The sequence below is a fragment of the Streptomyces sp. JN8 genome (assembly GCF_055808075.1).
Genome location: NZ_CM147852.1, coordinates 6,581,528 through 6,638,409, shown reverse-complemented (window position 1 = coordinate 6,638,409; position 56,882 = coordinate 6,581,528). Strand labels below are relative to the sequence as shown.

Below are 56,882 nucleotides of genomic sequence, written 5' to 3'. Positions count from 1 at the left end.
ACGCCGGAGGAACCGGAGGCGAGGAGGAGGACGGTGTCGTTGGTGGACATGCAGCCGTCGGAGTCGACCCGGTCGAAGGTGACGCGGGTGGCGCCCCGCAGGGCGCTGTCCAGGCCCGCGCTGTCGACGTCGGCGTCCGTGGTGAGCACGACGAGCATGGTGGCGAGTCCGGGGGCGAGCATGCCCGCGCCCTTGGCCATCCCGCCGACGGTCCAGCCGCCGCCGGGGCCCTCCTCGGTCACCACGGCGGTCTTGTGGACGGTGTCGGTGGTCTTGATGGCGATGGCGGCCTTCTCGCCGCCGTGCTCGGACAGTTCGGCGGCGGCCTTCTCGACACCGGGGAGGAGCTTGTCCATGGGGAGCAGGAGGCCGATGAGCCCGGTGGAGGCCACGGCCACCTCGCCCGCGCCGACCTCGGCGCCGCCGGCGCTGAGGACCTCGGCGACCTTCTCGGCGGTGGCGTGGGTGTCCTGGAAGCCCTGGGGGCCGGTGCAGGCGTTGGCTCCGCCGGAGTTGAGGACGACGGCGGTGAGCTCGCCGTCGGCGAGGACCTGCTGGGACCAGACGACCGGGGCGGCCTTGACGCGGTTGGAGGTGAAGACTCCCGCGGCGGCGCGGCGGGGCCCGGTGTTGACCACGAGGGCCAGGTCCGGGTTGCCGTTCGCCTTGATTCCGGCGGCGATGCCCGCTGCCGTGAACCCCTTCGCTGCGGTGACACTCACTGTGCTTCTCCGTTCGCTTCTCCGCCGGCGCCGGGGGTACCGCCCGCCGGAGGCGGGAGGAGCGGCGGTGCGGGCTTCTTCGTCGTCTGCGGACCGGTGGCTGCGCGCGCGTCGCTCACGGCGCCACGCCGATCGTGGAAAGTCCGGTGCTCTCGGGGAGTCCGAGGGCGATGTTCATGCTCTGCACCGCGCCGCCGGCGGTGCCCTTGGTGAGGTTGTCGATGGCGCTGATCGCGATGATCCGGTTCGCCGCGGCGTCGTACGCGACCTGCACCTGGACGGCGTTGGAGCCGTAGACGGAGGCGGTCGCCGGCCACTGCCCCTCGGGGAGCAGGTGGACGAACGGCTCGTCGGCGTAGGCCTTCTCGTACGCGGCCCGCACGGTCTCGGCGGTGACGCCGGGCTTCGCGGCGGCGGTGCAGGTGGCGAGGATGCCGCGGGGCATCGGCGCGAGGGTCGGCGTGAAGGAGACGGTGACCCGCTCCCCGGCCGGTCCGCTGAGGTTCTGGATCATCTCGGGGGTGTGCCGGTGGCCGCCGCCGACGCCGTAGGGCGACATGCTGCCCATGACCTCGCTGCCGAGCAGGTGCGGCTTGGCCGCCTTGCCGGCGCCCGAGGTGCCGGAGGCGGCGACGATCACGGCCTCGGGCTCGGCGAGGCCGTGCTCGTACGCGGGGAAGAGGGCGAGGGAGACGGCCGTCGGGTAGCACCCCGGCACCGCGACCCGCTTGGAGCCCTGGAGCGCGGCGCGGGCGCCGGGCAGTTCGGGGAGGCCGTAGGGCCAGGTGCCGGCGTGCGGGGAGCCGTAGTAGGCCTCCCAGTCGCCGGGCTCCCTGAGCCGGAAGTCGGCGCCCATGTCGACGACGAGGACGTCCGGGCCGAGCTGTTCGGCGACGGCGGCGGACTGGCCGTGCGGGAGGGCGAGGAAGACCACGTCGTGGGGACGGTCCCGGCCGGCGAGCTCCTCGGCGGTGGTGGGCACGAGGACGCGGTCGGCGAGCGGCAGCAGGTGGGGCTGGAGGGCCCCGAGCCGCTGGCCGGCGTTGGAGTGGCCGGTCAGGGCGCCGATCTCCACGTGGGGGTGGGCGAGGAGGAGACGCAGGAGCTCTCCGCCCGCGTATCCGCTCGCACCCGCCACTGCTACTCGTACCGTCATCGAAACCCTCCTCATGGATGGCATGACTATACGTGGTGCCGCAGTTTTATGCAACGACGTACGGGCAGGCGGGAGGGTCGCCCGGTTCCAGCCTGCGGGCGGTCGCCCCCGGGGGCCACCCGGACGCACCCCACCCCCCCCTCACCCCACCCCCGGACCCACCCCTCGCGGAGGCCCCGACCGGGCGGCTTTCCGTGACCCGACGAAGCCCCCCTTTGCATGACCATGCGAGATGATGCATACTCTTCCTATGTCCAAGGTCCTCACCTCCCTGCCCGCCGGCGAGCGCGTCGGCATCGCCTTCTCCGGCGGCCTCGACACCTCCGTCGCGGTCGCATGGATGCGCGACAAGGGCGCCATCCCCTGCACCTACACCGCCGACATCGGTCAGTACGACGAGCCCGACATCGCCTCGGTGCCCGGCCGTGCCAAGGCCTACGGTGCCGAGATCGCGCGCCTGGTCGACTGCCGCGCCGCGCTGGTCGAGGAGGGGCTCGCCGCACTCACCTGCGGGGCGTTCCACATCCGCTCCGGCGGCCGCGCGTACTTCAACACCACGCCGCTCGGCCGCGCCGTCACCGGCACCCTCCTCGTGCGGGCGATGCTCGAGGACGACGTCCAGATCTGGGGCGACGGCTCGACCTTCAAGGGCAACGACATCGAGCGGTTCTACCGCTACGGTCTGCTCGCCAACCCGCACCTGCGGATCTACAAGCCCTGGCTGGACGCGGACTTCGTGACGGAGCTCGGCGGCCGCAAGGAGATGTCGGAGTGGCTCGTCGCCCACGACCTCCCCTACCGCGACAGCACGGAGAAGGCGTACTCCACCGACGCCAACATCTGGGGCGCCACCCACGAGGCCAAGACGCTGGAGCACCTCGACACCGGCGTGGAGACCGTCGAGCCCATCATGGGCGTCCGCTTCTGGGACCCGTCGGTCGAGATCGACACCGAGGACGTCACGATCGGCTTCGCCCAGGGCCGGCCGGTGTCCGTCAACGGCAAGGAGTTCGCCTCCGCCGTCGACCTGGTCATGGAGGCCAACGCCATCGGCGGCCGCCACGGCATGGGCATGTCCGACCAGATCGAGAACCGGATCATCGAGGCCAAGAGCCGGGGCATCTACGAGGCGCCCGGCATGGCCCTGCTGCACGCGGCCTACGAGCGGCTGGTCAACGCCATCCACAACGAGGACACCCTCGCGCAGTACCACAACGAGGGCCGTCGCCTCGGCCGGCTCATGTACGAGGGCCGGTGGCTGGACCCGCAGGCCCTGATGGTGCGCGAGTCGCTCCAGCGCTGGGTCGGCGCGGCCGTCACGGGCGAGGTGACCCTGCGGCTGCGGCGCGGCGAGGACTACTCGATCCTCGACACCACGGGCCCGGCGTTCAGCTACCACCCGGACAAGCTGTCCATGGAGCGGACCGAGGACTCGGCCTTCGGGCCGGTGGACCGGATCGGCCAGCTCACCATGCGGAACCTCGACATCGCCGACTCGCGCGCCAAGCTGGAGCAGTACGCGGGCCTCGGCCTGCTCGGCGCCGACAGCCCCGCCGTCGGCGCGGCCCAGGCCGCCGCGACCGGACTCATCGGCACCCTCACCGAGCTCCCCGAGGGCGGCGCCGAGGCCATCGCGTCCCGCGGCGAGGCCACCGACGAGGACGAGATGCTGGACCGTGCCGCGATGGAGTTCGGCACCGACTGACCCCCTCCGGTCGGGCACCGCGCGCTCGACTCCCCCGTCGCGCACCCGTGCCCGACACCCCCGGCAGGCCGGCTCGACGACCCCCGCGTCGAGCCGGCCTTCGCCGTCCCCCCGCCCGGAGGGCGGCTCAGGACGGAAACCCCGGTGCGCCCGAGCACCCGCTCCGCTAGCCTCGGCGGCATGTCGACGCCCCGAATCTCCTAGCTGAGGACCCACACCCACGCCACCCGTGTGTCCTCAAGCCCTTTCGGAGCGTTACCCCATGATCACCGTTCGTGGTGCCGACGTGCGCGTCGGCGCCCGGCTCCTGCTGTCCGGCGTCTCCTGCCACGTCGCCCCCGGCGACCGGATCGGCCTCGTCGGCCGCAACGGCGCCGGCAAGACCACCTTCCTCGACACCCTGGCCGGGCTGCGTCCGCCCGCCGCCGGCACCGTCACCCGTACCGGCTCCGTCGGGCACCTCGCCCAGGACTCGCGGGCCGCCGACCCCACCGTGACCGTCACCGACCGGATCCTCTCCGCGCGCGGCCTCGACGGGGCGGTGCGGCGGCTGGAGGAGGCCGCCCGCCGGCTCGGCGAGAACGCCGACGCGCGGGCGCTCGCCGCGTACGACCGGGCCGAGGCCGCCTTCGAGGCGGGCGGCGGCTACGCGGCCGAGGCGGAGGCCGCCCGGGTCGCCGCCGGCCTCGGCCTGCCCGCCGAGGCCATGGACCTGCCGGTCGGCCGGCTGTCCGGCGGCCAGAAGCGCCGGGTCGAACTGGCCAGGATCCTCTTCGCGGGGCACGGCCGGGACGGCACCCTGCTGCTCGACGAGCCGACCAACCACCTGGACGCCGACTCGGTCGGCTGGCTGCGCGGCCACCTGGCCGCCCACCGCGGCGGCCTGGTCCTGATCAGCCACGACGTGCGGCTCCTCGCCGACACCGTCAACCGGGTCTTCCACCTCGACCCGGGGCGCGCCGCCCTCGACGTCCACCACACCGGCTGGGAGGCGTACCTCGCCCAGCGGGAGACCGACGAGCGGCGCCGGGTGCGGGAGCGCGTCAACGCCGAGCGCAAGGCGGCGGCGCTGCACGCGCAGGCGGACCGCATGAAGTCCCGGGTGGCGACGGCGACGACGGCCCGCAGCATGGCGCGCCGGGCCGACCGGATGCTCGCCGGACTCGACCCGGCGCGGCAGGCGGAACGGGTCGCCCGGATCCGGCTGCCGGAGCCCGCCCCCTGCGGCCGGATGCCGCTCGGCGCGGTCGCGCTCTCCAAGGCGTACGGGACGCGCCCGGTGCTCGACGGGGTGGACCTCGCGGTGGACCGGGGCAGCAGGCTCGTCGTCCTCGGGCTCAACGGGGCGGGCAAGACGACCCTGCTGCGGATGCTCGCCGGCCGGGAGGCGCCCGACAGCGGGCGGGTGGTGCGCGGGCCGGGGCTGCGGATCGGCTACTTCGCGCAGGAGCACGACACGCTGGATCCGGCCCGTACGGTCCGCGAGAACCTCGCCGACGCCGCTCCGCGGCTGACGGACGGTGAGGTACGGGCGGTCCTGGGCGCGTTCCTGTTCCGGGGCGACGACGCGGAGAAGCCCGCGGGGGTGCTCTCCGGCGGCGAGAAGACCCGGCTGGCGCTCGCCGCGCTCGTCCACTCGGGCGCCAACGTCCTGCTCCTCGACGAGCCCACGAACAACCTGGACCCCGCCTCCCGCGACGAGGTCCTGGCCGCCGTGGGCACCTATCCGGGGGCGATCGTGATGGTCACCCACGACGAGCAGGCGCTCGACGCCCTGCGCCCCGAGCGGGTCCTGCTGCTGCCGGACGCGGACGAGGACCTGTGGAGCGAGGGGTACCGGGGGCTGGTGGGCCTGGCGTGACGGACGGCCCGGGGAGGCCCGCCCGGCCCGGCCTCGCCCGGGGGGTGTCCTGCCGATCAGGCCGGGCTCGCGGGGTCCGGCCCTCATGACGAAGGGGCGCGGCCGGAAGGCCGCGCCCCTGTCGACGGCCTAGGCCTGCCGTACGGCGCGCAGGACCACGAACTTGGCGTCGCTCGCGACCAGTTCGCTGTTGCCGAAGATCCGGCGGAGGGTGACGTGGTAGCCGAGGTGGCGGTTGCCGATGACCCAGAGTTCGCCGCCCGGTCGCAGCGCGCGCCGCGCGTCGGAGAACATCCGGCGGGCTGTGCGGTCGGTGGTGGCCTGGTGGCTGTGGAACGGGGGGTTGTTGAGGACGAGGTCCACCGAGCCGTCGGGGACGTCGGCGAGGCCGTCGCCGACGAGGAACTCCGCCTTGCGCCCCTCGCCCACGTGCGTGCGGAAGTTCTCCTCGGCCGAGGCGACCGCCTGGTACGACTCGTCGGTGAAGACCAGTTCGGCCTGCGGCTCGTGCAGCGCGATGGCGAGGCCGACGACGCCGTTGCCGCAGCCCAGGTCGGCGACCCGGACGCGGCCGATGCCGCCGGGCAGGTTCGCCAGGAGGAAGCGGGTGCCGATGTCGAGGCGGTCGGCGCAGAAGACACCGGCCTGGTTGGTGACGGTCAGACCGGGCAGACCGGGGGCCGGGGTGTCGGCCGGCAGGTCGTAGCGGTGCGGCCACGGGTTCGGGCGCGGGGTGAGCGACGGGTCGGGCGTGGTGTGGATCAGCCGCGCCTTCTTCACCGCGAGCGAGGTGCGGGTGGGCCCGAGGATCCGCTCGAAGAGCCGGAGGGTGGAGGTGTGGATCTCCTTGACCATGCCGGTGCCGAGGATCACGGTGCCCTCGTGCACGGCCGGCGCGAGCCGGTGCAGCTGGTCCTCCAGGAGCGCGAGGCTCTTGGGGACGCGGACGAGGAGGACGTCGATCCGCTCGGGCGGCGGGTCCTGGGTGGTGAGGAGCCGGACGGAGTCCCGGGCGGCCCCGGCGCGCGCGAGGTTGGTCCGGGTGGCCCGCCGTCCGAGGTACGAGTCGGAGATCTGGACGAGCTCTCCGGGGCCGGCGGCCTGGAGGGCGGTGACGAGGGCTCCCCAGCGGTCGCCGAGGACGGCGACGGTGCCGGACAGGTCGGTGCCCTCCTCGGCCAGTCTGGCCAGGAGGTACTCGTCGGACGCGTCCCAGGCGCGCAACTGGTCGCGCGGGTCCTCGGGATGGCGGGTCAGCGTGAAGGCGCCCCATGACGTGGTCAAACGGTTCATCGTGCTCTCAGGCTAGCCGGTCGCGGCCGGTCCCTCCCGCCGCCACGTGCCGACCGGCCGTCTCAGCGGAGGGCGGCGTCGAGCTGGAGGTGCCACAGACCGGGGCGGCCGGTGAGGGTGACGGTGGAGAGCGGGCGGACGTCGACGTTCCAGTACGTGGCCGGCGGCGCCTTCAGGGCGTACACGAGGGCGGCCCGGACCACGGAGGGTTCGGCGACGGCGACGATCTCGACGTCGTCGGCGGGGCGGGTGTCGAGCCAGTTCCCTATCCGGGTGATGAAGGCGAGGAGGGGTTCGCCGCCGTGCGGGGCGGTGCGGGCGTCGGCGAGCCAGGCGTCGACGGCCTCCGGTTCGAGGGCGGCGACCTCGGCGAGGGTCAGGCCGCGCCAGCGGCCCATGTCGCAGTCGCGGAGCGCGGGCTGGGCCAGGGGGGCGTACCCGAGGGCGGTTCCGGTGGCGCGGCTGCGCGGGGTCGGGGAGCAGTAGCGCAGTTCGGCCGCGCCGAGGGGGATGAGGGCGGGCGCGGCCTGCTGCACGTCGTACCAGCCGGCCTCGTCGAGCGGCCGGTCGTCCTCGAAGCGCTCGGCGAGCAGGGAGGAGCTGCGTGCCGCCGTGACGAGCGTCACCCTGAGACCCATGGCCGCGATCGTGGGGCCGGAGGCTCCGCAGGTCAAGGGGTCATTCGCCGGGGCCGGAGGGGCTCCGGCTCACTGCTGCCCGAGAGCCATCCACTTGTCCGGATTCTGGAGTGGCGCGAAACCGACCTTCTCGTACACGCCGTGCGCGTCGGCCGTGGCGAGCATGATGCGGCGCAGTCCGCAGGGCGCGAGGTGGTCGCGGACGGCGGCGACGAGGGCCGTGCCGAGGCCGGTGCCGCGGGCCGGGCGGTCGACGTAGACGTCGCAGAGCCAGGCGAAGGTGGCGTAGTCGGTGACGACGCGCGCGTAGGCGGCCATCTCGCCGGTCTCCCGGTGGTAGGCGCCGAGGTTGAGCGAGCCCGCGATGGCCCGGTCCTGCTTCTCCCGAGGTCGGCCGTGGGCCCAGTACGAGTCGGTGGACAGCCAGTGGTGGACCCGGGCGGCGTCGATCCGTGCGGAGTCGGCTGAGATCTCGTACGCCCCGTGCATTACGGGGGTGTCCGTGGCGGCGCTGTCGCTCATGCGCGAAGCGTTCCAGTGACTCCTGGGTTTGTCAGGTGAATTTGCCGGGGTCCGCGGTGCGGCGGGGCCCGGCGGGCGGCGGCGGATGCGCCGCCCGGCGGACCGCCGGCGCTCAAGCGGTGAGCTCGTCGAGGGCCGTACGCAGGCGGCGCACGCCCTCCGCGATCTCCGTGGGGCCGGCGACACCCGCGAAACTCAGCCGGATGTGGCCGGCGGGGGGTTCGGCGCAGAAGTACGGGCGGCCGGGGGCCACGGCGGCCCCGGCCCGCAGGGCCGCGGCGTGCAGCCCCGCCTCCGGGACGCCGTCGGGGAGGCGGAGCCAGAGGTGGAAGCCGCCGTACGGAACGTGCGGCAGGCCGAACGCGGGCAGCCGGTGGGCGAGGGCGGCGGTCAGCACGTCCCGCCGGCTCCTCAGTTCCTGCGCGACGCTCCGCAGGTGCCGGTGCCAGGCGGGCGAGCCGACGAGCTCGAGCGCGGCCTCCTGGAGGGGGCGGGGTACGAAGAAGCTGTCGACGACCTGGATCGCGCGGAGCCGCTCCAGAACGGGGCCGCGGGCGGCGAGGGCGCCGACACGCAGGCTCGGCGAGGTGGCCTTGGTGAGGGAGCAGACGTGCACGACGACGCCGTCGGGGTCGTCGGCGGCGAGCGGTGCGGGGAGGGGCGGCGCGCCCTCGTGGACGAGCCGGCGGGCGAAGTCGTCCTCGACGACGAAGGCGCCGGCGGCGCGGGCGATGCGGAGCACCTCGCGGCGCCGCTCGGGCCCCAGGACCGCCCCGGTGGGGTTCTGGAAGAGCGGCTGGCAGACGAAGACGCGGGCGCCGGTGGCCCGGAAGGCGGCGTCGAGCAGTTCGGGGCGGACGCCGTCGGCGTCGACCGGGACGGGGACGGGGCGCAGCCCGGCGGCGCGGGCCACGGCGAGCATGCCCGGGTAGGTCGGCGACTCGACGAGGACGGGCGTGCCGGGCGGGGCGAGGGCGCGCAGGGCCGTGGTGATGGCGGACTGGCCGCCGGCGGTGACGAGCAGTTCGGCGGCGGTGACGCCGCCGCCGATCTCCCGGGCGAACCAGTCCCGCAGCTCGGGCAGGCCGTCGGTGGGCGGTCTGCCCCAGGCTCCGGGGCGGCGTCCGGCGCGGGCGAGCGCGCCGGCGAGGGCCTGTTCCGGCTGGAGGGAGGGGTGGAGGTAGCCGCCGTTGAACTCGATCACGCCGGGCGGCGGGGCGGCCAGGGTGACGAGGACGCCGGAGGCGTCGACGGCCCGGGGGACGAGCTCGGTGGCGGTATCGGCACTGAGGGCGACCTCCTGCCAGGAGGTGTCGCCGGTGACGGGCGCGGCGGTGCGGGGCTCGGCACGGAAGGCGCCGGCGCCGGGGCGGGTGACGACCAGCCCCTCGGCGGCGAGCTGGGCGAGCGCCCGGGTCACGGTCACGGGGGAGACCCGGTAGCGCTCGACGAGGGCACGACTCGACGGCAGCTTTCCACCGGGAGAGTAGCGGTCAAGCTCCGCTTTCAGGGACTGCGCCATTTCCGCGACACTGCTACGCTCACTCATGAGAGCACAGAATAGCGCTACTGCCTACAGGACGATAGCGGTCACCACGACGGACGGACCCGCCGACGGTCACTCCGCGGGCCACGGGGACTCCGCGGGAGACGCGGCCGCCCGTCCGGCGGGCTCCGCCGCCGTCGCGAACGGCACCTCGGCGGCCGGCGGCACGGGGGGCACCGTGGTGGCGGGCAGCGCCGGCCGCGGCGCGGCGCCCCGGACAGCCGGCGGCGCGGGCGCCGGCACCGCCGACCCGCTCCCCCGCGGCACCCTGCTCGCCGCCCTCGGCGTGGTCGCCTTCTCGCTCACCTTCCCGTCGACCGCCTGGGGCCTGGAGAGCTTCGGGCCCTGGTCGCTCGTGGCCGTGCGCTCCACCCTCGCCGCCCTCGTCGCGGGCGGGTTCCTCCTCGCCGGCCGGGTACCGCTGCCGGACCGGCGCCACTGGGCGGGCCTCGCCGTGGTCGCCGCCGGTGTCGTCGTCGGCTTCCCGCTCCTGACGACCCTGGCCCTGCAGACCTCGACCACCTCGCACGCCGCCGTGGTCGTCGGCCTGCTGCCGCTCACCACGGCCGCGTTCGCCGCGCTGCGCACCGGCCGTCGGCCGTCCCGCACCTTCTGGGGCGCGGCCGTGGCGGGCGCGGTCGTCGTGCTCGCCTTCACGGTCCAGCAGAGCGGCGGCGCGGTGTCCCGGGGCGACCTGTGCCTGTTCGGCGCGCTGCTCGTCTGCGCGGCCGGCTACACCGAGGGCGGGCGCCTCGCGCGGCTCATGCCGGGCTGGCACGTCATCGGCTGGGCCCTGATCCTCTGCCTCCCGCCGATGGCCGCCGGCTCGGTCGTGGCCCTCTCCGTGGAACCCGTCCACCTGAACGCCCACGGCGTCCTCGGCCTGGCCTGGGTGGCGATCGGCTCCACCTTCTTCGGCCTGTACGTCTGGTACCGGGGCATGGCCTCGATCGGCATCCCCAGGGCGAGCCAGCTCCAGCTCGCGCAGCCGCTGCTCACCCTGGTCTGGTCGGTCGCGCTGCTCGGCGAGACCCTGCCCATCGCCGCGCCGCTCGCGGCGGTGGCGGTGCTGGTCTGCATCGCGGTGACCCAGCGGTCGAGGAGCTGACCCGCCGGCCCGGCGGATCGGGGCGATCCGCGACACAATGGCAGACATACGCACGGAACAGCACAGGCCCGGTCGCGAGGAGGTCATCCCCGATGCAGGCGAACGTGGGCGACACACTGCTGGTGCACGGCCGGACCGTCGGTCACCACGACCGTACGGCCGAGGTCCTTCAGGTACTGGGGGAGAACGGCACGCCCCCGTACCGCGTCAAGTTCGACGACGACGGCCACGAGGCCCTGATGTCCCCGGGTCCCGACACCGTCGTACGCCACCACCCCGAGGAGGGCGCGGGCTGAGTCCGGACCGGCCCCCGCCCCTGCTCCGGGACCCGGTCGGGCGGACGTCCGCCACGACGGCGGACCTCTCCCCGACCGGGTCCCGCCCCTTCGCTCCTCGTGAGAATCTCCTCACGTCGCCTCTTCGCGCGTCGTGAGGAGATCCTCACGCCGAGCCCTCGGTCGACACGGCTCGGGCCGCCCCGCCGCCCGCCCCCGCCGCGAGGCCTCTTCTGCCGATAGGCCGCACTTGTACCCCCCGCATGTCGGATACGTCACACCCCCCGCGACAGCCTGCCCGCCCCGGGCGATCGATCATCGGTTAATGAGCGGTAACGTCGTGGGGTCGAGGCGGACGCACCGGAATCGCACGGGCCCCCGCCGCCAGAGAAGAGCGAAAGGCACGAGGTGACGGACTCCATGGCCGACATTGAGCGCGTCGGAGTGGTGGGCTGCGGCCAGATGGGCGCGGGCATCGCAGAGGTGTGTGCCCGGAGCGGCCTTGAGGTGAAGGTCGCCGAGACCACCGGCGAGGCGCTGGAGATCGGCCGCACACGGCTCTACAACTCGCTGGCCAAGGCCGCCGAACGCGGCAAGATCAGCGAGGAGGAGCGGGACGCGACGCTCGCCCGCCTCAGCTTCACCACCGACCTGGGCGAGTTCGCCGACCGCGACCTCGTCATCGAGGCGGTCGTGGAGAACGAGCAGGTCAAGACCGAGATCTTCCAGGTCCTCGACCAGGTGATGACCCGGCCCGACGCCATCCTGGCCTCGAACACCTCCTCCATCCCGCTGGTCAAGCTGGCCGTGGCGACCTCCCGCCCCGACCAGGTCATCGGCATCCACTTCTTCAACCCGGCCCCGGTGCAGAAGCTCGTCGAGCTGATCCCGGCCCTCACCACCTCCGAGGGCACCATCAGCCGGGCCCAGGCCTTCGCGGAGAAGACCCTCGGCAAGCACGCGATCCGCGCCCAGGACCGCTCCGGCTTCGTGGTCAACGCACTCCTCGTGCCGTACCTGCTCTCCGCGATCCGGATGTTCGAGTCGGGCATCGCCAGCCGCGACGACATCGACAACGGCATGGAGTTCGGCTGCGCCCACCCGATGGGTCCGCTGAAGCTCTCGGACCTGATCGGCCTCGACACGATCGCGTCGATCGCCGACTCGATGTACTCCGAGTTCAAGGAGCCGCTGTACGCCGCTCCCCCGCTGCTCCAGCGCATGGTGGACGCGGGCCGGCTCGGCCGGAAGACGGGCTCGGGCTTCTACCCGTACTCCTGATCCCCCCGACCCCGGACGGCCCGTACACACGCACAGGTACGGGCCGTCCGGCATGTCACGGGCCGCCCCGGCCCGGGCGCCTCAGCCCAGGCGCAGGTGGTGGAGCATCAGCAGCCCCGCCGCCATGTTCGCGGCCGGGACCTCGCCCCGGGCGATCATGTCGGGGACCTGTTTGAGCGGTACCCAGGCCCGCCGTGAGGACTCGAAGGCGTCCTCGGGCGGCCCCGTGTAGGTGGCCGTCTCCGCCCAGTAGAGGTGGTGGCGGGCGTCGGTGAGGCCGTTGGACGGTTCGACGGTGAGGAGATGGCGCAGCGGCCCCGGCCGCCAGCCGGTCTCCTCCTCCATCTCGCGGGCGGCGGCGGCCTCGACCGCCTCGCCGTCCTCGACGACTCCTGCGGCCAGTTCCCAGCCCCAGCTGTCGGTGATGAAGCGATGGCGCCAGAGCATCAGGACTTCGTCGGCCTCGTTGACCGCCGTCGCGACGGCGACCGGGCGGAGCCGGATCAGATAGTGGTCGAGGTGGCGGCCGTCCGGGAGTTCGACGTCCGCGAGGTTCACCTGGAACCAGCGATTCTCATAGACAGAGTGTTCACTCAGTTTCGTCCACTGCACGTTCTTGCCACCTTCCGACTGGTCGGTGCTTGTTTGGTGGCAATATCGCAGCAGTCAGCGGGTCACAGGGGAACGCGCAGCGCCCCGTCGATGAGAGCGGCCGCCTCCCGGGCGTCGCCGCCGCCGCTGGCCAGCAGAGACTCCCGCACCTGACGCAGCCGGTCGCGCAGCCGCCGCGACTCCATCCCCCGCGCCCGCTCGGTCATCTCGACCGCGGTCCGCGCCGCCGCGTCCGCCTCCCCCTGGCGCAGCTCGATCTGGCACAGCATGGCCAGCCGGTGCACCCGGCCCCGGTCGTGCGAGGGCGCCCGCACCGCCGTCGACGCGTGCTCGTGGGCCGCGGAGAGATCACCCAGATCGAGCAGCGCCTCGGCCACCTGCACGTTGACCAGCCCCGGCTGCACATAGCCCGTCTCGGCCGGCTCGTCCCCCGGAGTGATCCGCCCGGCCGCCGTCTCCGCCCGCCGGATACAGGCCAGGGCGGCCGCCCCGTCGCCGAGGTGCGCGTACGCCTTCGCCTGCATCGCCGTGAGATCCGCGGCGAGCGCCGGGGTGATCTGCCGCCCGGCCGTCCGCAGCGCCGCCTCCGCGAACGCCACCGCCTGCCGGTACTCCCCCATGAACAGCGACTGGTTGACGAGGAGCGCGATCACGTACGCGCCGAGCCCCCGGTCCCCGCTCGCCTTCGCGAGCCGCAGCGCCTGGTGGAAGTAGCGCTGGGCGAGACCGTGCGCGTCGGCGTCGTACGCGCAGATGCCGGCCACCGCCACGAGTCCCCCGGTCGCGCGGTGCAGCCGCCGGCCGAGGGCGTCGCTGTACGAGCCGCGCAGCAGCGGCGCCGTCTCGGCGGTGAGGAAGCCGACGATCCGGGCGCGGGTCGCGATGCCCCCGGCCTTGCGGTACATCTGCTCGTAGTGGGACCGGGCGGCGCTGAGCACGGTGATGTCGGCGGCGGACACCGTCGTCCGGCCGACCCGGGAGACGTCCACGTCCTCCGGCGGGTTCTCCCACTCCCACACCGGCATCACGGCAGGAGTGCCGGTCACCGCGGGGGCGGCGACTATGTGCGGCCGCTGCTGCTCGTCGGACCGCCAGAGGGCGGCCGCCCGCTCCACGAACCCGGAGAGCGGCGAACCGACCGCCGGCGCCGGCCCGCCGGGCACCCCGAAGCCGATGTCGTCCAGGGTCACCTGCCGGTGCAGCCGGGCGGCCAGGACCTCGCAGATCAGGTCCGGCACCTGGCCGCGCGGCCGCTGACCCTTCAACCAGCGCGCCACGGCGGTGTGTTCGTAGCGCAGGGTGAGACCCCTGGCCCGGCCGGCCCGGTTCACACGGGCGGCGAGGCCGGCGTTCGAGACGCCTGCTTCGTCGAGCAGGGCGTCGAGCAAGGTGTTGGGCTGCATGACCGCTCCGGTCGCTCCGGTCGCTCGGCTCCGAGCGCGGTGAACTCAGCGTAGCGGTGGCCGAATTCGTACGGAGCGAACCAGCGGGAGATCCCCCCTCCGCATCGCCTCGGCCCACCGCTACAGGCGGGTTTCGCACGGGGTGTGAACGAAGTACCCGTTCTTCCGGTCCGCGTACTCTGCCGCGCTCCTCCCCGTACCGGTTGACTGTGCATCTCGCCGCAAGGCGAAGACCGGGCCGCCGGCTCCCCCCTCAAACAGTGCGGCCGCCCGGTCCGTGTCGCCCGCCCCGCTGATCTGCCCGACACTCCGTGGCGGGGCGGGCGGCACCGGCACCGGCCCCTCCGCTCAACAGTGGGTGGAGGGGGCGGGCCGGGGGCGGCGCAGCCCGGGTTCGGCGGGCTGCGCCGGCACCCGGACACGGTCGTTCCGCACGACGAGGAGGGCCACGTCATCGGTGAGCCGCCCGCCCGTGTGGTGCAGGAGAGCGGTGCGGACCGCGCGGACCACCCCTTCGGGAGCCGCCCCGCAGGCCTCCGCGAGCACCGCCTCCAGGTCGAGGAACCGGCCCCGGTGGTCCCTCGCCTCCTCGGCGCCGTCGGTGTGCAGGACGAGCGTCTCGCCGGGCGCCAGCCGGGCCCCGGTGTACGGCGCGAGCGCGGCGGGCAGCGGGAGCACCCCCAGCGGCGGCAGCGGGTCGCCCACCGGCAGCCGCTCCACCGTGCGCCCGAGGCGGTACGGCCCGGGATGACCGCAGTTGAGCACGGAGAGCCGCCCGTCGGCCCGGACCTCCAGCAGCAGCAGCGTCACGAACTCCTCCGCCGCCGGGTGCTCCGGGGCCGCCGCCGCCCTCGCGGGGTGCTCGTCCCGCGCCCGCTCCCGCAGATGCCGCTCCAGGGCCCGCTCGAGACGCCGCAGCACCCCGACCAGATCGGCCTCGTCGTGCGCGGCCTCGCGGAAGCTCCCCAGCACCGCGACCACGGCGCCGAGCGCCGCGAGACCGTGGCCCCGCACGTCCCCGATCACGATGCGCACGCCGTACGGGGTGGCCACCGCCTCGTACAGGTCCCCGCCGACGGACGCGCCACGGGAGGCGGACGACTGCCCGGCGGCGAGGGAGAGCCCGTCGAGCCGGGCGGGCGGCGGGCGCAGCAGCACCTGCTGGGCGGCGTCGGCGACGGCCCGCACCAGCGCCAGCTCCCGGGCCGGGCCGCGCCGCAGGCCGATCACCAGACCGATGCCGACGCTGAGGAAGACGACGCTGGTGGCGATCCTCATCGGCAGCCCCGGCTGACTGGCCGGCGGACAGCCGAACCTCCACGCCACGGCCACCGCGCCCCAGGCGGTGGGAAGAGCGAGCGGGGCCAGCCGGCGGAGCCGGGAGCCTTCGGCGAGTGACGACCTCGTACGGATCATGCACGGCCCTTCCCGAGCCCCCGACAGCGCCCGAAGGCCCTGCGGCCCACAGGTCCGCCCCTGCGGCCGCGTCGATTCTCCCGACCGCGCGGACAGCCGGGGAACACCGCCCGGCGATCTCACCCGAAGGAGTGAGCGCCCTCGGCGCGCCGTCCCGCGCCGGACCTGCGCCACCGGCACGGGTGCCCGAGGATCGCTCGCCCGAACGACTCCCCGGGCCCGGGGAACGGCGGAGGGCCGCCCCGGGGATTCCCCCGGGGCGGCCCTCCTGCGTGCGGTTCCGCTACGGCGCTCAGGCGCCGCGCAGTACGGCGCCGGTGCGCTCGGACGCCAGGGCGACCGCGGCGTCGCGGGCCGCGCTGGCCTCCTCGACCGTGAGCGTGCGGTCCGCGGCGCGGAACTTCAGCGCGTACGCCAGGGACTTGGTGCCCTCGCCGAGCTGGTCACCGGTGTAGACGTCGAACAGCCGGATGGACTCCAGGAGTTCACCCGCTCCCTCGGTGAGGGCGGCCTCGACCTCGGAGGCCGGGACGCCGCTCGCGACGACCAGGGCGACGTCCTGGGTGGCGACCGGGAAGGAGGAGATCCGGGGAGCCTTCACGGGCCCCTCGTTCGCCTTCTCCAGGAGGTCCAGGTCGATCTCCATCGCACAGGTGCGGGCCGGCAGGCCGAAGGCCTTGACCACGCGCGGGTGGAGCTCGCCGGCGTGGCCGACGAGGACCTTCTCGCCGTCCACCTCGACGTGGAACGCGGCGCAGCGGCCCGGGTGCCACGGGGCGTGCTGGTCGGCGCTGATGATCAGCTCGACCCCGGCCTCGGCGGCCACGGTACGGCCGGCCTCGACCGCGTCCGCCCAGTCGGACGGACGGCCCTTGCCCCACCAGCCGGCCTGCTCGCGGGCTCCGGCGAGGACGACGGCGGCGCGGCGCGGCTGCGCGGGCAGCACGGCGTTGACCGAGGCGATCTCCTCGTCGGTGGGACGGCGGTCGACGGGCAGCCGGACGGCGACGCCCGGCTGTCCCTCCGGCCGGAAGACCAGACCGGTCTCGAAGAGCGCCAGGTCGTGGCTGCCCCGGCTGTCGTTCCGGCGCAGCGCGCCGAGCAGGCCCGGCAGCAGCGTCGTACGGAGCCCGGGCTCCTCGTCCGAGAGGGGGTTCACCAGCTTGACGACCCGGCGGCGGGCGTCGTCCGCGTCGAGGCCGAGGTCGTCCAGGGCCTGCCCGCCGATGAACGGGTAGTTCAGCGCCTCGACGTAGCCGGCGCCGGCCAGGGCGCGGCCCACGCGGCGGTGGACGCGCTGGCGCTCGGTGAGCCCACGGCCGGCCGGCGGCTTCGGCAGCGTGGAGGGCAGGTTCTCGTAGCCCTCCAGCCGGATGACCTCTTCGGCCAGGTCGTTCGGCTCGTTGAGGTCGGGGCGCCACGACGGCACGGTGACGATCAGCTCGTCCTGGCCGTAGACGTCGCAGCCGACCTGCTGGAGGCGGCGGACGACGGTCTCGCGGCCGTAGCCGACGCCCGCGACCCGGTCCGGGTGGTCGGCCGGCATGGTGATGGTGCGCGGCGCGGGCGGGGCGCTGATCTCGGTGACGCCGGCCTCGGCCGTGCCGCCCGCGAGCAGCACGAGCAGGTCGACGCAGCGCTGCGCGGCGGCCGCCCCGGCCTGCGGGTCGACCCCGCGCTCGAAGCGCTTGGACGCCTCGGAGGCCAGCCGGTGGCGGCGCGCGGTGCGGGCGATCGAGATCGCGTCGAAGTGCGCGGCCTCGATGACGATCTCGGAGGTGCCGGTGACGACGCCGGTCTCCGGGTCCGTCTCCGGGTCGGCGATCTCCGTGTTGGCGCCGCCCATGACACCGGCGATGCCGATCGGACCGCGGTCGTCGGTGATGACCAGGTCCGCCGCGTCCAGGACGCGGACGGTGCCGTCCAGCGTGGTGATCTTCTCGCCGGCCTCGGCGCGGCGCACCCCGATGGGGCCGTCGAGACGGCTCCGGTCGTAGGCGTGCAGCGGCTGGCCGAGTTCGAGCATCACGTAGTTCGTGACGTCGACGGCGAGCGAGATCGGCCGCATGCCGGCCTTCTGGAGGCGGCGGCGCAGCCAGATCGGCGACCGGGCCTCGGGCTGGAGACCGACGACGGTGCGCGCGGTGAAGCGGTCGCAGCCGACGGGGTCGGTGACCCGGACCGGGTGTCCGTACGCGTTGGGCGCGGGCACGTCGAGCAGCGCCGGGTCGCGCAGCGGCAGGCCGTACGCGATGGCGGTCTCGCGGGCGACGCCGCGCATCGAGAGGCAGTAGCCGCGGTCCGGGGTGACGGCGATGTCGAGGACCTCGTCGTACAGCTCCAGGAGCTTCGTGGCGTCGATGCCGATCTCCAGCTCCGGCGGCAGCACGATGATGCCGTGCGTGCCGTCGTCGCCCATCCCGAGCTCGTCGCCGGAGCAGATCATGCCCCGGGAGACCCGGCCGTACGTCTTGCGCTCGGCGATCCGGAAGTCTCCGGGGAGCACGGCGCCGGGCAGCGCCACGACGACCTTGTCGCCGGCGGCGAAGTTCCGGGCGCCGCAGATGATCTCCTGGGGCTCGCCGGTGCCGTTGGCCTGGCCGACGTCGACGGTGCAGAAGCGGATGGGCTTCTTGAACTCCGTCAGCTCCTCGATGGTGAGGACCTTGCCGACCACCAGCGGGCCGGTCAGGCCGGCGCCGAGCTGCTCGACGGTCTCGACCTCGAGGCCCGCCGAAACGAGTTTGGCCTGGACGTCGCGGCCGGTCTCCGTCGCCGGCAGGTCGACGTACTCCCGCAGCCAAGAAAGCGGGACCCGCATCAGATCTCCATCCCGAACGGCCGGGTGAACCGGACGTCACCCTCGACCATGTCTCGCATGTCGTCGACGTTGTGGCGGAACATCAGCATCCGCTCGATGCCGAACCCGAAGGCGAATCCGCTGTACTTCTCGGGGTCCACTCCGCAGGCGACGAGCACCTTCGGGTTGACCATGCCGCAGCCGCCCAGCTCGATCCAGCCCTCGCTGCCGCAGGTGCGGCAGGGGCGGTCGGGGTTGCCGACGGACTCGCCGCGGCAGACGTAGCAGAGCATGTCCATCTCTGCCGACGGCTCGGTGAACGGGAAGAAGTTCGGGCGCAGCCGGGTCTTCATGTCCGGGCCGAAGAGCGCCTGGACCATGTGGTCCAGGGTGCCCTTGAGGTCGGCCATGGTCAGGCCCTCGTCGACGGCGAGCAGTTCGATCTGGTGGAAGACCGGGGTGTGCGTGGCGTCGAGCTCGTCGGTGCGGTAGACGCGGCCGGGGCACACCACGTAGACCGGGGGCTCCCGGTCGATGAGCGTGCGGGCCTGGACCGGCGAGGTGTGCGTCCGCAGCACGACGCCGGACTCGTCGCCGCTGGTACCGGCCGGTCCCTCGACGAAGAAGGTGTCCTGCATCTGGCGCGCCGGGTGGTCCGGCACGAAGTTCAGTGCGTCGAAGTTGAACCACTCGGCCTCGACCTCGGGGCCCTCGGCGACCTCGTACCCCATGGAGACGAACACGTCGGAGACGCGCTCCATGAGCGTGGTCAGCGGGTGGCGGGCACCGGCCGGGACGCGGTCGTACGGCAGGGTGACGTCGACGGCCTCCTCGACGAGGACGCGGGCGTCGCGCTCGGCCTCCAGCTCCGCCTGGCGGGCGGCGAGCGCCTTGGAGACGGTGCCGCGGGCCTGGCCCACGATCTTTCCGGCGGCGGCCTTGGCCTGCGGGGGCAGGGCGCCGATCTCCCGGTTGGCGAGCGCCAGCGGCGAGGTGCCGCCGGTGTGCGCCGTCTTCGCGTGCGCGAGCGCGTCGAGGTCGCCCGCGGCGGCGAAGGCGGCGAGCGCCTCGTCCCGCATGCGCTCGATCTCTTCCGGTTTCAGTGCCTCGACCTCAACCGGGTCGTACGACTTATTGGGTGCGGACATCTCTTCCCGTGCTTCCGTTGGCTTGGCTGGGCGGCCCCGCTCGACGTCAAGGGCGCAAACGTGCCAAAGGACGAGTCTAACGGGGTGGGGGGATGCGAATGAGCCCGTGGGCGCCCCGGGCGGCTTTCGATCTCGTCCGATCCTGTCCGATCCGGTCGGACTTCGTGCTGGATCTCGTCAGGCGAGATGGGCCGGGGTGCCGACGGGCAGCATAAATCGGAACTCGGCCCCGCCTCGGGGGCCCCTGCCGACGGTGATGGTTCCGCCGTGGGCCTCGACGACGCCCTTGACGATGTAGAGGCCGAGGCCGGTGCCGCCGCGCTTGCTGCCCCGCCAGAAGCGGGTGAAGACGCGGCTCATCGACTCCTCGGGGATGCCGGGGCCCTCGTCGCTCACGGTGACCTCCGTCCCCTCTTCTCCGTCGGCGCACGTCCTGGCGGGTGCCACCTCGATGGTGACGGTTCCCTCGCCGTGGCGCACCGCATTTTCGAGGAGGTTCCCGAGGATCTGGTCGATCTTGTCGGGGTCGGCCCAGAGCGCGGGCAGCCCGGGCACGATCCGCACGAAGAACCGGTCCGGCGACTGGCCGCCGGTGGTGTGCACCTGGACGTGCCGGCCGACGGCGGCGGCGATGTCGACGGGCTGGCGGCGCACTTCGAGGCGTCCGGAGTCGATCCGGGAGATGTCGAGGAGCTCGGCGATGAGCCGCTTGATGCGGCCTGCGTCGGCGTCGACGGTCTCCAGCATGAGCCGCTTCTGCTCGTCGTTGAACCGGTCCCACTTGCCGAGCAGGGTGGCGGTGAAGCCCTTGACCGAGGTGAGCGGGGAGCGCAGCTCGTGGGCGACGGTGGCGATGAGCTCGGCGTGGCTGCGCTCGGTGCGGCGGCGCGCCTCGGTGCCGCGGAGGCAGACCACGACCCGGCGGACCGGTCCGGTGGGGTGCTCGCGGACGTAGCGGGCGGAGACGAGGACCTCGCGGCCGCCGGGCAGCAGCAGGTTGCGCTCGGGCTGGCCGCGGCGGGTGGCGAGGCCGCCGTACGGGTCGGTCAGGGCCCACCAGCGGCGTCCCTTGAGGTCTTCGAGCGGCAGGGCCAGGTCGAGGGGGAGGCCGAGGGCCCGCTCGCCGGGGACGGCCGTGATGCGGCTGGCGGCGGCGTTGAAGGTGACGACCCGGCCGGTCTCGTCGGCGACGACGAGGCCGTCGGGCAGGTCGTCGGGGAGGACGCCGGCGAACGCGTCGCCGTCCCCATGGTCCCCGGCGGTGTCACCGGGGACCGTGCCCTCCCGGGGCCCGCCGTCGGCGCCGGGCCGCCCGGCGGCGCTCCCGGACTCCTCCGGGGCGTCCGCGGCGGCCTCCGGTGGTTCCTGGGCGTGCGGCGCGGAGCTCCGTGCGTCCGCGGGACTGTCCGTGCCGACCGTCATCGCCGTACCCCCACCCCTCCGTGTAGCGCAGTGGGCCCCCGAGTGCGTCACTCTACTGGGCGGAGAGAGCGGAATGGACCCCTCAGGCGGAGGTTCGGGGCCGCTGGGCGCGGGCGGAGGCGTACAGGCAGACCGCGGCGGCCGTCGCGAGGTTGAGGCTCTCGGCCTTGCCGTGGATGGGGACGCGGACGACGGCGTCGGCGAGGGCCCGGGTCTCCTCGGGCAGCCCCCAGGCCTCGTTGCCGAAGATCCAGGCGGTGGGTCCGCCCATGGTGCCGGCGTCGAGCTCGGCGTCGAGGTCGTCCTGACCGGCTCCGTCGGCGGCGAGGATCCGGACGCCCGCGCCCTTCAGCCCGGCGACGGCCTGCTCGACGGGGACGCCGACGGCGACCGGCAGGTGGAAGAGCGAACCGACCGAGGCGCGGACGGACTTGGGGTTGTACAGGTCGACGGAGGCGTCGGTGAGGACGACCGCGTCGGCGCCGGCCGCGTCGGCGCAGCGCAGCACGGTGCCGGCGTTGCCGGGGTCGCGTACGTGGGCGAGGACGGCGACCAGCCTGGGGCGGGCGGCGACGATCTCCTCGAACGGCGAGTCGAGGAACCGGCAGACGCCGACGAGGCCCTGCGGGGTGACGGTCTGGGACACCTCGGCGAGGACGGCGTCGGAGGCGTGGTGCACGCGGGCCCCGGCGGCGCGGGCGGCCTCGATGATGGCGCCGTGGCGCTCGGCGGCCTCGACGGTGGTGAAGAGCTCCACGAGCGTGGACTCCCCGGTGGAGCCGCGGTGCTCGGCGGCCTCGCGGACGGCCTGCGGGCCCTCGGCGATGAAGAGGCGGTCCTTGCCCCGGAAGTTGCGCTTGGCGAGCCGCCGGGCGGCGACGACGCGCGGGGAACGCGGGGAGATCAGCTCGGGGGTGACCATGAGGTGCGGCGGTTCTCTCTTCGGTGCCGGTGGGCTGCGGTGTCCGGGACGGTCCGGGCCCGGGCGGCCGGTTCCACGGCGCTGCGGGGCCGGTCCGCGGGACCGGGGGCGGTGGCGCGTCGGGCCGGGGGCCCGCCTCCACCGAACACCCTTCAGGGGGCGGACGCACCCGGACCCGCAGGCGCGTGCGCGTCTGCGGGTCCGGGCGGAAGTACTGCGGCCTGGAAGATCAGGCGGCGGCCTTCGGGGCGTTGACGTCGGCCGGGAGGGCCTTCTGCGCGACCTCGACCAGCGCGGCGAACGCGTTGATGTCGTTGACGGCCAGCTCGGCGAGGATCTTGCGGTCCACCTCGATGTTGGCGGCCTTCAGACCCTGGATGAGGCGGTTGTACGTCATGCCGTTCTGGCGGGCAGCGGCGTTGATGCGCTGGATCCACAGCTGACGGAAGTCGCCCTTGCGCTTCTTGCGGTCGTTGTAGTTGTAGACCAGCGAGTGGGTGACCTGCTCCTTGGCCTTGCGGTACAGGCGCGAACGCTGACCGCGGTAGCCGGAGGCCTGCTCGAGGATCGCCCGGCGCTTCTTGTGGGCGTTGACTGCCCGCTTGACGCGTGCCACTTGTTAACTCCTTGTAGCGGGGTCGTGGTTGGACTCACACGACCCGAAAAACGAATGGGTCCCGGACCTGGCCGGTGGCCCTCGTCGCCGAGGGCGGGTGATCAGATCAGATGCCCAGCATCTTCTTGATCTTGGCCGCGTCGCCCGGGGCCATCTCCGCGTTGCCGGTGAGGCGACGCGTCAGCTTGGACGACTTGTGCTCGAGCAGGTGGCGCTTGCCGGCGCGCTCGCGCAGGATCTTGCCGGTGCCGGTGACCTTGAAGCGCTTCTTGGCACCGGAGTGCGTCTTGTTCTTCGGCATCGCGCCGTATCTCCTCGTCAGTGGCGCTCCCCTCCGGTGCGGGCACCGGAGATCCGGGAGCGTCAGTTCTTCGTTCGGTGGTTCCGGGCGGGGCCCGGGGCTGCCTGGTTGGCAGCCCCGCGGATCACGCCTCGGGGGTCTCGGCCGGGGCTTCCGCCTCGGCCTCGGCGACCGGGGCCGGAGCCTCGGTACCGGCGGCCGCGGGCGTCTCCTCGGAGGCGACACCCTGGCGCTCGGCCTTGCGTGCGGCCTGGGCCTCACGCGCCTCGGCCATGGCCTCGGTCTTCTTCTTGTGCGGGCCGAGAACCATGATCATGTTCCGGCCGTCCTGCTTCGGGTTGGACTCGATGAAGCCAAGCTCCTCGACGTCCGACGCCAGCCGCTGAAGCAGCCGGAAGCCAAGCTCGGGACGGGACTGCTCACGACCACGGAACATGATCGTGATCTTGACCTTGTCACCCTGCTTGAGGAACCGGACGACGTGACCCTTCTTGGTGTCGTAGTCGTGCGGGTCGATCTTCGGCCGGAGCTTCATCTCCTTGATGACCGTGTGCGCCTGGTTCTTGCGCGCCTCACGGGCCTTCATGGCCGACTCGTACTTGAACTTCCCGTAGTCCATGAGCTTGCACACGGGCGGACGGGCGTTCGCCGCGACCTCGACCAGGTCGAGGTCGTACTCCTGTGCGAGCTCCAGGGCCTTGGCAAGCGGAACAATCCCGACCTGCTCGCCGCTGGGTCCGACAAGTCGCACCTCGGGAACGCGAATCCTGTCGTTGATGCGGGGCTCGGCGCTGATGGATCCTCCTCGGTAGCACCACGCGACCGCCTGGCGGACGGACGCGCATGTCTGTATCTGGTGAGACCAACCGAGCCGGTACATGAAAAATGCCCCGGACGGGACACAGGCGGGGCTCCAGGGGAATACCGGAGCACCGCCGCGGTCAACCGCGGGGCGCACATCGGGCGGCTCCATCGTCCGTACGGAACGATGGGCGCCACCTGACCGGTGACCCGCCACCCGCGAGGGTGGTCAGGTGGGAGAGCGGAGCCTCCACTTGTGGGCCGGGCACACAGGTGTCCGGCCGGTCGTTACACAAGGTTAGCAGGACCCGGCGGTCTCCGCTAACCGAGGACCGGCATATCGTATGAGCCATGAGCGAGACGCCCCAGAACGAGTCCCCCGACACCGCCGATTCCCCCGACTTCGACGCCATGACCCGCGACATCGCGGAGGTCCCCGCGGTCGAGGTGATCGTGACCGTCGCCGTCAACCTGATGAGCGCCGCCGCGGTGAAGCTCGGGCTCACCGAGGAGGGCGACAAGTACAAGGACCTCGACGAGGCCCGGAAGCTGGTGCACGCGCTCGCGGGCCTGCTCGACGCCGGGGCGACGGAGGTCTCGTCCTTCCACGCCGCTCCCCTGCGGGACGGCCTGAAGTCCCTCCAGCTCGCCTTCCGCGAGGCCTCCCTGGTCCCGGACGAGCCGGGCCAGGGGCCGGGCGAGAAGTACACCGGGCCGGTGTTCGGCTAGGACCGACCGGTCCGCGGTACGCGGGCGCGCAGCTAGTTCCTCACGTAGAAGGGCTCGCCCGGAGGGGTGGCCGAGGCCGGCAGGAGTGCCAGGTCGAGGCCCCGCACCAGGCGGGCCCTCAGTGTCTCGTCGGCGGCCAGCGCGCGGGCCACGCGCTGGGCGGCCTCCGCGGGGGAGCCGGCCCCGTCGAGGACCAGGGCGAGGGTGCCGTCGGCGGCGCCGGGGCCCAGGTGCGCGCGGAGCACCGCGGGCTCCGCGGCGACCGCGGCCCGGACGGCCTCCCGCACGGCGGGGTCGTCGAGCGGGTCGGCGCTGGTGCGGCCCTCGGCGAGGGCGAGCAGGGCCGGGCCGGTCAGCTGGTACGGCACCGGGCCCGCGAGGTCGAGGACGACCGTGTCGGCCTTCTCGTGCGCGGCCGCCTGGAGCGCCTGGTGCAGCGGGACCGCGACCGGCCGGGCCTCCGGGTCCCAGAGGGCGAGCGAGGCGATCGAGGTGAAGGCGGGCAGAGCCCGCCGGTCGCCCGCGGTGAGGGTGGGGACGGCCATGTCGCTGGTCTTCTCGCGTCGCAGGCCGTTCTCGTCGGTCTCGACCTCACCGAGGACGGCGACGACGGGGACGAGCAGCCGGGCCTCCCGGAGGGCGTCGAGGACGGGGCCGTGCGCGGTCCGGTCCTCCGCCCAGGCCGCGAGGGCCGCGGCGAGCCGCGGGTCGGCGGTGCCGTCGTCGTCGGAGAAACCGGGGTCCGGGATGTTCTTGAGCGCCACGCACCGAGCCTAACCGCCCGGCCCGGGCCCTCCGCCCGGCGGGGCGGCTCAGTCCGCGCGGTGGGCGCGCCGGAGGATCACGGCGGTGAGGAGGAGCAGGACGCCGAGGCCGCCGGCCGCGGGGGCGAGGAGTCCGACGGGGCGGTCCTCCTCGGGGGCGGGGAGCGGGCCCGGGCCGAAGTGACGGCCGCGGTAGCCGGTGGAGGCGGTCTTGGGGTCGCCGCCCTCGATCTTCGCGCCCGCCTCGATCGCGGCGGCCGGGTCGACCGTGCCGTAGCCCTTGGCGTCGCTGCGTCCGCCCTCGGGCCGGTTGCGGGCGGTGTCGATCAGCAGGCGCTTCACCTGGGCCGGGGTGAGGTCGGGGTGCGCGGAGCGGACGAGGGCGACGGCCCCGGAGGCGAACGCGGCGGCGGCACTGGTGCCCCAGCCCTCGTAGTAGCGCTGGTCGGGGTCGGCGATGGCGATGTCGACGCCGGGGGCGCTGACGGTGGCGTACCAACGGCGGGTGGAGAAGGAGGCGTGGGTGCCGTAGCGGTCGACGGCGGTGACGGCGATGACGCCGGGGTACGCGGCGGGGTACGAGATGTGGTCGCCCTTCTCGCCGCCGTTGCCGGCGGAGGCGACGACGGAGACGCCCTTGGCGAGGGCGTACTGGACGGCGGCGTCCTCGCCCGCGTCGGGGTGGGCGGACTTGGAGTCGTCGCCGAGGGACATGTTGATGACGTCGGCGCCGTGGTCGGCGGCCCAGCGGATGCCGTCGGCGAGGGCGGTGCCGCGGGTCTTGCGGGCCTTGTCGCGGGACGTGTCGGTGCTTTCGAGGATGACCCGGACGGGCAGGATCCTCGCGTCGGGCGCGATGCCGAGGACGCCGTCGCCGCCGTCGGGTCCGTGGCCGTGCCCGGCGATGATCCCGGCCATGGCGGTGCCGTGCCGGGCCCAGGCGCGGTCGCCGCGGGAGGCGCCGAAGCCGACGAGGTCGCGGCCGGCGAGGACCGAGCCCTCGAGGTCGGGGTGCTCGGCGTCGACGCCGGTGTCGAGGACGGCGACCGTGACGCCCTCGCCCCTGGTGGTCCGCCAGGCCTCCTCGGTGTGGAGTGCCTGGAGGCCCCACTGCCGGGCCCTGATGGTGTCGGCGTACGCGGGGGTGGTGGTGGCGGGGAGCACGGCGAACGCGGTGGCCAGGAGGAGGGCCGCGGGGGTGCGGAGGCGGATCACCGGGCGTCCTCCGCCGTGCCGTCGCCGTCGCGGCTCGTCTGGCCGTCCGCGTCCTTCGCCGGCGGGGCGACGGCGGTGCGCAGCAGCTGCTCGAAGCGGACGGTGATGTTCTTGGCCTCGTGGCCGAGGCCGGACTGGGCGGTGGCGTCGGTGCGGCCGGACGTCATGGCCCGGTCGGCGGGCTGGGGGGAGTCGACGCGGCGCCCGTCGGCGAAGCCGGACACGGCGGTGACGACGACGGGGAGGTCGGTGGGGGCGTTCAGCCACCAACTGGCCCGCTGCTGTGCGCCGAAGCGGGCGGCGACGGTGCCGGGCCCGGGAAGCGACGGGGGGACGTCCTGCCCGAGGCGGCTCGTGAGGCCCTGGCCGAGGGTGCTCTGGACGGCGGCCTCGGCGTCGGTGAAGACGAGGCCGACGGTGATCACGCTGCTGGCGGTGGCGTCGGTGTACGTGGCGCGCAGGACGCGCTCGCAGCCCAGCGGCCGGACGGTGGCGAGGAGGCCCTCGGCGAGGACGGCGGGGGTGCAGGCGGCGTCGGGGGCGACGACGATCCGGGTCCAGGTGCGGGCGGCGGCGCCCGGGCCGGCGCCGGGTCCGGCGAGGGTGCGGGGGAAGAGGGTGTCGACGGGGGCGTTGTGCCAGAGGTCCTTGGCCTCGGTGTACCCGGGGGGTTCGGTGGGCGCGCCCGGTTCGGCGGCGGCCAGCCACATGCCGGTGAGGGCGCCGCCGATGAGGCCGATCCCGAGGACGGCGCAGACGCCGACGGCGACGGCCCGGCCGGTGCGCCGCTCCCGTACCGGCCGGAGTCGGGTGGTGGTCTCGACGGGGGCCTCGGGCGGCAGGACGGCGCGGTGGGCGCCGTGGCCGTGGAGGGGCGTGTGGCCGAACGGGGTGCTGTGGGGGCGGGCGTGGTGGGGCACCGGCCTCGGGAGCGGGCCGGCGGCGGGGGCGTGACCCGCGGGCGCGGGAACGGCCGGGAGCGGGCCGGGGACCGCCGGAGCCGGGCCGGGGGCCGCGGACGACGGGCGGGCGGGGGCGCTCGCGGGGATCGTCGTACGGAGGGGGGCGGGTGCCGGTCGGGCGGCCGGGGCGGGCCCGGCCGGGGCGGCGGACGCGGGCTGCCAGGGGGCTCCGGGCGCCGGAGCGGACGGAGCGGCCGCCGACGTCCCCGGGACGGTGGCCCTCGCGGCGGTGGCGGTCCTCGCGGCGGCGGTGGTCGGAGGCGCGGCCGGGGGCGGCGGTGCCGCGGCGGCCTTCGCGGTGTCCGCCGGGGGAACGGCGGGGGCGGGCGGAGCCACGGGACGCGACGGGGCGGGCGCGGTCGCGGGACGCGAGGGCGTGGCCGGCGGCCGGGCCGGGGGGACGGGTGCCGGTCCGTCGGGGCTGTCGGCGGGGCGGGGCGGGGCCCCGGCGGGGGTGGCCCGGGCCGCCGTCGGGGGCAGCGGCCTCGCGGTGCCCGAGCCCGCCCGCGGCGGAGCCGTCGGGGCGGCCGGGGTGCCGCCGGGGCGCGGCGGCGTGCCCGTCGCCGCACCGGGCGCGGCGGCGGCCCGGCTCACGGTCGGCGCCGTGGCGCCGGACGGCTTCGGCGGCGCTGCCGGGGCGGCCGGTCCCGGGGGCCCTTCGGCCGGCCCGATCGGGCGCAGCCGGGTCGTCGTCTCAACCTCGGAGGGGGCCGGCGCCGGGTCCGGGCGGAGGAGGGCGTCCGTGATGCGGGAGGTCGTGCCGGGGCGCTGTTCGCCGGTCATCCCCGTCCCCCCGCTCGTGTCGACAATGCCCGTCACTCTACGGGCTGTTCCCCCTGGTACGGGAACCCAGGGGCTACCCACCCGTAAACCTGTCTGGCAAGCTCGGGCCATGACTCCCCGTGCCGCCGACCGGGCCCGTTACGACCGGGCCACCGCTCATCTCGACGCGCCCGTGGCGATCGTCGATCTGGAGGCCTTCGACGCCAACGCGGACGACCTCGTGCGCCGGGCCGGCGGCAAGCCGATCCGGGTCGCGAGCAAGTCCGTGCGGTGCAGGGCGCTCCTGGAGCGGGTGCTCGCGCGGCCGGGTTTCGCCGGGATCATGTCGTTCACGCTCGACGAGTCGCTGTGGCTGGCCCGCGCCGGGTTCGAGGACGTGCTCCTCGCCTATCCGTCGGCCGACCGGGCCGGCTTCGGCGAGCTGGCGCGCGATCCGAAGCTGGCCGCCGCCGTGACCGTGATGGTCGACGACGTGGCGCAGCTGGATCTGATCGACGCCTCCCGCGCGGGCGGGACGGAGGAGGTCCGGGTCTGCCTGGAGCTGGACACGGCGCTCAGCCTGCTGGGCGGGCGGATCCGGGTCGGCGCCCGCCGCTCCCCGCTGCGTACGCCCGCGGAGCTGGCGGAGCTGGCCCGTTCCGTGGTGCGGCGTCCCGGTTTCCGGCTGGTCGGGATCATGGCGTACGAGGGGCATGTCGCGGGGGTCGGGGACGCGCTGGCGGGCCGGCCGCTGCGGTCGCGGGCGATCCGGCTGATGCAGGCGGCGGCCCGCCGGGAGCTGGCCGAGCGCCGGGCGGCCGTGGTGCGGGCCGTCCGGGCGGTGGCGCCGGACCTGGAGTTCGTGAACGGCGGCGGCACCGGCAGTGTGCAGCACACGGCCGCCGAGGACGCGGTGACGGAGATCGCCGCGGGTTCGGGGCTCTACGTGCCGCGGCTCTTCGACAACTACACGTCGTTCAGCGGGCGGCCCGCGGCGCTCTTCGCGCAGCCCGTCGTGCGCCGTCCGGGGGTCGGGGTGGTGACGGTCCTCGGCGGCGGCTACCCGGCCTCGGGGGCCGCCGGGCCCGACCGGCTCCCCGTGCCGTACCTGCCCGAGGGGCTGGCGTACGACCCCCAGGAGGGGCCCGGCGAGGTGCAGACCCCGCTGCTCGGCTCGCCCGCCGACGACCTGCGGATCGGCGACAAGGTGTGGTTCCGCCACGCGAAGGCGGGCGAGCTGTGCGAGCGGTTCGCGAGTCTGGCGCTGATCGAGGGTGATCGGATCACCGCCACGGTGCCCACGTACCGGGGCGAGGGCCTGACCTTCCTCTAGAGAGGTCGGGCAGGCCCCGCCCGGGCCGTCAGAAGACCCGGTCCTGCTGGTCCGGGATCACGCTGCCGTCGGCCCGCCGGACCGGCTGCGCGCTGCCGTCGGCCGCCGTGTAGCCGGTGCTCGCGCAGGGGTAGGGGGCGGCCTTCCGCGGCTTCGGGTCGATGAACATGGGGTTGACGATCCAGCGGCCGTCGCCGTTCTCGTACGCCCGGCACATGAGTTCGTTCTTGTTGCGGTTGAGGACCAGGCGCAGGCCGGTGGCGTCCCGCAGGAACGACACGTCGGTGTCGGAGTCGCCCGCGGCGAACACCGGGCGCCGGGAGGCGGGCTGGACACGCTCGGCGGCGGGGCCGCGGATCCCGAAGATCTCCTGGTTGATCCAGCAGCGCTTGCCGTCGATGTAGGTGATCATCGTGTCCTCGGCGTCCCGTACGGTTCCGCAGCCCTTGAGGTGGCTCGTGAGGCGGCCGCGGTCGGTGGTGTTGCGGATGCCGAGGGCGTGGGAGGGGTCGATGCCGACGCCCTTCGCCCAGACGTCGACGACGGGTTCGGGCGAGGCGGAGACGATCCAGACGTCGAAGCCGGCCACCTTGAGGGTGCGGATCAGGTCGCGCTGCTGGGGGTAGTAGCGGACCCAGCCGGTGACCTGGGAGGTGCCGACGCGCTGGGTGGCGCCCTGCGGGGCGGCGAGGTTCTCGGCGCGGGCGGCGGCGGCGAACGCCTCGACCTGGCGGGTGGTCCAGCCGTGCAGCAGCTGGGCGAGCCAGGCGTACGGGGGCTCCATGCGGCGGCGGTCGTGGCCCGCGAAGGCGGCTTTCCCGGCCGTGGTGGTGCCGGAGGCGTAGACGGAGAGGAGTTCGTCGGCGCAGCGGGTGTCGGTGGCGGTGGGCAGGACGCGGACGGCGGTGGGGCAGGCGGCGCCGAGGGCGGTGGCCGCGGCCGGGGTGAGGTGGCGGCTGGTGGCGGACCAGTCGCCGTGCCGGGGCGGGCGTACGCGGTCGTTGCGGAGGAGCCAGTGGAAGGTGGCGTCGCCGACGTCGTTCTTGACGACGGTGTTGTCCCAGTCGAAGACCGCGACGGGCTTCCTGCCCCTGTCGTGGCAGTGCGCGGCCACGAGGGCGTCGATCCGGGCCTCGTTGTCGCCGTGCCAGCCCTCGGAGACCCGCAGGGTGGGGCAGGGCCGGGGCGTGCGGGGGTCCCGGGGCTCGGCCTCGGCGGCGGTGGCCGGGACGAGGCTCGTCACGGCCAGGGCGAGGGCGAGGGCGGTGGTGACGGCGGTGACGGCGGACGAGCGGAGCCGGACGCGCTGGTTCATGATCACTCTCCTGTCGGGGCTGCGGCGGACGCCGAACAGCCGGGCGCCTCGCGACGCCCGGCTGCCGGGTGGGGATGTGGGGGTGTGGGGGTGTGGCGGCTGTGGGGGATGTGGCGGCGGTCTAGAGGGGCGTCACGTACGCGCCCGCGATGCCTCCGTCGACCAGGAAGTCGCTGGCGTTGACGAAGGAGGAGTCGTCGCTCGCGAGGAAGGCGACCGCGGCGGCGATCTCCTCGGCCTCGGCGAAGCGGCCGACCGGGATATGGACGAGGCGGCGCGCGGCCCGCTCGGGATCCTTGGCGAACAGCTCCTGGAGGAGCGGGGTGTTGACCGGGCCGGGGCACAGGGCGTTGACGCGGATGCCCTCGCGGGCGAACTGCACGCCCAGCTCGCGGGACATCGCGAGCACGCCGCCCTTGGAGGCGGTGTAGGAGATCTGGCTGGTGGCCGCGCCCATGATCGCGACGAAGGAGGCGGTGTTGATGATGGAGCCCTTGCCCTGGCGGCGCATGTACGGCAGGGCGGCCTTGCAGCAGAGGTAGACGGAGGTGAGGTTGACGTCCTGGACGCGCTTCCAGGCCTCCAGGCCGGTCTCCAGGATGGAGTCGTCGTCGGGGGGCGAGATGCCGGCGTTGTTGAAGGCGATGTCGACGGAGCCGTAGGTCTCGAAGGCGGTGCTGAACAGCGCCTCGACCTGCTCGGGGTCGGTGACGTCGACCTTCATGAAGGTGCCGCCGACCTCCTCGGCGGCGGCCTTGCCGGCGGTCTCGTCGATGTCGCCGCAGACGACGTTCGCGCCCTCGGAGGCGAGGCGGCGGGCGGTGGCGAGGCCGATGCCGCTGCCGGCCCCGGTGATGACGGCGGTGCGGCCGACGAGCCGGCGGCAGACGATCTCTTCGGTGCTGGTGCTGGTCATGGGTGCTCAGGCCTCCGTGCTGATGAAGACGTTCTTGGTTTCGGTGAAGGCGGTCAGTGCGTCGGGGCCGAGTTCGCGGCCGAGGCCGGACTTCCCGTAGCCGCCGAACGGGGTCCAGTAGCGGACGCTGGAGTGGGAGTTGACGGAGAGGTTGCCGGCCCGGACGGCCCGGGAGGCGCGCAGGGCGCGGCCGACGTCCCGGGTCCAGATCGAGCCGGACAGGCCGTACTCGGTGGCGTTGGCGAGGCGGATCGCGTCCGCCTCGTCCTCGAAGGGGAGGACGACGGCGACGGGTCCGAAGACCTCCTCGACGGCGCAGGGGGCGTCCTCGGGGAGGCCGGTGAGGACGGTCGGCGGGAACCAGAAGCCGGGGCCCTCGGGGGCCTTGCCGCGGATGCCGGGGAGGTCGTCCGGCACGTAGGAGCGGACGCGGTCGAGCTGGGCGCGGGAGATGAGCGGGCCCATCTGGGTGCGCTCGTCGGCGGGGTCGCCGACGACGATCTCCTCGATGGCGGGGGTGAGCAGCTCCATGAAGCGGTCGTACGCGCTCCGCTGGACGAGGATGCGGGTACGGGCGCAGCAGTCCTGGCCGCTGTTGTCGAGGAAGGACATGGGGGTGGCCGCGGCGGCCGCTTCGAGGTCGGCGTCGGCGAAGACGATGTTGGGGCTCTTGCCGCCGAGTTCGAGGGTGACGCGCTTCACCTGGCCGGCGCACTTCGCCATGATCGACTTTCCGACCCGGGTGGAGCCGGTGAAGACGATCTTGGCGACGCCGGGGTGTTCGACGAGGGCGTCGCCCGCGACCGGTCCGGTGCCGGGGAGGACCTGGAAGAGGCCTTCGGGCAGGCCCGCCTCCAGGGCGAGTTCGGCGAGCCGGAGCGCGGTGAGCGGGGTGGTCTCGGCGGGCTTGAGGAGGACGGCGTTGCCGGCGGCGAGGGCGGGTGCGGTGGCCCAGGCGGCGATCGGCATGGGGAAGTTCCACGGGGCGATGACGCCGACGACGCCGAGCGGTTCGAGGATCGTGACGTCCAGGCCGCCGGCCACGGGGATCTGGCGGCCGTTGAGGCGCTCCGCTCCCCCGGCGGCGAAGTCCAGCAGGTCGCGGACGTTGCCGGCCTCCCAGCGGGCGTTGCCGATGGTGTGGCCGGCCTCGGCCACCTCGAGGCGGGCGAGTTCCTCGACGTGGTCGTCGACGACGAGGGCGAAGCGGCGGAGCAGCCGGGCCCGGTCGGCGGGCGCGGCGGCGGCCCAGCCGCGCTGGGCGGCGGCGGCGCGTGCGACGGCGGCGTCGACGTCGGCCGGGGTGGCGGCGGGGACGGTGGCGACCGGCTCCTCGGTCGCCGGGTTCAGTACCTGGAGCAACTCGTTCCTCTCAGCGGCGGTTCGGAGGTGGTGCGGAGTCGTCTGCAGCGGGGGCGCGGGCGGCGCGGTTCAGTGGCGCTCGAAGGAGCGGCGCAGCTCCCAGTCCGTGACGGCCGCGTCGAAGGCGTCGAGCTCGACCCGCGCCATGTTGCGGTAGTGGGCGACGACCTCGTCCCCGAAGGCGGCCTTGGCGATCTCGCTGGTCTCCCAGAGTTCGGCGGCCTCGCGCAGGGTGGTGGGCACGTGCGCGTAGTCGGCGGTGTAGGCGTTCCCGGTGCACGGCTCGGGGAGTTCGAGCTTCTGCTCGATGCCGTGCAGTCCGGCCGCGACCAGGCCGGCGACGGCGAGGTACGGGTTGACGTCGCCGCCGGGGAGGCGGTTCTCGAAGCGGGTGGAGCGGCCGTGGCCGACGACGCGGAGCGAGCAGGTGCGGTTGTCGTGGCCCCAGGCGACGGCGGTGGGCGCGAAGGAGCCGGGCTGGAAGCGCTTGTAGGAGTTGATGTTGGGCGCGTAGAGGAGGGAGAAGTCGCGGAGGGCGGCGAGCTGTCCGGCGAGGAAGTGCCGCATGGTCGCGGACATCCCGTACCGGTCGTCGCCGGCCATCACGTTCGTCCCCGCGGCGTCCTGGAGGGAGAGGTGGATGTGGCAGGAGTTGCCCTCGCGCTCGTTGTACTTCGCCATGAAGGTGAGCGCGTAGCCCTCCTGGGCGGCGATCTCCTTGGCGCCCGTCTTGTAGACGGCGTGTCCGTCGCAGGTGGCGAGGGCCTCGTCGTACTTGAAGGCGATCTCGTGCTGGCCGGGGTTGCACTCGCCCTTGGCGGACTCGACGGTGAGTCCGGCGCCGGTCATCTCGTTGCGGATGCGGCGCAGAAGGGGTTCGATGCGTCCGGTGCCGAGGACGGAGTAGTCGATGTTGTACTGGTTGGCGGGGGTGAGGCCGCGGTAGTTCGCGTCCCAGGCCTGCTCGTAGCTGTCCCTGAAGACGATGAACTCGAGCTCGGTGCCGACGTGGGCGGTGAAGCCGTGCTCCGCGAGGCGCTCCAGCTGGCGCCGGAGGATCTGGCGGGGCGCCGCGACGACGGGGCTGCCGTCGCCCCACGCGAGGTCCGCCGTCAGCATGGCGGTGGCCTCGTTCCAGGGGAGGCGGCGGAGGGTGGTGAGGTCGGGGTGCATGGCGAAGTCGCCGTAGCCGCGGTCCCAGGAGGACATCTCGAAACCGTCGACGGTGTTCATCTCGGTGTCGACGGCCAGGAGGTAGTTGCAGCCCTCGGTGCCGTGGCCGAGTACCTCGTCCAGGAAGAACGGGGCGGCGAACCGCTTGCCCTGGAGCCGTCCCTGCATGTCGGGGAAGGCCAGGACGACGGTGTCGATGTCGCCGCTCGCGACGAGGGCGCGGAGCTCCTCGACGGTGAGCGGGGGTGTGCGGTCTGCCACGGGATTGCTCCTCCTTCGGCCTGCCGGAAGCCATAAGGTATTGCGGAAGACCATTGCTTGGGAAGTGCTGACGAAAGGGAATCGAGAACGTGTCCCGTACGAGTGAATCGGCGGACCGGCTGACGCCCGTGCTGCGACCGGTCCGGGCGGGCAACGGCTTCGAGGAGGCCCTGGAGCAGATCCTCCAGGTCGTGCGGCTCGGACTGGTGCCCGGCGGCGAGCGGCTGCCCGCCGAGCGGGAGCTGGCCGACCGGATGGGGATCAGCCGGGTGACCCTGCGCGAGGTCCTCAAGGTCCTCCAGGAGCAGGGCCTGGTGGAGAGCCGGCGCGGCCGCTACGGCGGAACGTTCGTGCTGCCCCGCGTCCAGACCGCCGACGAGGACGAGCTGCGCCGCCGGATCGCCACCGTCGACATGGAGGACACCCTGCGCTTCCGCGAGGTCCTGGAGGTCGGCGCCGCCGGGCTCTGCGCGGCCCACGGCCTCGACGCGGCGGGCGCCGAGCGGCTGCGGACGGCCGTGGCGGCCACCCATGACGCCCCGCTCGCCGACTACCGCCGCCAGGACACCCTGCTCCACCTGACGCTGGCGGAGCTGTCCGGCTCCCCCACCCTCACCGCGCAGTACGCGGCCGTCCGGGCGACGGTGAACGACCTGCTGGACTGCATCCCGCTGCTCGTCCGCAACCTGGAGCACTCCCAGCACCAGCACACCGCCCTGGTGGACGCGGTCCTGGACGGCGACGCGGACGCCGCGCGCGAGGTGATGCGGGAGCACTGCTCGGGGACGGCCGCGCTGCTCCGGGGGTTCCTGACATGAGGCGGGCCGCCCCGGGGTACGCGACCCGGGCGCCCCGGGAGATCCCCGGGTGTACGACCGGGGCGCCCCCGGGTACGTAACCCGAAAGTAACGCACGGGGGTTGCGCTCTCCGGTCGGCACCGCAAAGGTATGGCACCAATCCATTGGGCCCGTTGCGGGGAGCTGACGCTGCCATGACGCTCGAAGACACCACCGGGAGTGCCGGAGGCACCACCCCACCGCAGGACGACTATCTGGAGCGCCGCGCCCTGCGCCGCGGCAGCGCCGGATGGCTGCTGCTCACCGGGCTCGGCGTCGCCTACGTCGTCTCCGGCGACTTCTCCGGCTGGAACATCGGCCTCTCCAAGGGCGGCTTCGGCGGGCTCGCCATCGCCACGGTCCTGATGGGCGCGATGTACGCCTGCCTGGTCTTCGCCCTCGCCGAGCTCTCCGCCATCCTGCCCACCGCCGGCGGCGGCTACGGCTTCGCCCGCCGGGCGCTCGGCACCTGGGGCGGGTTCCTCACCGGCACCGCGATCCTCATCGAGTACATCCTGGCGCCCGCCGCGATCTCCATCTTCATCGGCGACTACGTCGAGTCCCTCGGCCTGTTCGGGCTGGAGTCCGGCTGGCCGGTCTACCTGGTCTGCTTCGCCCTCTTCATCGGCATCCACCTGTGGGGCGTGGGCGAGGCCCTGCGCTTCAGCCTGATCGTGACGGCGATCGCGGTCGCGGCGCTCGTCGTCTTCGCGCTCGGCGCCCTCACCGACTTCCACGTCGACGGGCTGAACGACATCCCGGTCGACGGCGAGGCCTTCGGCGCGAACTCCTGGCTGCCGTTCGGTCTGCTCGGGATCTGGGCCGCGTTCCCCTTCGGCATGTGGTTCTTCCTCGGCGTCGAGGGCGTGCCGCTCGCCGCCGAGGAGGCCAAGGACCCGGTGCGGTCCATGCCGAAGGCCCTCGCGATCTCCATGGGGATCCTGGTGCTGCTCGCCGTGATGACCTTCTTCGCCGCGACCGGGGCGCGCGGCTCGGCCGCCGTCTCCGAGGCCGGCAACCCGCTGGTCGTGGCGCTCCAGGGCGACGGGGACCCGACCGCGCTCAGCCGCTTCGTGAACTACGCGGGCCTCGCCGGCCTGGTCGCCTCCTTCTTCTCCCTCATCTACGCGGGATCGCGCCAGCTCTTCGCCCTCTCCCGCGCGGGCTACCTGCCCCGCTTCCTCTCCCTGACCAGCCGCCGCAAGTCGCCGTACCTCGGGCTCCTCATCCCGGGCGCGATCGGCTTCGCGCTGGCCGCCGGGACCGGGGACGGGGCCCGGATGCTGAACATCGCCGTGTTCGGCGCCACCATCTCGTACGCCCTGATGGCGCTCTCCCACATCGTGCTGCGGCGCCGAGAGCCGGGGCTGCACCGGCCGTACCGCACGCCCGGCGGGATCGTCACCTCGTCGGTGGCCTTCGTCCTGGCCCTGTCGGCCCTCGTCGCGACGTTCCTGGTGGACCGGACCGCGGCGTTCATGGCCGTCGGGGTGTACGCGATCGCCCTCGCCTACTTCGCGTTCTACAGTCGACACCATCTGGTGGCCCGGGCGCCCGAGGAGGAGTTCGCGGCACTCGCGGCCGCCGAGGCCGAACTCGCACGCGACTGACCCCCTACCGCCCCTCTCCCCCGTCCGCCCCTCTCCCCCGACCGCCCCGCACTCCCGCAGTCCCGTACTCCCGGAGGACGTTCCGTGTCCAAGCCGCTCATCGGCGTGACCACCTATCTGGACCAGGCCCGCTGGGGCGTGTGGGACATGCGGGCCGCGCTGCTCCCCGCTCCGTACCCCCGGCTCGTCCAGGAGAGCGGGGGGATCGCGGTGATGCTGCCGCCGGACGCGCCGGAGGCCGCGGCGGCGGTCGTGGCCCGGCTCGACGGCCTGGTGGTCGCGGGCGGGGCGGACGTGGAACCCGTGCGGTACGGGGCCGAGCCCGACCCGCGCACCGGTCCGCCGGCCCGGGAGCGGGACGCCTGGGAGCTCGCCCTGATCGACGCGGCCCTCGCGTCCGGGACCCCGCTGCTCGGCATCTGCCGGGGCATGCAGCTCCTGAACGTGGCCCGCGGCGGGACGCTGGTGCAGCACCTGGACGGGCACGTCGAGGCGGTCGGGGTGATCGGCCGCCACCCGGTGAAGCCGGTGCCGGGGAGCCGGTACGCCGCCCTGGTGCCCGAGCTCGCCGAGGTCCCGACCTACCACCACCAGGCGGTGGACCGGCTCGGCGCCGGACTCGCGGCCTCGGCCCACGCGGAGGACGGCACCGTCGAGGCGGTCGAGCTGGCCGCCCCGGCCTGGGCCCTGGGCGTCCAGTGGCACCCGGAGATGGGCGAGGACCTGCGGGTGATGCGCGGACTCGTCGAAGCGGCGGCCCGCGCGGCGGCCGGCCCGACCCCGACGGCCCCGGCCCCCCGGGGGCCGGTGGCGTCCGAGGGCCAGGCCGGGGCGGGCGCCGGGGCGCCCTGAGCCGGGTCCGGTCTCCGGGCGTCGCCGGGCACGGGCCGCCGCCGCGCGTCCGGGGCGTCCGCCCGTCCGGGGCGGGAGGGGAGGTGTCCGGTCACCCCCCGGCCCGGGCGTCGCGCAGGGTGCGGTCCTTCCGCATGAGGAGCGCGTAGAGCGCGGCGGCGACGCCCATGCCGGCGGGGAGGGAGAGGTCGATCCCGCCGAGGGCGGCGGCGACCGGTCCCGTGTAGAGGGTGTCGACGCAGAGGGCCGCCGCGGTGACACCGGCGACGAGTGCGAGGGCGCCGGCCGGGTTGACGCCCCCGGTGTACCAGAAGGGGCTGCCGGGGGTCTCGTCGGAGAGCGCGGGGCCGTCGTAGCGGCACCGGCGCAGCAGGACGTCGGTCGCGTAGATCGCCATGAGGGGGCCGATCAGGACGGTGATCACCTGGAGGGCGTTGCTGACGGTGTCGAGGAAGTTGGAGACCAGCAGCCCGTAGAGGGTGAGGGCGACGGCGACGGCCCCGTCGAACAGGACGCTGACGGAGCGTCGGACGCGCAGGCCGACGGCCTGGAGCGCGAGTCCCGCGCTGTAGGCGGTCAGGGCGTTGATGGCGATGGTGCCGAGGACCAGGGCGAGCAGGAAGAGCGGGACGAACCAGCCGGGCAGGATCTCCTGGAGCGCGGTCTGCGGGTCGGTCATGTCGACGGCGGTGGCGGCGAAGGCCCCGAGCGAGCAGACGACGACGCTGGGAAGGAACGCGCCGAGCGCGGTCCAGCCGGCGACGGCCCGCTTCGATGCGGTGCGGGGCAGGTAGCGGGAGAAGTCGGCGCTCGTGGTGTACGAGAGCGGGCCCGAGGCGATCATCGTGGTGCCGGCGAGCAGCAGGGCCCAGAGCCCGGCCCCGCGGGCCGGCTCGGCGGGGGTGTACGAGAAGTCGGCGTGCCGCAGGACCGCGAAGGCGACGACCGTGAAGGCCCCGGCGAGGACCAGGGTGATCGGCAGGTACAGCCGGATGATCAGGGCGTGCCCGTAGACGCTGATGATCAGCGTGAGCGCGGCGATGACCACGATGACGGCCACCTCGACGGGGGTGCCCGCCGTGATGCCGGCCTTCTCGACGAGCGCGAAGGCGGCGGTGGCCGCGGCGGCCAGGTTGAGGGCGAAGTAGCAGACGGAGACCAGCCAGCCGCCCACCGCGTTGTTCACGCGGTTGCCGAGGACGCCGTACACGGCCCGGGTGATGACCTCGCTGGGTGCGCCGGCGGCCGGGCCGGAGGTGGCGAGGAGGCCGGGCAGCACCCAGAGCAGGTTGCCCACGACGATTACGCCGACGGCCTGCCAGAGGCTCAGGCCCATCAGGACGAGGGCGCCGCCGATGACCAGGCTCAGGTAGTTGACGTTCGCGGCCGCCCAGACGGAGAAGAGCTCGCGGGGGTGTCCGTGGCGCTCGGAGTCGGGGATGTGGTCGATGCCGTGGGCCTCGATCCGGCCGGGCCGGTCGGCGTCCGGCGGAGCGACCGATGCGGCCCGGGAGCCCGGGAGCGGGTCGGGGATCGTGGAAGTCATGCGGCCCTCCGGTGCGTGGGGTGCCCACCTGGTTGCTTATTGGTCGCACACTCAATAGCATCGCGGTTATGTCGTCAAGCGTCCAGCGCAAGAGAGTGCGGAAAACCCCGGAAGCCCGGCGGGCGGAGATCGTGGAGACCGCCGCCCGGGTGGCCCTGACCGAGGGGCTGGAGTGCGTCACCCTCCGGCGGATCGCCGAGGAGCTCGCCGTCCGACCGGGGCTGATCAGCCATTACTTCCCCTCGGCGGAGGATCTGGTGGGCGAGGCGTTCAGCGTGGCCGCCACCGGCGAGCTCGACTCCCTGCTGCCCGCGGAGCGGCCGCACGGGACCCCCACGCAGTACCTCGCGCGCTACTTCGCCCTCTCCGCGGGCGAGGAGTACGACGACATCAGCCGCCTGTGGATCAACGCCCGGCACCTGAGCCGCTACCGCCCGGTCCTGCGCGACCGGGTCACCGAGCAGGAGATGGCCTCCGACGACCGCCTGGAGGAGCTGATCCGCGAGGGCGTCGAGCGGGGCGAGTTCCGCACGGACGACCCGCGCGCCACCGCCATCCAGATCCTGGTGGTGCTCGACGGCCTCGGCGCCCACGCCAACAGCGACCGGACCGACCGGCCGGCGGCGGTGACCCGCATGCCGCTCACGACCGCCGAACGCGAACTGGGGCTGCCGCACGGCGCGCTGTCCGACGTCCCGCCGCCGGGGGAACCCGCCTGACGTCACCGGCGGTCGGCCGGGCGTATCCGGCCGACCGCACCCGCGGCCGCACCCGGCCCGGCACCGGGGGCCGGCCCTGGCCCGCCGACGGCACGCGGCGTCCGGCGACGGCATCCGGCGACGGCCGCGTACCGCCACGCGGCGCCGGGAGGCGGCCCGTCCACCGGACCGCGGCCGGGAGGACCGGCGTGCCGAGGGGGCCTCCCCCGCGTGCCCGCCGCCGAACCCGGGGCCGACCCGTACGCCGGGCCGCCCCGCCGTCCCGGACCCGACCATCACCCCCACACCTCCCCGCGCCTCCCCGCACCCACCCTCACCCCCTCCCCCGTCCCTCCCTGGAGCCACCCGTGCGCATCCGACTCGCCCTGCTCTCCGCCCGCCTGCTCGACCCCGGCACGGGGACGTTCCTGCCCGACACCGCGCTGGCCGTCGCCGACGACGGACGGATCGCCGCCCTCGGCGACGACCGCGACATCCGCGCGCTCGCCGGGCCCGGCACCACCGTCGTGGACCTCAAGGGCGCCGTCGTCACCCCCGGGCTCGTCGACGGGCACGTGCACCCCGTGACCGGCGCCGAGCTGACCCACGGCCTCGACCTGTCGTACTGCTCCGACCTCGACGACGTACGGGAGGCCCTGGCCCGCGAGGTCCGGAACCTCGGCCGGGGCGACTGGCTCTTCGGCTGGGGCCTCGACCCGAACGTCTTCGGCGACCACCCCGTCGGCATCGCCCCCTTCGACGCCGTCCTCGACGGCATCCCCGCGTTCCTGCTGCTCTTCGACGCCCACTCGGCGCTCGCCAGCCGCCGCGCCCTGGAACTCGCCGGGGTCGACGGGCCCCGCGCCTTCGCCCAGGCCTCCGCCGAGGTCGTCTGCGACGCCTCCGGCCGACCGACCGGACTGCTCCAGGAGGACGCCGCCTGCGAGCTCGTCGAGCGGGTCGCCCCGCGCCCGACGGCCGGGGAGAGCCGCGAGCGGCTGGCCGCGGCCCTGCGGTCCATGGCCGCGGCCGGACTCACCGGCGGCCACGTCATGGACGCGAACGGCGACAGCCTCGCCCTGTACGGGGAGCTCGACGCGGCCGGCGACCTGGCGCTCCGCCTGCGGGTGGCGCCCTGGTGCCAGCCCGGCACGGACGAGGACGGCGTACGGGACCTCGTCGCCGGGCAGGGAGTCGGCGGCGCGCTCTGGCGGGTCGCGGGCGTGAAGCTCTTCATGGACGGCACCATCGACAACGGCACCGCGTGGCTGGAGAAGCCCGACTGCCACGGGGAGTCCACGCACGCGTTCTGGCCGGACCCCGAGGCGTACACCCGCATCATCGGCGAGCTGCACCGGGCCGGGGTCGCGACCGCGACCCACGCCATCGGCGACGCGGCCGTGCGGCACGCGCTCGACGCCGTCGAGAAGGCGCGGGCCGGCGAGCGGGGCACGGTGCGGCACCGGGTCGAGCACATCGAGACCGTCCCGGACGACACCCTGCGCCGCTTCGCGGAGCTGGAGGTGATCGCCTCCATGCAGCCCACCCACTGCTGCGACTTCACCCGCGCCGACCACACCGACAACTGGTCGCGCCGCCTCGGCGAGGAGCGCGCCTCGCGCGCGTGGCGCTGCCGGGACCTGGTCGACTCGGGAGCCGCGGTGGTCCTCGGCTCCGACTGGCCGATCGCCCCCTTCCCGCCGCTCGGCGTCATGGCCGGCGCACGGCACCGGCGCCCGGGCCGCGACCTCGGCAGCCCGCCGCACGGCCCCGAGCAGGCCCTGACCGCGCTGGAGGCGCTGCGCGGCATGACGACGGCGGCGGCGTACGCGGCGGGCGAGGAGCACGAGGCGGGACGGCTCGCGCTCGGCTTCCGCGCCGACCTCACGGTCTTCGCGGACAGCCCGCTGACGACCCCGGCGACGGACCTGCCCGACCTCCCGGTCCTGCTGACGGTCCTGGACGGACGGATCACGCACCGGGCCGCGGGGGTCTGACAGAGCGCACGACGGCGGGCGGGGCTGCGAGCCCGGGGCCTGGGGCGCGGCACCGGGCTGCGGGGCCCGGGTGCGGGGCCCGGGTGCGGGGCCCGGGTGCGGGGCCGGGCTGCGGGCCCGGGGTGCGGAGCCGGGCTGCGGGCCCGGGGTGCGGGGCCCGGGCCTCCCTCGGGGCCCGAGCCGCGGCCCGGCCATCGTGCCGGTGCGCCTTCCGGGAGCACTCGGGAGCGGGCCTCTCGACCGGCCTCCCAGCGCCGCCCGGACCGGCGCGAGCCCGCCCAGCGAGGCCCGGCCCCCGCCCGCGGCACCGCCTTCCGGACGTCGACGCCTCCCGAGTGTCGACGCCTTCCGGGCGGGAACGCCCCGGAGCAGGCCTCTCGACCGGCCTCCCAGCGCCGCCCGGACCGGCGCGGGCCCGCCCCGCCGTTCAGCCCGTGGGGCGGGCCCGGGTCAGGGACAGGAGGTCGCGGGCCGGGCCCGTCGGGCGGTGGCCGGACGGCCAGACCGCGCGGAGGTCGCGGCGCAGCCGGGCCCCCTCCACCGGGATGGCGACCAGCCGCCGCGAGGCCAGTTCCTCGGCGACCGCGAGTTCGCTGAGGACGGCCGGCCCCGCCCCGCTGACCGCCGCGGCCTTGACCGCCGTCGTCGAGGCGAGTTCGAGCAGCGGCTGCGCGAGGCCGCCGTGGCCCGAGAGGGCCGCGTCGAGCACCTGCCGGGTGCCCGAGCCGCGTTCCCGCAGGACCAGCGGGGTGGCGGCGAGCTCCGCCGGGTCCAGCGGGCCGCGGCGGCGGGCCCAGGGGTGCGAGGGCGCGGCCACGATGACCAGCCGGTCGTGCGCGACGACGACCCCGTCGAGGCCGTCCGGCACCGCGAGGCCCTCCACGAAGCCCATGTCCGCCTCGTTCGCGAGCAGCCGCTCCGCGACGACCGCCGAGTTCCCCGCCTGGAGCGACACCGCCGTGCCCGGGCGTTCGGCGCGCAGCGCGATCAGCCAGCCGGGCAGCAGGTACTCGGCGATCGTCATCGACGCGGCCACCCGCAGCCGGGAGTCCCGCCTCCCCCGCAGCGCCTGCGCGCCCGCGTCGAAGGCCTCGGCCGCCTCCACGATGCGCCGCGCCCAGTCGGTGACGAGCGCGCCCGCGTCCGTGAGCCGCGAACCGCGCGGCGAACGGTCGACCAGGGCCACCCCGAGCTGCCGCTCCATCGACCGGATCCGGCTGCTGGCCGCGGGCTGGGTGATGCCGACCTCCCGCGCGGCCGCGCCGAGGCTCCCGTGCCGCGCGACGGCGAGGAGCAGTTCCAGCGCCCCGAGGTCCGGGACCCGGTGATGGAGCTGGGCCCGGCCCCCGGAGCCGTACGCCTCGGTCCGGCGCCCGCCCGCCTGCTGCTCCTCGTGCCGCTCCCCGCGGTGCTCGCGGTGCTCCCCGTTGCTGGCCATAAAGCCAGCTTATGACGTCATAGCCGCATGATCCCTGGTGGGGCCGGGGCGATCGGACGACGGTGGGGTCATGGCAAGCCTCGCACCTCCGCTCCCCGCCGTCCGCGCCACCACCCCCGGCGCCCGGCCGGACGCCTCACCGGCCCGCTCCGTCCGCCACCTCGGACCCAACTGGTACGCCGCCGTGATGGGGACGGCGATCGTGGCCAGTGCGGGCGCGGGACTCCCCGTCGACCTCCCCGGCCTCCGCACGGCCTGCGCGGCGGTCTGGGCGCTGTCCCTCGCGATGCTGCTCGCCCTGGTCGCCGCCCGCACCGCGCACTGGGTCCACCACCGCGACCAGGCCCGCGCCCACCTCCTGGACCCGGCCGTGGCACCGTTCTACGGCTGTCTGTCGATGGCGCTGCTCGCGGTCGGCGGCGGCGCCGTGATCGTGGGCCGGGACTGGATCGGGCTGCCCGCAGCCGTCGCGCTGGACGCCGTCCTGTTCACCGTCGGCACGGTCGTCGGGCTGGCCGCCGCCGTCGGCATCCCGTACCTCATGGTCGCGCACCACCGGATCGAGGGCGCGTCCCCGGTGTGGCTGCTCCCGGTCGTCGCCCCCATGGTCTCCGCCGCGCTCGGCCCGCTGCTGGTGCCCCACCTGCCCGCGGGCCAGGCCCAGGAGACCCTGCTCCTCGCCTGCTGGGCGATGTTCGGCCTCAGCCTCCTCGCGACCCTGGTCATGCTGCCGCTGGTGTTCGGCCGGCTGGTGACGGGCGGCCCGCTGCCCCTCGCGCTCACCCCCACCCTCTTCCTCGTCCTCGGCCCGCTCGGCCAGTCGACGACCGCCGCGAACAAGTTCGCCGACGTCGCCCCGGGCGTGCTCCCCGCCCCGTACGCGCACGGCTTCGCGTCCTTCGCCGTCCTCTACGGCGTGCCCGTGACGGGTTTCGCCCTGCTGTGGCTGGCGCTCGCCGGCGCGCTGGTGCTGCGGGCACGGCGGCGCGGGATGGGCTTCGCGATGACCTTCTGGGCGTTCACGTTCCCCGTCGGGACCTGTGTGACCGGCGCCGAGGGGCTCGCGCAGCACACCGGTCTGGCCGCGTTCCGGTGGCTCGCGATCGGCCTGTACGTGTTCCTCGTCGCGGCGTGGCTGGTGGCCGGGACCCACACGGTCCGCGGTCTGCTCAGCGGCGCGCTGCCCGCAGGGCCCGCTCCAGCACCCGCGGCGCCTCGACGAGGGACGGGCCGTACCAGGTGAGGTGACGTCCGTCGACGAGCGCGGCGGCGGTCCCGGGGAAGGCCTCGGGGCCGTCGTCGGGCGTGAAGCGGTACGGCTCGTCGGGCAGGACGAGGAGGTCGGGCGCGGCGGCGCGGAGCTCGTCGAGCGGCAGCCGGGGGTAGCGCTCGGGGTGGTCGGCGTACAGGTTGCGGACGCCGAGGCGGGCCAGCAGGTCGCCGGCGAAGGTGTCCCGGCCGAGGACCATCCAGGGGCGCCGCCAGATCGGCACCACGGCCGTGCACTCCCTCTCGGGGGCGACCGCGGCCCAGGCCGCCTCGGCGTCGTCGAGCCAGCGGGGTCGGCGGGGCGCGCCGCACGCGGCGAGGACCCGCTCCAGCTCGCTGAAGCCCTCGTCGAGGGTGCGGATGTCGGTGACCAGGACGTCGAGCCCGGCGGCCCGGAGTTCGGCGAGGTCGGCGGCCCGGTTCTCCTCCTCGTTGGCGAGGACGAGGTCGGGGCGGAGGCCGGCGATGGCGTGGACGTCGGGGTTCTTGGTCCCGCCGATCCGCGCCGCGCCGAGGCCCGCCGGGTGGCTGCACCAGTCCGTGGCCCCGACGACCAGGCCGGGCGCGGTGACGGCGACGGCCTCGGTCAGGGACGGCACCAGGGAGACGACCCTGGCGACCGTGCCGCGGCCGGCGCTCACTCCTCCTCGGCCTCGACGTGCTCGGCGACGGCGACGACGAGGAGCCGGGTGCCGGCCTCCGTGGCGCGCCAGCGGTGCCGGACCCCGCCCGAGAGGTAGAGGGTGTCGCCGCGCCCGAGGCGGTACGCGCGTCCCTCCGCCTCGACCTCGGCGGCTCCGTCGGCCACGTACAGCAGTTCGTCGTTGCGGTGCTGGAACTCGCGTCCCGCGTCCTGCTCGCCGGTGAACTCCAGGGCGTGCAGCTGGTGCCGGCCGCGGACGATCGCCCGGACGCCGGGCGGGAGGGCGGGGGAGGGCTCGTCCGCCCGGACGACGTCGACGGTGCGGGAGGCCTCGGCGGCGGCCAGGAGTTCGGCCGCGGTGGTCTCCAGGGCGTCGGCGACGAGCCCGAGGGAGCGGGAGCTGGGGCGGGCCCGGTCGTTCTCGACCTGGCTGAGGAAGGGCACGGACAGTCCGCTGCGCGAGGAGACGACGGCCAGCGTCAGCTGGAGCGCTCTGCGTCGCCTCTTGACGGCCGCGCCCACGCGGGGTGATTCCTTCTCGTCCATGTCGGCCCCCTCCCTCGTGCCTCGTGCGTACCCGTACCGGGCGGTTACCTGAACCTTACGCAGCTTTGGGGCGGGGTTTCGCGTCGTGACGAAAAGGGGTGGCCGCCGAACACGTTCGGCGACCACCCCTTTTCGGACAGGTACCGTTCACCTGTCTCCGCCGGGAGGCGGCCGCGGTCTACTGCGGCGTGAGCTTCTCGGCGAGGCCCGGGTTGTCGTCCAGCCAGGTGCGGACGGCCTCCTGCTCCTTGCCCTTGCCGGTCTTCTGGATGACGGCTTCGAGGTCGGTGAGCTGCTTCTCGGTGAGCTCGAAGTTCTTCAGCCAGGCTCCGACCTCGGGGTTCTCGGCGGAGAATCCCTTGCGGGCCAGGGTGTGGACGCCGTCGCCCTTGCCCCAGGAGCCCTTGGGGTCGGCGAGCTTCTTCAGGTCGTGGGCGGAGTAGGCCCAGTGCGGCGACCAGAGCGTCACCACGACCGGTTCCTTGCGCTCGTAGGCGCGCTTCAGCTCGGCGAGCATGCCGGGCGTGGAGCCGTCGACGACCTTGTACTCGCCCTGGAGGCCGTACTCCTTGAGGACCTTGTCCTTGAGGATGCCCATCATGCCGGCGCTGGGCTCGATGCCGACGATCCGGCCCTTGAACTGCCCGGACTTGCCCTTGAGGTCGGCGAGCGAGTCGACGCCCTTCACGTACGAGGGGACGGAGAGCTCCAGGGAGGTGGGGCCGTACCAGGAGCCGAGGTCCTCCAGCTTGTTCTTGTACTTCTCCCAGTACTGGGCGTGGGTGACGGGCAGCCAGGAGTCGGTCTGGAAGTCGAGCTGGCCGCCGGCCAGGCCGGTGTAGAGCGCGCCGGCCTCCAGCTGCTTGGTGTCGACCTCGTACCCGCGGCGCTCCAGGAGCTCCTTCCAGAGGAAGGTGGAGGCGATGCCCTCGTCCCAGGGGATGTAGCCGATGCTGACCTTCTTGCCGTTTCCGGCGGTGGCCGAGCCCGCTCCGTGGCCGCCGAGGATGCCGGTGCCGCCGGCGACGAGGGCGAGGACGACGACGCCGACGAGCGCGGTGACGGGCTGGGGGCGGTGGGCCCACAGCTTGGCCCCGGGGCGCTTGGCGGAGAGCGCGGCGCGGGCCTTGGCTGCGGCGCGGCGGCCGAGCGGGGAGACCTGGCGGCCGAGGGCGCCGGTCATCCGGTCGAGGTACATGGCGAGGACGACGATGGAGACGCCGGCCTCGAAGCCGAGGCCGATGTCGACGTTGCCGATGGCGCGGTAGACGGCGCCGCCGAGCCCGCCGCCGCCGACCATGCCGGCGATGACGACCATGGACAGGCCGAGCATGATGACCTGGTTGACGCCCGCCATGATCGTCGGCAGGGCCAGCGGCAGCTGCACGCGCAGCAGGGTGTTGCGGGGCGTGGTGCCGAACGCCTCGGCGGCCTCGACGAGTTCGCCGTCGACCTGCCGGATGCCCAGCTCGGTCATGCGGACGCCCGGCGGCAGCGCGAAGACGATGGTGGCGATGATGCCGGGAACGACGCCGACGCCGAAGAAGATGATGCCGGGGATGAGGTACACCATGGCCGGCATGGTCTGCATGAAGTCGAGGACCGGCCGGAGCACGGCGCTGACGTGCTTCGAGCGGGCCGCCCAGATGCCGAGCGGTACGGCGATCACGAGGGTGACCAGCGTCGCGACGAGGACGAGCGAGAGCGTCGCCATGGCCTCGTCCCACAGCTGGACCGAGTCGACGAGCACGAATCCGCCGAAGGCGAGCACACCGGCGGCGAGCCCGCGCAGCCACCAGGCGACGACGGCGAGGATGCCGGCGAAGATCAGGGGCTGGGGCGCGGAGAGGACGGCGTCGATGCCGTCGTAGAGGCCGGTGACGCCGCCGCTGACGGCGTCGAAGAGCCAGGAGAACTGGGACTGGAGCCAGTCGACGGAGCTGTCGACCCAGTCGCCGAGGGGAAGCCTAGGCACGGGCGGTCAGCTCCTTCTGCGTGCGGGTGGCGGCCGCGGTGTCGTCCGCGTCGCCCTCGGGGCCGGCGGGCACGTCGTCCGCGGCGCCGCGGGGCGTACGGCCGGAGGCGGCGGGGTCACCGGCGGACGTGCCGTCCGGGTGGTCGGCGTCCCGGGCGCCCAGTCCGCCCATCACGGCGAGCAGCCGCTCCGCCGGTACGACTCCGAGGACGGCGCCGTCGGAATCCTTCACGGTCACGGGGTGTGGGGCGCGGGCGGCCACGGCGCACAGGTCGGCGACGAGCGTGTCCGGTCCGACGGGCCGGCAGGGGCAGTCGTCGGGGCACTCGGCGGGGGTGGCGCCCGCCGTCATCACGGCGGAGGCGGTGAGCACCCGGGAGCGGTCGACGTCCTGGATGAAGGAGGCGACGTAGTCGTCGGCGGGGCGGACCAGGATGTCCTCGGCGGTGCCGAGCTGCACGATCCGGCCGTCGCGCATGACGGCGATCCGGTCGCCGAGGCGCATCGCCTCGTTCAGGTCGTGGGTGATGAAGACGATGGTCTTCTTCAGCCGCTGCTGGAGGACGAGGAGCTGGTCCTGCATGTCGCGGCGGATCAGCGGGTCGAGGGCGCTGAAGGACTCGTCCATGAGGAGCAGGTCGGCGTCGGTCGCGAGGGCGCGGGCCAGGCCGACGCGCTGCTGCATGCCGCCGGAGAGCTCGTCGGGCCAGGACTTCTCCCAGCCGGCGAGGCCGCAGAGTTCCAGGGCCTCGGCGGCCCGGGACTCGCGCTCGGCACGCGCGACACCCTGGACCTCCAGGCCGTACGCGGCGTTCTCCAGGACGTTCCGGTGCGGGAACAGCGCGAAGTGCTGGAACACCATGCTGATCTTGGTGGAGCGCACCGCGCGCAGCTCGCGGGGCGACAGCGCGGTGAGGTCCCGCCCGTCGAAGAGGACCCGGCCGGCGGTGGGCTCCAGCAGGCCGTTCAGCATGCGGAGGAGGGTCGACTTGCCGGACCCGGAGAGGCCCATCACGACGAAGATCTGGCCGGGCTCCACGACGAAGCCCGCGTCCACGACGGCCGCCGTCGTCCCCTCGGCCCGCAGCTCCTCCCGGTCGGCGCCGGCGGCGAGCCTGCGGACGGCTTCCTCGGGTCGTCTGCCGAACACCTTGAACAGGTGATCTGCCTGGAGCCTTGACACATGAACCTCACGGGTAGCAACGAAAAACGGCCCCTGCCACCCCCGCGCGGTAGGGCCGTGGAGCGGGCGGGATCGGCCCGCGGGCCCGTCGCGTACGGGGATCCTTTCGTTGAATCCCGTACCGGGTTCCGCTCCGGGCTCGCGCCTGCCCGGGCCCCGAAGAGTGCAAACGCAAAGGTGACGGGGGTCACGCGAGGGGATCCGGAACCGCGGACGGCGCGCGGGCGTCCGCGAGGGGGACACCGACAGGTGCGGGCGGACGGAGCGTTCGGACGGCGACGGTGAGCGGGCCGGGGCCGAGGGGCGCCCGCCCCCTGCCGGTGAACCCCCGCTGCCCCGGCGGGCGGACGCACGCGTCCCCCGACCCCGCGGGCGCCCCGAGGCCTAGGATCACGCAGGTGACTCAACGCCTGATGCTCCTGGACACCGCCAGCCTCTACTTCCGCGCCTACTTCGGCGTGCCGGACTCCGTCCGCGCCCCCGACGGCTCGCCCGTGAACGCGGTGCGCGGTCTCCTCGACTTCATCACCCGGCTCGTGCAGGACCACCGGCCGGACGAGCTCGTGGCCTGCTGGGACGACGACTGGCGCCCCCAGTGGCGGGTCGACCTGATCCCCTCGTACAAGGCGCACCGGGTGGCCGAGGAGACGGAGACCGGGCCGGACGAGGAGGAGATCCCGGACACCCTGTCCCCGCAGGTGCCGGTGATCGAGGACGTCCTGGCCGCGCTCGGCATCGCCCGGATCGGGGCCGCCGGCTACGAGGCGGACGACGTGATCGGGACCCTCGCGGGCCGCGCCCCCGGGCCGGTGGACATCGTCACGGGCGACCGGGACCTCTTCCAGCTGGTGGACGACGCCCGGGGCGTACGCGTCCTGTACCCGCGCAAGGGCGTCGGCGACTGCGACCTGGTGGACGCGGAGTTCATCGGCACCAAGTACGGGGTGCGCCCCGACCAGTACGCGGACTTCGCGGCGCTGCGCGGCGACGCCAGCGACGGTCTCCCCGGCGTGAAGGGCATCGGCGAGAAGACGGCGGCGCAGCTGGTCACGGAGTACGGAGACCTGGCGGGCGTGCGGGCGGCGGCCGAGGACCGTACGTCGAAGCTGACGCCGGCCAAGCGGCGCGGCATCGTGGAGGCGGCCGCGTACCTGGACGTCGCCCCGACGGTGGTCCGCGTCGCCGGGGACGTACCGCTGCCGGAGTTCGACGCGACTCTCCCGAAGGCACCCCGCGACCCGGCGGCCCTCGACGCCCTCGCGAAGCGCTGGGGCCTGGGCGGGGCGGTCGGCCGCCTGCTCCCGGTCCTGGCACGCTGACGGAAACCGGCCGCACTGGGGCGACCACGCCCCGGGGTGCTAGCTTAGGCATACCTAAGTAACCCGGCGCCGCATCGGCGTCGCGCCATGTCGAGTCAGGAGAGCCACCCGTGGCGGAGCAGCCCCGCAAGGCACCGAAGGCCACCGAAGCGCGCGTGGTCCGCACCGAACGCATCACCCCGCACATGGTGCGGGTCGTCCTGGGCGGCCCCGGCCTCGACGCCTTCGAGGTCGGCACGTACACCGACCACTACGTGAAGCTGCTCTTCGCCCCCGAGGGCGTCGCCTATCCGGAGCCGTTCGACATGGACCGGATCCGGGCGGAATTCCCCCGGGAGGAGTGGCCGACGACGCGTACGTACACCGTGCGGGCGTGGGACCCGGTCCACCGCGAGCTGACCGTCGACTTCGTCGTGCACGGCGACGAGGGGCTCGCGGGCCCCTGGGCGGCCCGGGCGCGGGCCGGCGAGACGGTGCGCTTCCTCGGCCCCGGCGGCGGCTACGCGCCGGACCCGGCGGCGGACTGGCACCTGCTCGCGGGCGACGAGAGCGCGCTGCCGGCGATCGCGGCGGCCCTGGAGCGGCTTCCCTCGGGCGCCCGGGTGCACGCGTTCGTGGAGATCCCGGACGGCGCCGAGGAGCAGAAGTTCGCGACGGAGGACGGCATCGAGGTCACCTGGCTGCACCGCGGCGACCGCCCGGTGGGCGCGGCGCTCGTCGAGGCCGTGCAGGGACTGGACTTCCCGGCGGGCGACGTGCACGCCTTCGTCCACGGCGAGGCGGGCTTCGTGAAGGACCTCCGCCGCCATCTGCGCCTGGACCGCGGGGTTCCGCGCGAGCGGCTGTCGATCTCGGGCTACTGGCGCCTGGGCAAGTCGGACGAGGCCTGGCGCGCGATCAAGCGCGAGTGGAACGACCAGGTGGAGCGCGAGCAGGAGAACTGAGGCACGGAGCCGGCAGGCCGGCTCACCGTGCGAGCGGGGCCCGGGGGCAGAACCCCCGGGCCCCGCGCCGTTCGCACCCGCGACTCCCGAACGCGGCCGGCCGGGAGCGCCCGGCGCCGCCCGACCCGCGCCAGGCGGGGCCAGGCCGGGCCAGGGCTACCCCAGCGCACCGCACCGCACCGCACCGCACCGGAGAGGCGCGTGCCCCTCCCCCGGCCGGACTCCCGCTAGGTCGCCTCTCCGAACATGCGGTCCGAGGTGTCGGTGTGGACCATCCTCCGGAGCGCGGAGAAGATCGCGTCGCCGATGACCGTGCCGACGACCACGCTCTCCACCAGTTCCTCGCGCGCCACGTTGCCCGCGACGTAGTCGAGGTCCGTCCGCGCCACCCGCTCCGCCGCGTCCGCGTACGTGTCCAGGACCTGCACGAACGCGCCGTGTCCGGCCTCGTCGACGGCGGCCAGGGCCACCGCGAGCGCCTCGGACGCGGGATTGCCGGGGTCGACCCGCCAGCCGCGCGCGGCGATCAGCGCCGCGACCCGCTTCCGCGCCTCCTCGATCCCGGCGTGCGGTTCGCGGTCGTAGCGCGGCACCAGGCCCGAGGCCACCGTGCCCAGCATCATGTGCACCGAGCGGTCGGGGTCGTCGACCGCGACGATCACCTCGCGGATCGCCGCCACCGACAGACCTCCCACATCGAGGAGCGCCCGGATCAGGCGGAGGCGCTGCACGTGCGTCTCTCCGTACGAGGCCTGGTTGGGGCTCGTCAGTTCCCCGGCCGGCAACAGTCCCTCCCGTACGTAGAACTTGATCGTCGGGATGGACACCCCGGTCCTGCGACTCAACTCTCCGATGCGCAAAGCGCGTTCACCTCTCTGATCCCGCTTCGGCCTTGCCGAAGCGACTCCCCATCATAGATAGTGGCGCTATCAGATAGTGGCTAGTGCCACTATCCATACTTTCCCACGGGGGGATTCGTATGTCCTTATCGCCCACCGCCGCACCGGCACGGCTCCACCGGCCGCTCGTCTGGTTCGCCGCCTCCATGGGCGTATTCGCCCTCGTCTCCGCCGTCGGCATCGCCGTCGACGACCGCGTCCTGGTCGGCGTACCGATCTGGACCAAGCCGTTCAAGTTCTCCGTCTCGTTCGTCGCGTACGCGCTCTCGCTCGCCTGGATGCTGACCCTGCTCCCCCGGGGCCGCCGGGTCGGCTGGTGGGCCGGCACCGTGGTGACCGCCGCGAGCGCCGCCGAGATGGTGCTCATCACCCTCCAGGTCGTCCGGGGCGAGCGGAGTCACTTCAACCAGGCGACGCCCTTCGACAACACCGTCTTCCAACTCATGGGCGCCACCGTCCTCGTGCTGTGGCTGGGCGCGCTGGCCATCGCCGTCCTCCTGCTGCGCGCCAGGATCCTCGACCGGGCGACGGCCTGGGCCGTCCGGCTGTCCTCGCTGATCGCCCTGGCGGGCGCGGCCGTGGGCTTCCTGATGGTCAGTCCGACACCGGAGCAGCAGGCGGTCGACGGTTCGCCGATCGTGGGCGCCCACTCCGTCGGCGTACCGGACGGGGGCCCGTCGATGCCCGTGACCGGCTGGGCGAGCGACGGCGGCGACCTGCGCATCCCGCATTTCGTCGGCATGCACGCGCTCCAGGTGCTGCCACTGCTCCTGCTCGTCCTCGCCGCGCTCGCCCCGCGCTTCACCCGTCTCGCCGACGAACGCGTGCGCCTCCGCCTCACCCTGACGGCCGCCGCCGCGTACACGGCGACCTTCGTCCTGCTCACCTGGCAGGCGCTGCGCGGCCAGGCGCTGCTCGCCCCGGACGGCGCGACGGTGGCGGCCGCGGGGGCGATCGTCCTGCTGACCGCGGCCTCCGCGACCCTCTCCCTCCTACCGCCCCTCCACCGGCCCGTGATCGCCGACCTCACTCGGCACACGACCGCCGCCCATCGGTCAGTCCGTGATCGCTGACCGTCGGCTCCGTGATCGCCGTCCTCGGACCGACCGAGGACGGCGCCCTCCCGGGTTCAGCCTCGGGTTCAGCCCCGGGTTCAGCCCCGTGCCCGTACCGTCGCCAGGACGTCCCGGTCCGGCTGGAGTGTGAGGCTGGGGACCGGGAGGACCTCCTCGGTGGTGACGTCCACGTCGTAGCGGCGGGCCAGGACCGCGAGGATCAGGACCGCTTCGACGAGGGCGAAGCGGGTGCCGAGGCAGACGCGGGGACCGCCGCCGAAGGGGAACCACGCGTATTCGGGTATCTCCTCGGCGGGCTGTCCGTCCCGTTCGATCCAGCGCTCGGGGCGGAAGGCCTCCGCGTCGCCGTACCAGCGGGGGTCGCGCTGGGTGGCCCACTGGCTGGACCAGACACGGGTTCCGACGGGGACGGGCTTGCCACCGAGGGTGGCGCCCTCCTTCGCGAGGCCGGTGAGCAGCCAGATCGTGGGGTAGAGCCGGAGGGTCTCCTTGATGACCGCCTGGGTGTAGGTGAGGGAGGCGTAGTCGTCGTATCCGGGTTCGTGGTCGGCGAGGACCCGGTCGAGTTCCTCGGTGAGGGCGGCCCGGACGTGGGGGTTGCGGGAGAGCAGGTACCAGGTCCAGACGAGGGTGGAGCTGGTGGTCTCGTGGCCGCCGATGTAGAGGGTGACGGTCTCGTCGCGGATCTCCTGGTCGGAGAGGGGTGCGCCGGTCTCGTCGCGGGCGGCGAGGAGGCGGCTGAGGAGGTCGGGGCGTTCGGTGTCGCCGTCGCGGTGGCGGGAGACGACGCGGGCGACCTCGGCGTCGATGACGGCGGTGGCGCGCTTGATGCGGGCGCGTCCGGGGGTGGGCAGCCAGTCGGGGAGGATCGCGCCGATGCCGCTGAACTCGGCGCCGATCTCCTTCTGCGCGACGTCCATGGCCTGTCCGATGGCGTCGGCGTCGGCGGCGGTGTCGACGCCGAAGATCGTGCGGACGGCGACGAGTTGGGTGAGGGCGGCCATCTCCTTCTTGATGTCGATGTGCGCGCCGTCGGACCAGCGGTCGGCGAGGGCCACGGCGCATTCGGACATGGTGGCGGCGTAGGAGCGGACCTGCTTCGGGCGCACGGAGGGTTGCACGAGGGAGCGCTTGCGGCGCCAGTCGGCTCCCTTGGAGACGATGACGCCGTTCCCGAGAAGGGTGCGGAAGGCGATGCCGAGGTCGGGCTGGTCGAAGGTCCGCTCGACCTCGGTGAGGAGTTCGCCGACGGTGTCGGGGTGGGCGATGAAGAGGGAGGGCTTGCGGCCGAAGCGCCAGCGGACGATGTCGCCGCGGTCCCGGAGTTGTTCGAAGAAGGCCAGTGGGTCCTTCCCGAAGGCGGGCAGGCTGCCGAGGAGGGGGATGCCGCGGGGGCCGTCGACGACAACCGGAACCGCGGCCGGTGGTTCGTGCGGAGTCTCCGCCCGCGTCTGCGGCGGATGCTGCTCGCCGTGCTTCCCGGTGGGCGGCCGCCCTTCGTCCCGGGCCCCCGTGTGCGAATGACCGGCTTGCGTGGTCATGAACGTCCCCTCCCCAACTGGCCTTTCCTGCTTGTGAGTCCATGCAATCGGAACGGCCGGGCGGGCGCCACCCCTGTGGACGACGGCCTGTGGACGACGGGGGGGTCCACCGGTTCGGTATGACCATCGGACATGCGGAGACCGGGCAGCCGTGAACGATCGAGGGCCGGGAGAACGGGAGAAACGGAAAGGCCGAGTGCCCGCGGCGTGGTCGCCACGGGCACTCGGCCTGCAGGGTGGAAGCGGGTCGTCAGCCCACCGAGCTGTAGGCGACGACTCCGCGCAGCAGTGCGTCGACGGCCTTGCGGGCGTTCCTGGCGACGGTGCTGTTCTCCTTGGGTGCCGCCGCCGCGATCTGTCCGAGGACGTCGATGACCTGCTTGCACCAGCGGACGAAGTCACCGGCGGGCATCTCGGCCTCGCGGAGCACCTCGTCGAGGCTCTTGTCGGAGGCCCACTGGTAGGCGGCCCAGGCGAATCCGAGGTCGGGTTCGCGCTGGCCGACGCCCTCCGCCTGGTTGATCTTGAATTCCTCTTCGAGGGCGTCGAGGCGGCCCCAGATCCGCACCATCTCGCCGAGTGCCGCCTTGGCGTTGCCCGCGGGCAGCTTGGGTGCGACGGCGTCGTCGGACTGACGTGCCTCGAACACCAGCGCCGAGACGCAGGCGGCGAGTTCGGCCGGGGTCAGGCCCTCCCAGACGCGGTCGCGGAGGCATTCGCTGGCGAGGAGGTCGAGTTCGCCGTAGAGCCGGGCGAGCCGCTTGCCGTTCTCCGTGACCTCGTTGCCGCGCAGGTAGTCGAGTTCGGTGAGGAGCGCGACGATCCGGTCGAAGGTGCGCGCGATGGTGTTGGTGCGGCCCTCGATGCGCCGCTCCAGCTGCTGGGTGTCGCGCTGGAGGCGGTGGTAGCGCTCGGCCCAGCGGGCGTGGTCCTCGCGCTCGTCGCAGCCGTGGCAGGGGTGGGCGCGGATCTCGGTGCGCAGCCGGGCGATCTCGCGGTCGTCGGCGGCGGCGGAGCGCTGCTTGTGGTGGCGCTCGGGGTTGATGTGTCCGGCCTTGCTGCGCAGGGCGGAGGCGAGGTCGCGGCGGGACTGCGGGGAGCGGGGGTTGAAGGACTTGGGGATCCTCATCCGCTCCAGTGCCTCGACCGGGACGGGGAAGTCGATGGAGGCGAGCCTCTTGACCTGTCGTTCGGCGGTGAGGACGAGGGGGCGGGGGCCGTCGTGGTGCTCGAAGCCGCGGTGGTTGTTGGTGCGGCCGGCGGGGATGCCGGGGTCGAGGACGAGGGCGAGTCCGGCGAACTTGCCGGTGGGGACGTGGATGACGTCGCCGGGCTTGAGCTTCTCCAGGGATCCGGCGGCCTGGGCGCGGCGCTGGGCGGCGCCCTGGCGGGCCAGTTCGGTCTCGCGGTCCTTGAGGTCGCGGCGGAGTCGCGCGTACTCCTCGAAGTCTCCGAGGTGGCAGGTCATGCCTTCCCGGTAGCCTTCGAGGCCCTCTTCGTTCTTCTGGACCTGTCGGGAGATGCCGACGACGGAGCGGTCGGCCTGGAACTGGGCGAAGGACGTTTCGAGGAGTTCGCGGGAGCGGTGCCGGCCGAAGCCCTCGACGAGGTTGACCGCCATGTTGTAGGAGGGCTTGAAGCTGGAGCGCAGCGGGTAGGTGCGCGTGCCGGCGAGGCCGGCGAGGTGGTCGGGGTCGAGGCCGCGCTGCCAGAGGACGACGGCGTGGCCTTCGACGTCGATGCCGCGGCGGCCGGCGCGGCCGGTGAGCTGGGTGTACTCGCCGGGGGTGATGTCGGCGTGCTGCTCGCCGTTCCACTTGACGAGCTTCTCCAGGATGACGGTGCGCGCGGGCATGTTGATGCCGAGGGCGAGCGTCTCGGTGGCGAAGACGGCTTTGACGAGGCCCTTGACGAAGAGGTCCTCGACGACTTCCTTGAAGGTGGGGAGCATGCCGGCGTGGTGGGCGGCGATGCCGCGCTCCAGTGCTTCGAGCCATTCGTAGTAGCCGAGGACGTGGAGGTCCTCGGTGGGGATGGCGGCGGTGCGCTCCTCGACGATCTCTCGGACGCGGCGGCGTCCGTCGTCGTCGTTGAGGCGGAGTCCGGCGTAGAGGCACTGCTGGACGGCGGCCTCGCAGCCGGCGCGGCTGAAGATGAAGGTGATGGCGG

Annotated in this window: 48 protein-coding genes (2 of these 48 running past the window's edge); 16 read left to right on the top strand and 32 right to left on the bottom strand. The window is 74.1% G+C overall.

What is annotated here, in order from left to right; all coding sequences use genetic code 11:
* Both argJ and argC read right to left on the bottom strand, forming a co-directional pair.
* On the bottom strand, positions 1-722 hold the 5' portion of the coding sequence (argJ, locus tag ACY0MR_RS29290; protein WP_388804697.1) for a bifunctional glutamate N-acetyltransferase/amino-acid acetyltransferase ArgJ. 457 nt of this gene lie to the left of the window's left edge; 722 of the gene's 1,179 nt are visible here — the first part of the coding sequence; its start codon is at positions 720-722; its stop codon lies off the left edge, out of view.
* 115 nt (positions 723-837) lie between these two features.
* Positions 838-1,878, bottom strand: coding sequence for an N-acetyl-gamma-glutamyl-phosphate reductase (argC, locus tag ACY0MR_RS29285; RefSeq protein ID WP_388804694.1), 1,041 nt, complete (start codon positions 1,876-1,878; stop codon positions 838-840).
* A gap of 250 nt (positions 1,879-2,128) precedes the next feature.
* Between argC and argG the strand changes: the two genes are divergently transcribed.
* Positions 2,129-3,583: an argininosuccinate synthase gene (gene argG / locus ACY0MR_RS29280; RefSeq protein ID WP_473556256.1), complete on the top strand. Its 1,455-nt coding sequence runs from the start codon at positions 2,129-2,131 to the stop codon at positions 3,581-3,583.
* 262 nt (positions 3,584-3,845) lie between these two features.
* Positions 3,846-5,444: an ABC-F family ATP-binding cassette domain-containing protein gene (locus ACY0MR_RS29275; protein WP_404084393.1), complete on the top strand. Its 1,599-nt coding sequence runs from the start codon at positions 3,846-3,848 to the stop codon at positions 5,442-5,444.
* 129 nt (positions 5,445-5,573) lie between these two features.
* Here ACY0MR_RS29275 and ACY0MR_RS29270 read toward each other — a convergent pair whose 3' ends face one another.
* The 4 genes from ACY0MR_RS29270 to ACY0MR_RS29255 form a co-directional block, all read right to left on the bottom strand.
* A complete protein-coding gene (locus ACY0MR_RS29270) occupies positions 5,574-6,737 on the bottom strand; it encodes a methyltransferase (RefSeq protein WP_388804685.1) in 1,164 nt (387 codons plus the stop codon).
* A 62-nt stretch (positions 6,738-6,799) separates the two neighbouring features.
* On the bottom strand, positions 6,800-7,375 hold the full coding sequence (locus tag ACY0MR_RS29265; RefSeq protein ID WP_388804682.1) for a histidine phosphatase family protein: 576 nt from the start codon (positions 7,373-7,375) through the stop codon (positions 6,800-6,802).
* Positions 7,376-7,444: 69 nt separating this feature from the next.
* Complete coding sequence (locus ACY0MR_RS29260; RefSeq protein WP_361862639.1) at positions 7,445-7,897, bottom strand: GNAT family N-acetyltransferase; 453 nt, start codon at positions 7,895-7,897, stop codon at positions 7,445-7,447.
* A gap of 112 nt (positions 7,898-8,009) precedes the next feature.
* Positions 8,010-9,446, bottom strand: a complete 1,437-nt coding sequence (locus ACY0MR_RS29255) for an aminotransferase-like domain-containing protein (protein ID WP_473556252.1) — start codon at positions 9,444-9,446, stop codon at positions 8,010-8,012.
* Here ACY0MR_RS29255 and ACY0MR_RS29250 point away from each other — a divergent pair.
* The 3 genes from ACY0MR_RS29250 (at position 9,445) to ACY0MR_RS29240 (ending at position 12,107) form a co-directional block, all read left to right on the top strand.
* Positions 9,445-10,551 (top strand): DMT family transporter, encoded by a 1,107-nt coding sequence (locus ACY0MR_RS29250; protein WP_473556250.1) that lies wholly within the window; start codon positions 9,445-9,447, stop codon positions 10,549-10,551. The two genes, ACY0MR_RS29255 and ACY0MR_RS29250, sit on opposite strands and share 2 nt — an antisense overlap.
* 92 nt (positions 10,552-10,643) lie before the next feature.
* The gene (locus ACY0MR_RS29245) at positions 10,644-10,847 is read left to right on the top strand and encodes a DUF1918 domain-containing protein (protein WP_361856857.1); all 204 of its coding nucleotides are present in this window, start codon (positions 10,644-10,646) and stop codon (positions 10,845-10,847) included.
* A gap of 399 nt (positions 10,848-11,246) precedes the next feature.
* Positions 11,247-12,107 (top strand): 3-hydroxybutyryl-CoA dehydrogenase, encoded by an 861-nt coding sequence (locus ACY0MR_RS29240; protein ID WP_361856859.1) that lies wholly within the window; start codon positions 11,247-11,249, stop codon positions 12,105-12,107.
* A gap of 81 nt (positions 12,108-12,188) precedes the next feature.
* On the opposite strand, the gene ACY0MR_RS29235 is transcribed toward ACY0MR_RS29240, so the two are convergent.
* From ACY0MR_RS29235 to infC, 10 genes are all read right to left on the bottom strand, one after another.
* Positions 12,189-12,719 carry an NUDIX domain-containing protein gene (locus ACY0MR_RS29235; RefSeq protein WP_388804671.1) on the bottom strand — a complete coding sequence of 177 codons (531 nt, stop codon included), beginning with the start codon at positions 12,717-12,719 and terminating at the stop codon, positions 12,189-12,191.
* Between the two features lie 62 nt (positions 12,720-12,781).
* On the bottom strand, positions 12,782-14,122 hold the full coding sequence (locus ACY0MR_RS29230) for a transcriptional regulator (RefSeq protein WP_473556247.1): 1,341 nt from the start codon (positions 14,120-14,122) through the stop codon (positions 12,782-12,784).
* 348 nt (positions 14,123-14,470) lie between these two features.
* On the bottom strand, positions 14,471-15,538 hold the full coding sequence (locus tag ACY0MR_RS29225; RefSeq protein WP_451059839.1) for a PP2C family protein-serine/threonine phosphatase: 1,068 nt from the start codon (positions 15,536-15,538) through the stop codon (positions 14,471-14,473).
* 292 nt (positions 15,539-15,830) lie between these two features.
* Positions 15,831-18,359: a phenylalanine--tRNA ligase subunit beta gene (gene pheT, locus ACY0MR_RS29220; protein WP_473556244.1), complete on the bottom strand. Its 2,529-nt coding sequence runs from the start codon at positions 18,357-18,359 to the stop codon at positions 15,831-15,833.
* Positions 18,359-19,486, bottom strand: a complete 1,128-nt coding sequence (pheS, locus tag ACY0MR_RS29215; RefSeq protein WP_388804659.1) for a phenylalanine--tRNA ligase subunit alpha — start codon at positions 19,484-19,486, stop codon at positions 18,359-18,361. The genes pheT and pheS overlap by 1 nt, the downstream gene beginning before the upstream one ends.
* 177 nt (positions 19,487-19,663) lie before the next feature.
* Positions 19,664-20,908, bottom strand: a complete 1,245-nt coding sequence (locus ACY0MR_RS29210; RefSeq protein WP_473556241.1) for a sensor histidine kinase — start codon at positions 20,906-20,908, stop codon at positions 19,664-19,666.
* 82 nt (positions 20,909-20,990) lie between these two features.
* Entirely contained in the window at positions 20,991-21,830 is an 840-nt protein-coding gene (locus tag ACY0MR_RS29205) for a TrmH family RNA methyltransferase (protein ID WP_361856879.1), read from the bottom strand.
* A 229-nt stretch (positions 21,831-22,059) separates the two neighbouring features.
* Positions 22,060-22,446 carry a 50S ribosomal protein L20 gene (gene rplT, locus ACY0MR_RS29200; protein ID WP_030493496.1) on the bottom strand — a complete coding sequence of 129 codons (387 nt, stop codon included), beginning with the start codon at positions 22,444-22,446 and terminating at the stop codon, positions 22,060-22,062.
* A gap of 106 nt (positions 22,447-22,552) precedes the next feature.
* On the bottom strand, positions 22,553-22,747 hold the full coding sequence (gene rpmI / locus ACY0MR_RS29195; protein WP_030316087.1) for a 50S ribosomal protein L35: 195 nt from the start codon (positions 22,745-22,747) through the stop codon (positions 22,553-22,555).
* Between the two features lie 124 nt (positions 22,748-22,871).
* Positions 22,872-23,627, bottom strand: coding sequence for a translation initiation factor IF-3 (gene infC, locus ACY0MR_RS29190; RefSeq protein WP_361856886.1), 756 nt, complete (start codon positions 23,625-23,627; stop codon positions 22,872-22,874).
* A gap of 272 nt (positions 23,628-23,899) precedes the next feature.
* Between infC and ACY0MR_RS29185 the strand changes: the two genes are divergently transcribed.
* A complete protein-coding gene (locus ACY0MR_RS29185; RefSeq protein WP_341625905.1) occupies positions 23,900-24,277 on the top strand; it encodes a DUF1844 domain-containing protein in 378 nt (125 codons plus the stop codon).
* 32 nt (positions 24,278-24,309) lie between these two features.
* Here the strand turns inward: ACY0MR_RS29185 and ACY0MR_RS29180 are convergent, their stop codons facing one another.
* Genes ACY0MR_RS29180 through ACY0MR_RS29170 form a run of 3 tightly spaced genes read right to left on the bottom strand, consistent with a single transcriptional unit; the run spans position 24,310 to position 28,001 of the window.
* Positions 24,310-25,041 (bottom strand): SseB family protein, encoded by a 732-nt coding sequence (locus tag ACY0MR_RS29180; protein ID WP_388804650.1) that lies wholly within the window; start codon positions 25,039-25,041, stop codon positions 24,310-24,312.
* 48 nt (positions 25,042-25,089) lie between these two features.
* Positions 25,090-26,256, bottom strand: a complete 1,167-nt coding sequence (gene mycP / locus ACY0MR_RS29175; RefSeq protein ID WP_388804648.1) for a type VII secretion-associated serine protease mycosin — start codon at positions 26,254-26,256, stop codon at positions 25,090-25,092.
* Positions 26,253-28,001, bottom strand: coding sequence for a hypothetical protein (locus ACY0MR_RS29170; RefSeq protein WP_473556236.1), 1,749 nt, complete (start codon positions 27,999-28,001; stop codon positions 26,253-26,255). Before ACY0MR_RS29170 ends, mycP begins: the two co-directional genes overlap by 4 nt.
* A gap of 109 nt (positions 28,002-28,110) precedes the next feature.
* Between ACY0MR_RS29170 and ACY0MR_RS29165 the strand changes: the two genes are divergently transcribed.
* Entirely contained in the window at positions 28,111-29,313 is a 1,203-nt protein-coding gene (locus tag ACY0MR_RS29165; protein WP_392865372.1) for an amino acid deaminase/aldolase, read from the top strand.
* A 28-nt stretch (positions 29,314-29,341) separates the two neighbouring features.
* Here the strand turns inward: ACY0MR_RS29165 and ACY0MR_RS29160 are convergent, their stop codons facing one another.
* The 4 genes from ACY0MR_RS29160 to ACY0MR_RS29145 all read right to left on the bottom strand — a co-directional run bounded on the left by ACY0MR_RS29160 (position 29,342) and on the right by ACY0MR_RS29145 (position 34,340).
* Positions 29,342-30,628 (bottom strand): haloacid dehalogenase-like hydrolase, encoded by a 1,287-nt coding sequence (locus tag ACY0MR_RS29160; protein ID WP_473556233.1) that lies wholly within the window; start codon positions 30,626-30,628, stop codon positions 29,342-29,344.
* Positions 30,629-30,749: 121 nt separating this feature from the next.
* A complete protein-coding gene (locus ACY0MR_RS29155) occupies positions 30,750-31,544 on the bottom strand; it encodes a 3-oxoacyl-ACP reductase (protein WP_473556231.1) in 795 nt (264 codons plus the stop codon).
* A 6-nt stretch (positions 31,545-31,550) separates the two neighbouring features.
* Positions 31,551-32,906, bottom strand: a complete 1,356-nt coding sequence (locus ACY0MR_RS29150; protein ID WP_403316741.1) for an aldehyde dehydrogenase family protein — start codon at positions 32,904-32,906, stop codon at positions 31,551-31,553.
* 69 nt (positions 32,907-32,975) lie between these two features.
* Positions 32,976-34,340 carry a glutamine synthetase family protein gene (locus ACY0MR_RS29145; RefSeq protein WP_388804634.1) on the bottom strand — a complete coding sequence of 455 codons (1,365 nt, stop codon included), beginning with the start codon at positions 34,338-34,340 and terminating at the stop codon, positions 32,976-32,978.
* 89 nt (positions 34,341-34,429) lie between these two features.
* Between ACY0MR_RS29145 and ACY0MR_RS29140 the strand changes: the two genes are divergently transcribed.
* The 3 genes from ACY0MR_RS29140 (at position 34,430) to ACY0MR_RS29130 (ending at position 37,639) form a co-directional block, all read left to right on the top strand.
* The gene (locus ACY0MR_RS29140; protein WP_404084416.1) at positions 34,430-35,158 is read left to right on the top strand and encodes a FadR/GntR family transcriptional regulator; all 729 of its coding nucleotides are present in this window, start codon (positions 34,430-34,432) and stop codon (positions 35,156-35,158) included.
* 174 nt (positions 35,159-35,332) lie between these two features.
* Entirely contained in the window at positions 35,333-36,787 is a 1,455-nt protein-coding gene (gene eat / locus ACY0MR_RS29135; protein ID WP_388804630.1) for an ethanolamine permease, read from the top strand.
* Between the two features lie 84 nt (positions 36,788-36,871).
* A complete protein-coding gene (locus ACY0MR_RS29130) occupies positions 36,872-37,639 on the top strand; it encodes a gamma-glutamyl-gamma-aminobutyrate hydrolase family protein (RefSeq protein WP_388804627.1) in 768 nt (255 codons plus the stop codon).
* A gap of 91 nt (positions 37,640-37,730) precedes the next feature.
* On the opposite strand, the gene ACY0MR_RS29125 is transcribed toward ACY0MR_RS29130, so the two are convergent.
* Positions 37,731-39,185 (bottom strand): purine-cytosine permease family protein, encoded by a 1,455-nt coding sequence (locus ACY0MR_RS29125; protein WP_473556225.1) that lies wholly within the window; start codon positions 39,183-39,185, stop codon positions 37,731-37,733.
* 68 nt (positions 39,186-39,253) lie between these two features.
* On the opposite strand from ACY0MR_RS29125, the gene ACY0MR_RS29120 reads away from it, so the two are divergent.
* Both ACY0MR_RS29120 and ACY0MR_RS29115 read left to right on the top strand, forming a co-directional pair.
* The gene (locus ACY0MR_RS29120; RefSeq protein ID WP_473556223.1) at positions 39,254-39,904 is read left to right on the top strand and encodes a TetR/AcrR family transcriptional regulator; all 651 of its coding nucleotides are present in this window, start codon (positions 39,254-39,256) and stop codon (positions 39,902-39,904) included.
* A 347-nt stretch (positions 39,905-40,251) separates the two neighbouring features.
* Positions 40,252-41,880 (top strand): amidohydrolase, encoded by a 1,629-nt coding sequence (locus tag ACY0MR_RS29115; RefSeq protein WP_473556221.1) that lies wholly within the window; start codon positions 40,252-40,254, stop codon positions 41,878-41,880.
* 427 nt (positions 41,881-42,307) lie between these two features.
* On the opposite strand, the gene ACY0MR_RS29110 is transcribed toward ACY0MR_RS29115, so the two are convergent.
* Positions 42,308-43,318, bottom strand: coding sequence for a LysR family transcriptional regulator (locus tag ACY0MR_RS29110; protein ID WP_388804618.1), 1,011 nt, complete (start codon positions 43,316-43,318; stop codon positions 42,308-42,310).
* Positions 43,319-43,388: 70 nt separating this feature from the next.
* Here ACY0MR_RS29110 and ACY0MR_RS29105 point away from each other — a divergent pair, with 70 nt between their 5' ends.
* A complete protein-coding gene (locus ACY0MR_RS29105) occupies positions 43,389-44,561 on the top strand; it encodes a TDT family transporter (protein WP_473556218.1) in 1,173 nt (390 codons plus the stop codon).
* Here the strand turns inward: ACY0MR_RS29105 and ACY0MR_RS29100 are convergent.
* The 4 genes from ACY0MR_RS29100 to ACY0MR_RS29085 form a co-directional block, all read right to left on the bottom strand.
* Entirely contained in the window at positions 44,488-45,228 is a 741-nt protein-coding gene (locus tag ACY0MR_RS29100) for a helical backbone metal receptor (RefSeq protein WP_388804612.1), read from the bottom strand. The genes ACY0MR_RS29105 and ACY0MR_RS29100 overlap by 74 nt on opposite strands.
* On the bottom strand, positions 45,225-45,776 hold the full coding sequence (locus ACY0MR_RS29095) for a helix-turn-helix domain-containing protein (RefSeq protein WP_473556216.1): 552 nt from the start codon (positions 45,774-45,776) through the stop codon (positions 45,225-45,227). The genes ACY0MR_RS29100 and ACY0MR_RS29095 overlap by 4 nt, the downstream gene beginning before the upstream one ends.
* A 178-nt stretch (positions 45,777-45,954) precedes the next feature.
* Complete coding sequence (locus ACY0MR_RS29090) at positions 45,955-47,751, bottom strand: ABC transporter permease/substrate binding protein (RefSeq protein WP_388804606.1); 1,797 nt, start codon at positions 47,749-47,751, stop codon at positions 45,955-45,957.
* Positions 47,744-48,934 (bottom strand): quaternary amine ABC transporter ATP-binding protein, encoded by a 1,191-nt coding sequence (locus ACY0MR_RS29085; protein WP_388804603.1) that lies wholly within the window; start codon positions 48,932-48,934, stop codon positions 47,744-47,746. The genes ACY0MR_RS29090 and ACY0MR_RS29085 overlap by 8 nt, the downstream gene beginning before the upstream one ends.
* Before the next feature lie 413 nt (positions 48,935-49,347).
* On the opposite strand from ACY0MR_RS29085, the gene ACY0MR_RS29080 reads away from it, so the two are divergent.
* Positions 49,348-50,253, top strand: a complete 906-nt coding sequence (locus ACY0MR_RS29080; protein WP_361859698.1) for a 5'-3' exonuclease — start codon at positions 49,348-49,350, stop codon at positions 50,251-50,253.
* Positions 50,254-50,363: 110 nt separating this feature from the next.
* On the top strand, positions 50,364-51,197 hold the full coding sequence (locus tag ACY0MR_RS29075) for a siderophore-interacting protein (RefSeq protein WP_388804600.1): 834 nt from the start codon (positions 50,364-50,366) through the stop codon (positions 51,195-51,197).
* Between the two features lie 227 nt (positions 51,198-51,424).
* On the opposite strand, the gene ACY0MR_RS29070 is transcribed toward ACY0MR_RS29075, so the two are convergent.
* Positions 51,425-52,057 carry a MerR family transcriptional regulator gene (locus ACY0MR_RS29070; protein WP_361856080.1) on the bottom strand — a complete coding sequence of 211 codons (633 nt, stop codon included), beginning with the start codon at positions 52,055-52,057 and terminating at the stop codon, positions 51,425-51,427.
* A 119-nt stretch (positions 52,058-52,176) separates the two neighbouring features.
* On the opposite strand from ACY0MR_RS29070, the gene ACY0MR_RS29065 reads away from it, so the two are divergent.
* The gene (locus ACY0MR_RS29065; RefSeq protein WP_473556212.1) at positions 52,177-53,169 is read left to right on the top strand and encodes a hypothetical protein; all 993 of its coding nucleotides are present in this window, start codon (positions 52,177-52,179) and stop codon (positions 53,167-53,169) included.
* 80 nt (positions 53,170-53,249) lie between these two features.
* Here ACY0MR_RS29065 and ACY0MR_RS29060 read toward each other — a convergent pair whose 3' ends face one another.
* Both ACY0MR_RS29060 and ACY0MR_RS29055 read right to left on the bottom strand, forming a co-directional pair.
* Positions 53,250-54,713 carry a cytochrome P450 gene (locus ACY0MR_RS29060; protein WP_388804591.1) on the bottom strand — a complete coding sequence of 488 codons (1,464 nt, stop codon included), beginning with the start codon at positions 54,711-54,713 and terminating at the stop codon, positions 53,250-53,252.
* Positions 54,714-54,963: 250 nt separating this feature from the next.
* Positions 54,964-56,882, bottom strand: the 3' portion of a protein-coding gene (locus ACY0MR_RS29055; RefSeq protein ID WP_473556209.1) for a DEAD/DEAH box helicase. It continues 910 nt past the right edge of the window; 1,919 of the gene's 2,829 nt are visible here — the last part of the coding sequence; the start codon falls outside the window, past its right edge; its stop codon occupies positions 54,964-54,966.

Coding starts and splice junctions, on each gene's coding strand:
- argC (WP_388804694.1), bottom strand. CDS start 1,878: ATGACGGTACGAGTAGCAGTGGCGGGTGCGAGCGGATACGCGGGCGGA.
- argG (WP_473556256.1), top strand. CDS start 2,129: ATGTCCAAGGTCCTCACCTCCCTGCCCGCCGGCGAGCGCGTCGGCATC.
- ACY0MR_RS29275 (WP_404084393.1), top strand. CDS start 3,846: ATGATCACCGTTCGTGGTGCCGACGTGCGCGTCGGCGCCCGGCTCCTG.
- ACY0MR_RS29270 (WP_388804685.1), bottom strand. CDS start 6,737: ATGAACCGTTTGACCACGTCATGGGGCGCCTTCACGCTGACCCGCCAT.
- ACY0MR_RS29265 (WP_388804682.1), bottom strand. CDS start 7,375: ATGGGTCTCAGGGTGACGCTCGTCACGGCGGCACGCAGCTCCTCCCTG.
- ACY0MR_RS29260 (WP_361862639.1), bottom strand. CDS start 7,897: ATGAGCGACAGCGCCGCCACGGACACCCCCGTAATGCACGGGGCGTAC.
- ACY0MR_RS29250 (WP_473556250.1), top strand. CDS start 9,445: ATGAGAGCACAGAATAGCGCTACTGCCTACAGGACGATAGCGGTCACC.
- ACY0MR_RS29255 (WP_473556252.1), bottom strand. CDS start 9,446: ATGAGTGAGCGTAGCAGTGTCGCGGAAATGGCGCAGTCCCTGAAAGCG.
- ACY0MR_RS29245 (WP_361856857.1), top strand. CDS start 10,644: ATGCAGGCGAACGTGGGCGACACACTGCTGGTGCACGGCCGGACCGTC.
- ACY0MR_RS29240 (WP_361856859.1), top strand. CDS start 11,247: ATGGCCGACATTGAGCGCGTCGGAGTGGTGGGCTGCGGCCAGATGGGC.
- ACY0MR_RS29230 (WP_473556247.1), bottom strand. CDS start 14,122: ATGCAGCCCAACACCTTGCTCGACGCCCTGCTCGACGAAGCAGGCGTC.
- ACY0MR_RS29225 (WP_451059839.1), bottom strand. CDS start 15,538: ATGATCCGTACGAGGTCGTCACTCGCCGAAGGCTCCCGGCTCCGCCGG.
- pheT (WP_473556244.1), bottom strand. CDS start 18,359: ATGCGGGTCCCGCTTTCTTGGCTGCGGGAGTACGTCGACCTGCCGGCG.
- pheS (WP_388804659.1), bottom strand. CDS start 19,486: ATGTCCGCACCCAATAAGTCGTACGACCCGGTTGAGGTCGAGGCACTG.
- ACY0MR_RS29210 (WP_473556241.1), bottom strand. CDS start 20,908: ATGACGGTCGGCACGGACAGTCCCGCGGACGCACGGAGCTCCGCGCCG.
- ACY0MR_RS29205 (WP_361856879.1), bottom strand. CDS start 21,830: ATGGTCACCCCCGAGCTGATCTCCCCGCGTTCCCCGCGCGTCGTCGCC.
- rpmI (WP_030316087.1), bottom strand. CDS start 22,747: ATGCCGAAGAACAAGACGCACTCCGGTGCCAAGAAGCGCTTCAAGGTC.
- infC (WP_361856886.1), bottom strand. CDS start 23,627: ATGTACCGGCTCGGTTGGTCTCACCAGATACAGACATGCGCGTCCGTC.
- ACY0MR_RS29185 (WP_341625905.1), top strand. CDS start 23,900: ATGAGCGAGACGCCCCAGAACGAGTCCCCCGACACCGCCGATTCCCCC.
- ACY0MR_RS29170 (WP_473556236.1), bottom strand. CDS start 28,001: ATGACCGGCGAACAGCGCCCCGGCACGACCTCCCGCATCACGGACGCC.
- ACY0MR_RS29165 (WP_392865372.1), top strand. CDS start 28,111: ATGACTCCCCGTGCCGCCGACCGGGCCCGTTACGACCGGGCCACCGCT.
- ACY0MR_RS29160 (WP_473556233.1), bottom strand. CDS start 30,628: ATGAACCAGCGCGTCCGGCTCCGCTCGTCCGCCGTCACCGCCGTCACC.
- ACY0MR_RS29155 (WP_473556231.1), bottom strand. CDS start 31,544: ATGACCAGCACCAGCACCGAAGAGATCGTCTGCCGCCGGCTCGTCGGC.
- eat (WP_388804630.1), top strand. CDS start 35,333: ATGACGCTCGAAGACACCACCGGGAGTGCCGGAGGCACCACCCCACCG.
- ACY0MR_RS29125 (WP_473556225.1), bottom strand. CDS start 39,185: ATGACTTCCACGATCCCCGACCCGCTCCCGGGCTCCCGGGCCGCATCG.
- ACY0MR_RS29120 (WP_473556223.1), top strand. CDS start 39,254: ATGTCGTCAAGCGTCCAGCGCAAGAGAGTGCGGAAAACCCCGGAAGCC.
- ACY0MR_RS29110 (WP_388804618.1), bottom strand. CDS start 43,318: ATGGCCAGCAACGGGGAGCACCGCGAGCACCGCGGGGAGCGGCACGAG.
- ACY0MR_RS29105 (WP_473556218.1), top strand. CDS start 43,389: ATGGCAAGCCTCGCACCTCCGCTCCCCGCCGTCCGCGCCACCACCCCC.
- ACY0MR_RS29095 (WP_473556216.1), bottom strand. CDS start 45,776: ATGGACGAGAAGGAATCACCCCGCGTGGGCGCGGCCGTCAAGAGGCGA.
- ACY0MR_RS29080 (WP_361859698.1), top strand. CDS start 49,348: ATGCTCCTGGACACCGCCAGCCTCTACTTCCGCGCCTACTTCGGCGTG.
- ACY0MR_RS29065 (WP_473556212.1), top strand. CDS start 52,177: ATGTCCTTATCGCCCACCGCCGCACCGGCACGGCTCCACCGGCCGCTC.
- ACY0MR_RS29060 (WP_388804591.1), bottom strand. CDS start 54,713: ATGACCACGCAAGCCGGTCATTCGCACACGGGGGCCCGGGACGAAGGG.